Source organism: Actinomadura kijaniata (assembly GCF_014138665.1).
Lineage (GTDB): Bacteria > Actinomycetota > Actinomycetes > Streptosporangiales > Streptosporangiaceae > Spirillospora > Spirillospora kijaniata.
On sequence record NZ_JACJIA010000001.1, the window covers coordinates 1406708 to 1462752 of the forward strand.

General features: G+C 73.2%; 54 protein-coding genes and 2 tRNA genes (2 of these 56 running past the window's edge). 36 read left to right on the plus strand and 20 right to left on the minus strand.

The genetic code is table 11. From position 1 onward, the window contains the following. Positions 1 to 400, plus strand: the final stretch of a protein-coding gene (locus tag HNR61_RS06690; RefSeq protein ID WP_182842121.1) for a bifunctional metallophosphatase/5'-nucleotidase. 1349 nt of this gene lie to the left of the window's left edge; 400 of the gene's 1749 nt are visible here — the last part of the coding sequence; its start codon lies off the left edge, out of view; the stop codon is at positions 398 to 400. A 59-nt stretch (positions 401 to 459) separates the two neighbouring features. Here HNR61_RS06690 and HNR61_RS06695 read toward each other — a convergent pair whose 3' ends face one another. Then, entirely contained in the window at positions 460 to 2337 is a 1878-nt protein-coding gene (locus tag HNR61_RS06695; RefSeq protein ID WP_182842332.1) for a glycoside hydrolase family 15 protein, read from the minus strand. A 341-nt stretch (positions 2338 to 2678) separates the two neighbouring features. Here HNR61_RS06695 and ppdK point away from each other — a divergent pair, with 341 nt between their 5' ends. The 6 genes from ppdK (at position 2679) to HNR61_RS06725 (ending at position 10645) form a co-directional block, all read left to right on the plus strand. Beyond that, complete coding sequence (ppdK, locus tag HNR61_RS06700; RefSeq protein WP_182842122.1) at positions 2679 to 5369, plus strand: pyruvate, phosphate dikinase; 2691 nt, start codon at positions 2679 to 2681, stop codon at positions 5367 to 5369. A gap of 127 nt (positions 5370 to 5496) precedes the next feature. Continuing rightward, positions 5497 to 6258, plus strand: coding sequence for a YdcF family protein (locus tag HNR61_RS06705; protein WP_182842123.1), 762 nt, complete (start codon positions 5497 to 5499; stop codon positions 6256 to 6258). Positions 6259 to 6308: 50 nt separating this feature from the next. After that, positions 6309 to 7559: a deoxyguanosinetriphosphate triphosphohydrolase gene (locus tag HNR61_RS06710; RefSeq protein WP_182842124.1), complete on the plus strand. Its 1251-nt coding sequence runs from the start codon at positions 6309 to 6311 to the stop codon at positions 7557 to 7559. Positions 7560 to 7655: 96 nt separating this feature from the next. After that, entirely contained in the window at positions 7656 to 8894 is a 1239-nt protein-coding gene (locus tag HNR61_RS06715; protein WP_182842125.1) for an NAD(P)/FAD-dependent oxidoreductase, read from the plus strand. Positions 8895 to 8933: 39 nt separating this feature from the next. After that, complete coding sequence (locus HNR61_RS06720) at positions 8934 to 10115, plus strand: MFS transporter (RefSeq protein WP_182842126.1); 1182 nt, start codon at positions 8934 to 8936, stop codon at positions 10113 to 10115. Positions 10116 to 10222: 107 nt separating this feature from the next. Then, on the plus strand, positions 10223 to 10645 hold the full coding sequence (locus HNR61_RS06725; protein WP_067817175.1) for a GtrA family protein: 423 nt from the start codon (positions 10223 to 10225) through the stop codon (positions 10643 to 10645). A 9-nt stretch (positions 10646 to 10654) separates the two neighbouring features. Here the strand turns inward: HNR61_RS06725 and HNR61_RS06730 are convergent, their stop codons facing one another. Next, positions 10655 to 11338 (minus strand): response regulator, encoded by a 684-nt coding sequence (locus HNR61_RS06730; protein ID WP_182842127.1) that lies wholly within the window; start codon positions 11336 to 11338, stop codon positions 10655 to 10657. Between the two features lie 6 nt (positions 11339 to 11344). Further along, positions 11345 to 12934 carry a sensor histidine kinase gene (locus tag HNR61_RS06735; protein ID WP_182842128.1) on the minus strand — a complete coding sequence of 530 codons (1590 nt, stop codon included), beginning with the start codon at positions 12932 to 12934 and terminating at the stop codon, positions 11345 to 11347. A 151-nt stretch (positions 12935 to 13085) separates the two neighbouring features. On the opposite strand from HNR61_RS06735, the gene HNR61_RS06740 reads away from it, so the two are divergent. From HNR61_RS06740 to HNR61_RS06750, 3 genes are all read left to right on the plus strand, one after another. Beyond that, entirely contained in the window at positions 13086 to 14075 is a 990-nt protein-coding gene (locus tag HNR61_RS06740; RefSeq protein ID WP_182842129.1) for a tripartite tricarboxylate transporter substrate binding protein, read from the plus strand. A gap of 115 nt (positions 14076 to 14190) precedes the next feature. Then, complete coding sequence (locus tag HNR61_RS06745; RefSeq protein ID WP_220508916.1) at positions 14191 to 14721, plus strand: tripartite tricarboxylate transporter TctB family protein; 531 nt, start codon at positions 14191 to 14193, stop codon at positions 14719 to 14721. Between the two features lie 3 nt (positions 14722 to 14724). Next, entirely contained in the window at positions 14725 to 16212 is a 1488-nt protein-coding gene (locus HNR61_RS06750; RefSeq protein ID WP_182842130.1) for a tripartite tricarboxylate transporter permease, read from the plus strand. 77 nt (positions 16213 to 16289) lie between these two features. On the opposite strand, the gene HNR61_RS06755 is transcribed toward HNR61_RS06750, so the two are convergent. After that, positions 16290 to 17642, minus strand: a complete 1353-nt coding sequence (locus HNR61_RS06755) for an LVIVD repeat-containing protein (protein WP_182842334.1) — start codon at positions 17640 to 17642, stop codon at positions 16290 to 16292. A 249-nt stretch (positions 17643 to 17891) separates the two neighbouring features. Here HNR61_RS06755 and HNR61_RS06760 point away from each other — a divergent pair, with 249 nt between their 5' ends. Beyond that, positions 17892 to 18557 carry a DUF305 domain-containing protein gene (locus HNR61_RS06760; protein WP_182842131.1) on the plus strand — a complete coding sequence of 222 codons (666 nt, stop codon included), beginning with the start codon at positions 17892 to 17894 and terminating at the stop codon, positions 18555 to 18557. Here the strand turns inward: HNR61_RS06760 and HNR61_RS06765 are convergent, their stop codons facing one another. Together HNR61_RS06765 and HNR61_RS06770 are read right to left on the minus strand one after the other, a co-directional pair. Further along, positions 18558 to 19835, minus strand: coding sequence for an alpha/beta fold hydrolase (locus tag HNR61_RS06765; RefSeq protein WP_182842132.1), 1278 nt, complete (start codon positions 19833 to 19835; stop codon positions 18558 to 18560). A gap of 30 nt (positions 19836 to 19865) precedes the next feature. After that, entirely contained in the window at positions 19866 to 20735 is an 870-nt protein-coding gene (locus tag HNR61_RS06770) for an LLM class F420-dependent oxidoreductase (RefSeq protein WP_182842133.1), read from the minus strand. A gap of 75 nt (positions 20736 to 20810) precedes the next feature. On the opposite strand from HNR61_RS06770, the gene HNR61_RS06775 reads away from it, so the two are divergent. Beyond that, positions 20811 to 21635: a GNAT family N-acetyltransferase gene (locus tag HNR61_RS06775; protein WP_182842134.1), complete on the plus strand. Its 825-nt coding sequence runs from the start codon at positions 20811 to 20813 to the stop codon at positions 21633 to 21635. A 158-nt stretch (positions 21636 to 21793) separates the two neighbouring features. Here HNR61_RS06775 and HNR61_RS06780 read toward each other — a convergent pair whose 3' ends face one another. Further along, complete coding sequence (locus tag HNR61_RS06780) at positions 21794 to 22414, minus strand: TIGR03086 family metal-binding protein (protein ID WP_182842135.1); 621 nt, start codon at positions 22412 to 22414, stop codon at positions 21794 to 21796. Positions 22415 to 22496: 82 nt separating this feature from the next. Here HNR61_RS06780 and pdxR point away from each other — a divergent pair, with 82 nt between their 5' ends. Next, a complete protein-coding gene (gene pdxR, locus HNR61_RS06785) occupies positions 22497 to 23906 on the plus strand; it encodes a MocR-like pyridoxine biosynthesis transcription factor PdxR (RefSeq protein WP_182842136.1) in 1410 nt (469 codons plus the stop codon). A 6-nt stretch (positions 23907 to 23912) separates the two neighbouring features. Here pdxR and HNR61_RS06790 read toward each other — a convergent pair whose 3' ends face one another. From HNR61_RS06790 to HNR61_RS06825, 8 genes are all read right to left on the minus strand, one after another. Continuing rightward, entirely contained in the window at positions 23913 to 26198 is a 2286-nt protein-coding gene (locus HNR61_RS06790; RefSeq protein ID WP_182842137.1) for an ATP-binding cassette domain-containing protein, read from the minus strand. A gap of 82 nt (positions 26199 to 26280) precedes the next feature. Further along, a complete protein-coding gene (locus tag HNR61_RS06795; protein ID WP_182842138.1) occupies positions 26281 to 27027 on the minus strand; it encodes an urease accessory protein UreD in 747 nt (248 codons plus the stop codon). Beyond that, the gene (ureG, locus tag HNR61_RS06800; RefSeq protein WP_182842139.1) at positions 27024 to 27719 is read right to left on the minus strand and encodes an urease accessory protein UreG; all 696 of its coding nucleotides are present in this window, start codon (positions 27717 to 27719) and stop codon (positions 27024 to 27026) included. Before ureG ends, HNR61_RS06795 begins: the two co-directional genes overlap by 4 nt. A gap of 15 nt (positions 27720 to 27734) precedes the next feature. Beyond that, the gene (locus HNR61_RS06805; RefSeq protein ID WP_182842140.1) at positions 27735 to 28394 is read right to left on the minus strand and encodes an urease accessory protein UreF; all 660 of its coding nucleotides are present in this window, start codon (positions 28392 to 28394) and stop codon (positions 27735 to 27737) included. Continuing rightward, entirely contained in the window at positions 28394 to 30106 is a 1713-nt protein-coding gene (locus tag HNR61_RS06810) for an urease subunit alpha (RefSeq protein ID WP_182842141.1), read from the minus strand. The genes HNR61_RS06805 and HNR61_RS06810 overlap by 1 nt, the downstream gene beginning before the upstream one ends. Beyond that, positions 30099 to 30422, minus strand: coding sequence for an urease subunit beta (locus HNR61_RS06815; RefSeq protein WP_182842142.1), 324 nt, complete (start codon positions 30420 to 30422; stop codon positions 30099 to 30101). The genes HNR61_RS06810 and HNR61_RS06815 overlap by 8 nt, the downstream gene beginning before the upstream one ends. Next, positions 30419 to 30721, minus strand: coding sequence for an urease subunit gamma (locus HNR61_RS06820; RefSeq protein WP_182842143.1), 303 nt, complete (start codon positions 30719 to 30721; stop codon positions 30419 to 30421). Before HNR61_RS06820 ends, HNR61_RS06815 begins: the two co-directional genes overlap by 4 nt. A gap of 121 nt (positions 30722 to 30842) precedes the next feature. Continuing rightward, positions 30843 to 31442 carry a putative glycolipid-binding domain-containing protein gene (locus HNR61_RS06825; RefSeq protein ID WP_182842144.1) on the minus strand — a complete coding sequence of 200 codons (600 nt, stop codon included), beginning with the start codon at positions 31440 to 31442 and terminating at the stop codon, positions 30843 to 30845. Positions 31443 to 31519: 77 nt separating this feature from the next. On the opposite strand from HNR61_RS06825, the gene dnaG reads away from it, so the two are divergent. The 4 genes from dnaG (at position 31520) to HNR61_RS06845 (ending at position 35625) form a co-directional block, all read left to right on the plus strand. Beyond that, positions 31520 to 33424, plus strand: coding sequence for a DNA primase (dnaG, locus tag HNR61_RS06830; protein WP_182842145.1), 1905 nt, complete (start codon positions 31520 to 31522; stop codon positions 33422 to 33424). 71 nt (positions 33425 to 33495) lie between these two features. Continuing rightward, positions 33496 to 34641, plus strand: coding sequence for an RNA polymerase sigma factor RpoD (rpoD, locus tag HNR61_RS06835; RefSeq protein ID WP_067822714.1), 1146 nt, complete (start codon positions 33496 to 33498; stop codon positions 34639 to 34641). Positions 34642 to 34759: 118 nt separating this feature from the next. Beyond that, positions 34760 to 35110: an avidin-fold protein gene (locus HNR61_RS06840; protein ID WP_182842146.1), complete on the plus strand. Its 351-nt coding sequence runs from the start codon at positions 34760 to 34762 to the stop codon at positions 35108 to 35110. 38 nt (positions 35111 to 35148) lie between these two features. Next, entirely contained in the window at positions 35149 to 35625 is a 477-nt protein-coding gene (locus HNR61_RS06845; RefSeq protein WP_182842147.1) for a YbjQ family protein, read from the plus strand. A 61-nt stretch (positions 35626 to 35686) separates the two neighbouring features. On the opposite strand, the gene HNR61_RS06850 is transcribed toward HNR61_RS06845, so the two are convergent. Further along, a complete protein-coding gene (locus HNR61_RS06850) occupies positions 35687 to 36922 on the minus strand; it encodes a molecular chaperone DnaJ (RefSeq protein ID WP_182842148.1) in 1236 nt (411 codons plus the stop codon). Positions 36923 to 37116: 194 nt separating this feature from the next. Between HNR61_RS06850 and HNR61_RS06855 the strand changes: the two genes are divergently transcribed. From HNR61_RS06855 to HNR61_RS06895, 10 genes are all read left to right on the plus strand, one after another. Then, positions 37117 to 37692, plus strand: a complete 576-nt coding sequence (locus HNR61_RS06855) for a TerD family protein (RefSeq protein WP_182842149.1) — start codon at positions 37117 to 37119, stop codon at positions 37690 to 37692. Between the two features lie 52 nt (positions 37693 to 37744). After that, positions 37745 to 38323 carry a TerD family protein gene (locus tag HNR61_RS06860; RefSeq protein ID WP_067822598.1) on the plus strand — a complete coding sequence of 193 codons (579 nt, stop codon included), beginning with the start codon at positions 37745 to 37747 and terminating at the stop codon, positions 38321 to 38323. A gap of 31 nt (positions 38324 to 38354) precedes the next feature. Beyond that, the gene (locus HNR61_RS06865) at positions 38355 to 39458 is read left to right on the plus strand and encodes a DUF475 domain-containing protein (RefSeq protein ID WP_182842150.1); all 1104 of its coding nucleotides are present in this window, start codon (positions 38355 to 38357) and stop codon (positions 39456 to 39458) included. Between the two features lie 24 nt (positions 39459 to 39482). Then, positions 39483 to 40061, plus strand: coding sequence for a TerD family protein (locus HNR61_RS06870; protein WP_182842151.1), 579 nt, complete (start codon positions 39483 to 39485; stop codon positions 40059 to 40061). A 150-nt stretch (positions 40062 to 40211) separates the two neighbouring features. Next, positions 40212 to 41399, plus strand: coding sequence for an HpcH/HpaI aldolase/citrate lyase family protein (locus HNR61_RS06875; protein WP_182842152.1), 1188 nt, complete (start codon positions 40212 to 40214; stop codon positions 41397 to 41399). Then, positions 41396 to 42643 (plus strand): phosphoribosyltransferase family protein, encoded by a 1248-nt coding sequence (locus HNR61_RS46695; protein WP_220508917.1) that lies wholly within the window; start codon positions 41396 to 41398, stop codon positions 42641 to 42643. The genes HNR61_RS06875 and HNR61_RS46695 overlap by 4 nt, the downstream gene beginning before the upstream one ends. Continuing rightward, entirely contained in the window at positions 42640 to 43764 is a 1125-nt protein-coding gene (locus tag HNR61_RS46700; RefSeq protein ID WP_312897789.1) for a cysteine protease StiP family protein, read from the plus strand. Before HNR61_RS46695 ends, HNR61_RS46700 begins: the two co-directional genes overlap by 4 nt. Next, positions 43761 to 44591 carry an HAD family hydrolase gene (locus HNR61_RS06885; RefSeq protein ID WP_182842153.1) on the plus strand — a complete coding sequence of 277 codons (831 nt, stop codon included), beginning with the start codon at positions 43761 to 43763 and terminating at the stop codon, positions 44589 to 44591. The genes HNR61_RS46700 and HNR61_RS06885 overlap by 4 nt, the downstream gene beginning before the upstream one ends. Before the next feature lie 121 nt (positions 44592 to 44712). After that, on the plus strand, positions 44713 to 46032 hold the full coding sequence (locus tag HNR61_RS06890) for an amylo-alpha-1,6-glucosidase (RefSeq protein WP_182842154.1): 1320 nt from the start codon (positions 44713 to 44715) through the stop codon (positions 46030 to 46032). Positions 46033 to 46049: 17 nt separating this feature from the next. Further along, complete coding sequence (locus HNR61_RS06895) at positions 46050 to 46541, plus strand: hypothetical protein (RefSeq protein ID WP_182842155.1); 492 nt, start codon at positions 46050 to 46052, stop codon at positions 46539 to 46541. Positions 46542 to 46608: 67 nt separating this feature from the next. Here the strand turns inward: HNR61_RS06895 and HNR61_RS06900 are convergent, their stop codons facing one another. Further along, a complete protein-coding gene (locus HNR61_RS06900; protein WP_182842156.1) occupies positions 46609 to 46929 on the minus strand; it encodes a YtxH domain-containing protein in 321 nt (106 codons plus the stop codon). Positions 46930 to 47088: 159 nt separating this feature from the next. Here HNR61_RS06900 and HNR61_RS06905 point away from each other — a divergent pair. After that, positions 47089 to 47161, plus strand: a tRNA-Asn gene (locus HNR61_RS06905). Positions 47162 to 47256: 95 nt separating this feature from the next. Here the strand turns inward: HNR61_RS06905 and HNR61_RS49845 are convergent. Continuing rightward, the gene (locus HNR61_RS49845) at positions 47257 to 47943 is read right to left on the minus strand and encodes a winged helix-turn-helix transcriptional regulator (RefSeq protein WP_182842157.1); all 687 of its coding nucleotides are present in this window, start codon (positions 47941 to 47943) and stop codon (positions 47257 to 47259) included. Positions 47944 to 48137: 194 nt separating this feature from the next. On the opposite strand from HNR61_RS49845, the gene HNR61_RS06915 reads away from it, so the two are divergent. Further along, a tRNA-Asn gene (locus tag HNR61_RS06915) sits at positions 48138 to 48213 on the plus strand. A gap of 38 nt (positions 48214 to 48251) precedes the next feature. Here HNR61_RS06915 and HNR61_RS06920 read toward each other — a convergent pair. Next, complete coding sequence (locus tag HNR61_RS06920; protein ID WP_182842158.1) at positions 48252 to 48797, minus strand: GNAT family N-acetyltransferase; 546 nt, start codon at positions 48795 to 48797, stop codon at positions 48252 to 48254. 158 nt (positions 48798 to 48955) lie between these two features. Here HNR61_RS06920 and HNR61_RS06925 point away from each other — a divergent pair, with 158 nt between their 5' ends. Beyond that, entirely contained in the window at positions 48956 to 50074 is a 1119-nt protein-coding gene (locus tag HNR61_RS06925) for a hypothetical protein (RefSeq protein WP_182842159.1), read from the plus strand. Positions 50075 to 50095: 21 nt separating this feature from the next. Beyond that, positions 50096 to 51592, plus strand: coding sequence for a sulfatase family protein (locus HNR61_RS06930; protein ID WP_182842160.1), 1497 nt, complete (start codon positions 50096 to 50098; stop codon positions 51590 to 51592). A 20-nt stretch (positions 51593 to 51612) separates the two neighbouring features. Here the strand turns inward: HNR61_RS06930 and HNR61_RS06935 are convergent, their stop codons facing one another. After that, complete coding sequence (locus HNR61_RS06935) at positions 51613 to 52245, minus strand: LysE family translocator (RefSeq protein WP_182842161.1); 633 nt, start codon at positions 52243 to 52245, stop codon at positions 51613 to 51615. A 129-nt stretch (positions 52246 to 52374) separates the two neighbouring features. Between HNR61_RS06935 and HNR61_RS06940 the strand changes: the two genes are divergently transcribed. From HNR61_RS06940 to HNR61_RS06960, 5 genes are all read left to right on the plus strand, one after another. Beyond that, on the plus strand, positions 52375 to 52890 hold the full coding sequence (locus tag HNR61_RS06940) for a pyridoxamine 5'-phosphate oxidase family protein (RefSeq protein ID WP_182842162.1): 516 nt from the start codon (positions 52375 to 52377) through the stop codon (positions 52888 to 52890). Positions 52891 to 53153: 263 nt separating this feature from the next. Further along, a complete protein-coding gene (locus HNR61_RS06945) occupies positions 53154 to 54020 on the plus strand; it encodes a lytic polysaccharide monooxygenase (protein WP_182842163.1) in 867 nt (288 codons plus the stop codon). Further along, complete coding sequence (locus HNR61_RS06950) at positions 54005 to 54571, plus strand: DUF305 domain-containing protein (RefSeq protein WP_182842164.1); 567 nt, start codon at positions 54005 to 54007, stop codon at positions 54569 to 54571. Before HNR61_RS06945 ends, HNR61_RS06950 begins: the two co-directional genes overlap by 16 nt. Positions 54572 to 54662: 91 nt before the next feature. Further along, positions 54663 to 55739, plus strand: coding sequence for a DUF6528 family protein (locus HNR61_RS06955; RefSeq protein ID WP_182842165.1), 1077 nt, complete (start codon positions 54663 to 54665; stop codon positions 55737 to 55739). A gap of 49 nt (positions 55740 to 55788) precedes the next feature. Beyond that, a protein-coding gene (locus tag HNR61_RS06960; protein ID WP_182842166.1) for a DUF72 domain-containing protein crosses the window boundary here: on the plus strand, positions 55789 to 56045 show its beginning. It continues 547 nt past the right edge of the window; the window shows 257 of its 804 coding nt (coding positions 1–257); its start codon is at positions 55789 to 55791; the stop codon falls past the right edge of the window.

A 56045-nucleotide genomic window follows, 5' to 3' on the forward strand; every position in this document is an offset into this window, starting at 1 on the left:
GGCGTGGGCCGCCTACGGCTACGGCAACCCCGTCCTCACCGTCACCGTGACCGGCGAGCAGATCCACCAGGCCCTCGAACAGCAGTGGCGGGACGGACGCTTCGCGCCGCTGGCCGTGTCGCGCAGCGTCCGCTACCGCTACGACGCCTCCCGCCCCGAGGGCGACCGCGTGGATCCCGGGGACGTGACCATCGACGGGAGGCCGCTGGACACCGGCCGCGACTACCGGCTGGCGGCCCTGGCCTACACCCTCATCGGAGCCGACGGGTATCCCGCGTTCGCCGGGTTCCGGCAGGCGTACCGCAACCAGCCCGCCGACCACGAGGCGTTCGTCGCCTACCTGCGGGCGCACCCGGCGGTCACGCCCCCGTCCCCGGACCGCGTCACCGGCGGAAAGTGAGAAAGGGCACACCCGTGCGGGGTGCGCCCTTGTCACGTGGCCGAGCAGGCCGGTGCGGGTCAGGCCAGCGGAGCCGGGGGCTCGCCCTCCTCGGCGCGGATCACCTGGGTGACCGCGTTGATCAGCGCCAGATGGGTGAACGCCTGCGGGAAGTTCCCCAGGTGGCGGCCCGAGTGCGGGTCGATCTCCTCGGCGTAGAGCTGGAGGTGGCTGGCGTAGGACAGCAGCTTCTCGCAGAGCGCCTTCGCCCGCTCCAGCTCACCGATCATCACCAGCGCGCTGACCAGCCAGAACGAGCAGATCGTGAAGGTGCCCTCCTCGGAGTCGAAACCGTCGTCGGTCTCGTGCGCCCGGTACCGCAGCACCAGGTCGTCCTCCGACAGCTCGTCGGCGATCGCCAGCACCGTGTCGCGGACCCGCTTGTCCTCCGGCGGCAGGAAGCCCAGCAGCGGGATCAGCAGCGACGAGGCGTCCAGCGCCGTGGCCCCGTAGTGCGCGGTGAACACCCCGCGCTCGTCCAGGGCGTTGTCCAGCACGTCGGCGTGGATCTCGTCGGCGGCCTGCTGCCAGCGGGACGCGCGCTCCATGTCGCCGCGGATGCGCGCCAGCCGCGCGCCCCGCTCGGCGGCGACCCAGCAGAACACCTTGGAGGAGGTGAAGTGCTGCGGCTCGCCGCGCACCTCCCACATCCCGGCGTCCGGGGTCTTCCAGTTGGCCAGGGCGTCCTCGACCTGCTTGACGACGATCTTCCACAGCCGGTCGTCGAGGCGGTCCCGCTTGCGCACGAACAGGTAGATGGAGCCGATGATCGCGCCCCACACGTCGTGCTGGTTCTGGATGTAGGCCTCGTTGCCGATGCGCACCGGACGGGCGTTGTCGTAGCCCGACAGGTGCTCCAGCGTCGACTCCGGCAGCTCGGCGCGGCCGTCCAGACCGTACATGATCTGGAGGTTGCCCTCGGCGGCCTCGGCGACGTCGGTGATGAAGTAGAAGAAGTCGTTGGCCTCCCAGTCGTAGCCGAGCGTGTAGAACGCCCACAGCGCCATCGTCGAGTCGCGGATCCACGTGTAGCGGTAGTCCCAGTTGCGGACCCCGCCGGGCGTCTCCGGCAGCGACGTCGTCGCGGCGGCGGCCACCGCGCCGGTCGGCGCGTAGGTCAGCCCCTTCAACGTCAGGGCGCTGCGCTGCAGGTGGCTGCGCCAGGGGTGGTCGGGGAACCGCCCCCGGTCCAGCCAGTGCTGCCAGTGGTGGACGGTCCACACCAGCCGGTCGTGCGCCTCCTCGTAGGTGGCGGGCGGCTCGTGCTCGCTCCACGACAGCGCCACGAACCGGGCGTCGCCCTGCTTCAGCAGCGTCCGGGACGTGGCCAGCGGCCCCTCGAACCCCACGTTCATGTCGGTGGACAGCCGCAGGTTGATGCCGTTCCCGCGGGCCACCGCCTCGTGGTAGCCGAGCCCGGTGTGCTCCCAGCGCGCCGGGGTCTGCCCGTAGTCGAACACCGGCATGCAGTCCAGGCGGACCTGCACCTGCCCGTTGACGCACCGGACCATCCGCAGCAGGACGTGGTCGGCGTCGTAGTCCGTGGGGGCGCGCCGGTGCGTGTGCGACCGCTCGGTCTCGTGGTGCCAGGGCCCCATCAGCAGGGCGTCGGTCACCACCAGCCAACCGCCGTGCACCCACCAGGTGGTCTCCATCACCATGGTGCCCGGGATGTACCGCTGCGCGGCGGGCACCTCCACGCCCGCCGGGCCCACCCGGAAATAGCCCGCGTCGCGGTCCAGGATCGACCCGAACACGCTCGGCGAGTCCATCTTGGGCAGGCACATCCACTCGATGTTCCCGCTGGGGGCGACCAGCGCGGTCGTCTCACAGTCGGACAGGAACCCGAAATCGGCGATAGGAGCGAACGGCTCTCCCGCCCGGCCTCCGGCGACCATCGGCCTCACAACCTCACCTCCTTGATCCATCATTCCCTCTCGTCGGCAATGGCCATGCCATGGCGCTCGCCTCTTTCCTCGCGGACCCGACAGGGGACCTGTCGGTCATGCCGTACTGGAATAGACCATTACAGCGGCTCTGACCTGGCATAACGCCCGGTCGGGGACCGGGCGGCGGGCAGACCGCCACAACACGGGTACAGTCCCCCGCAAGCAGGACAAGGGCTGCCACTGCCAGGCAGAACGTCGCATCGTGCCACGTCGGCACGGTGTGACCGCCACCTGGCAGGGGAGACCCCCGTCCTGTCGTTGGGTGGAATCGGAGCGAGAAGGAGCTCCCCGTGCCGAAGTTCGTGTACGACTTCACTGAGGGCAACAAGGACCTCAAGGATCTGCTGGGTGGCAAGGGCGCCAACCTGGCCGAGATGACCAACCTCGGTCTGCCCGTGCCTCCCGGGTTCACGATCACCACGGAGGCCTGCCGGCACTACCTCAAGCACGGGAGCCTTCCCGAGGGGCTTGAGGAAGAGGTAGCCCGGCACCTCTCCGCGCTGGAGGAGGCGATGGGCAAGCGCCTCGGCCAGAGCGACGACCCGCTGCTGGTCAGCGTACGTTCCGGCGCCAAGTTCAGCATGCCGGGCATGATGGAGACCGTTCTCAACATCGGCCTCAACGACGAGTCGGTGCACGGCCTGGCGGCCCAGGCGGGCGACGAGCGCTTCGCGTGGGACTCCTACCGCCGCCTGATCCAGATGTTCGGCAAGACCGTGCTGGACATCGAGGGCGAGCTGTTCGAGGAGGCCCTGGAGGACGCCAAGCGCGCCAAGGGCATCGACAACGACGTGGACCTCGACGCCGGGGACTTCCGGGCCCTGGTGGACACCTACAAGGGCATCGTCCGCGAGCACGCCGGGCGGGAGTTCCCCACCGACCCACGCGAGCAGATGGACCTGGCGGTCAAGGCCGTCTTCGACTCCTGGAACGCCGACCGCGCGATCCTGTACCGCCGCCAGGAGCGCATCCCGGTCGACCTGGGCACCGCCGTCAACGTCTGCTCGATGGTGTTCGGCAACCTCGGCATGGACTCGGGCACCGGCGTGGCGTTCACCCGCGACCCCGCCTCCGGCCAGCAGGGCATCTACGGCGACTACCTGCAGAACGCGCAGGGCGAGGACGTCGTGGCGGGCATCCGCAACACCGTCCCGCTGACCGAGCTGGAGACCATCGACAAGGCCTCCTACGACCAGCTTCTTGAGATCATGGAGAAGCTGGAGAACCACTACCGCGACATGTGCGACATCGAGTTCACGATCGAGCGCGGCAAGCTGTGGATGCTCCAGACCCGGGTCGGCAAGCGGACCGCCGCCGCGGCGTTCCGCATCGCCTGCCAGCTCCTCGACCAGGGGCTGATCACCGCCGACGAGGCCGTCCGGCGCGTCACCGGCGACCAGCTCGCGCAGCTGATGTTCCCCCGCTTCGACGCCTCCCGCGCCGACGGGGCCACCAGGCTCACCAAGGGCATGAACGCCTCCCCGGGCGCGGCCGTCGGCAAGGCCGTGTTCACCTCCGCCAGGGCCGTCGAGCTGGCCGAGCGCGGCGAGGACGTCATCCTGGTCCGCCGCGAGACCAACCCCGACGACCTGGCGGGCATGGTCGCCGCCAGGGGCGTGCTGACCTCGCGCGGCGGCAAGACCTCGCACGCCGCCGTCGTCGCCCGCGGCATGGGCAAGACCTGCGTCTGCGGCGCCGAGGAACTCGACGTCGACGTCAAGGCCGGCCGGTTCACCGCGCCCGGCGACGTCGTGGTCGAGGAGGGCGAGGTGATCTCCATCGACGGCTCCACCGGCGAGGTGTTCCTCGGCGAGGTGCCGGTCCAGGACTCCCCGGTCGTCCGGTACTTCGAGGGCGAGCTGGGCGCCGCCGACGGCGACGAGCTGGTCACGGCCGTCGACCGGATCATGGGGCACGCCGACGGCCAGGCCCGGCTGAGGGTCCGCGCCAACGCCGACAACCCCGAGGACGCCGCCCGCGCCCGCCGCTTCGGCGCGCGGGGCATCGGCCTGTGCCGCACCGAGCACATGTTCCTCGGCGACCGCCGCCGGCTCGTCGAGAAGCTGGTGCTCGCCGAGACCGACGACGAGCGGCGCGCGGCCCTGGAGGCCCTGGAGCCGCTGCAGAAGCAGGACTTCGTCGGCATCTTCGAGGCCATGGACGGCCTGCCGGTGACCATCCGGCTCATCGACCCGCCGCTGCACGAATTCCTCCCCGACCTCACCGAGCTCTCGGTGAGGGTGGCCCTCGCAGCCGACGACGCCGACCCGAAGGACCGCAAACTGCTCGAAGCGGTCCACCGCCTGCACGAGCAGAACCCTATGCTTGGACTCCGCGGCGTGCGGCTCGGTTTGGTGATTCCCGGCCTGTTCTCCATGCAGGTGAGGGCGATCGCCGAAGCCGCCGCCGAGCGGAGGCGGGCCGGGGGCGACCCGCGACCCGAGATCATGATCCCACTCGTCGGGGCCGTCCAGGAACTCGAGGCGGTCCGCGAGGAGGCCGAGCGGGTGCTGGCCGACGTCGCCGCCGAGACCGGAGTGGACGTCCCCGCCCTGATCGGCACCATGATCGAGCTGCCCCGGGCCGCGCTGACCGCCGGGCAGATCGCCGAGGCCGCCGAGTTCTTCTCCTTCGGCACCAACGACCTCACCCAGACCACCTGGGGCTTCTCCCGCGACGACGTGGAGGCCGCGTTCTTCGGCCGCTACCTGGAGCTCGGCATCTTCGGCGTCTCCCCGTTCGAGACCCTGGACCGCGAGGGCGTCGGCCGCCTGGTGCGGATCGCCGCCGAGGAGGGCCGCCGCACCCGCCCGGACATCAAGCTCGGCATCTGCGGCGAGCACGGCGGCGACCCCGAGTCGGTGCACTTCTGCCACGAGGTCGGCCTGGACTACGTGTCCTGCTCGCCGTTCCGCGTCCCGGTCGCCCGCCTGGAGGCCGGCCGCGCCGTGATCGAGGCGGACGGGAGCGACAACCGTTGACGGAGTGACGTGAGAGGGGCGAGATGAGGGGCCGTGGGATCCGGTGACGGATCCCACGGTCCTTCCCGGCGTGTCGGGCCGAACCGGGACCCTTCCCCGCGTCGTCTCATTTAACGTGGCGAGCGCGATGACATTGGAAGTCCAGTTGCCCGAACCCGAGTGGAACGACGAGCCGCAGGAGCGCCCCGGCAGGCGCTCCGGCAAGCGCGCGCGCCGCGAACGCGAGCCCCGCTCCCGCGCGTTCATCATCACCGTGGGCGTCGTCGTCGGGCTGGTCGCCATCGCGGTGCTCACGCCCCTCACCGTCGCCTGGCGCGTGTGGTACCAGGCGCGCCAGGACGAGCGCCCCCGCTCCGACGCGATCATCGTGCTGGGCGCGGCGCAGTACGACGGCCGCCCGTCCCCGACGCTGCAGTGGCGGCTCCAGCACGCGCTGGAGCTGTACCGCAAGGGCGTCGCCCCGCGCATCGTCACCGTCGGCGGCAAGGCCCCCGGCGACCGCTTCACCGAGGCCGACGCCGGGCGGCGCTGGCTGATCAACCGGGGCGGGATGCCCGCCGACCGGGTGGTGGCCGTCCCCGAGGGCCGCGACACCCTGCAGAGCTTCCAGGCCACCGGCCGCCTCTACCAGCGGTCCGGCTGGGACAGCGCCGTGCTGGTCACCGATCCCTGGCACGGGCTGCGCTCCAAGCGGATGGCCGAGGACAACGGCATCCGCGCCGCGTCCTCGCCGACGCGTTCGGGGCCGAGCGTGCAGACCCGCGACACCCAGTTCAGTTACATCGTCCGCGAGACCGGCGGCTACCTGTCCTACGTGCTGTTCGGCAAGAGCGTGAAGGCCCCCAGCGAGACCGTGAAGAAGCTGCCGGAGGGGACGCCGACCGGATGACATCCGCCGTTGGGCGCGATGTCGGACGAGCCGCATACGCTGGGGGGACGATGAAGGAGTACTCGCACCACGACCGTCAGCGCTGGGCTCCCGAACCCCCCAAGCGCCGGGACCGCACCGCCTTCGAACGCGACCGCGCCCGCGTCCTGCACAGCGCCGCGCTGCGCCGCCTGGCCGCCAAGACCCAGGTCGCCTCGCCCGGCGCCGAGCCCGACGGCAACGTGCAGAGCCTGCGCACCCGGCTGACCCACTCGCTGGAGTGCGCCCAGATCGGCCGGGAGCTGGGCAAGTCGCTGGGCTGCGACCCGGACCTGGTGGAGACCGCGTGCCTGTCGCACGACATCGGGCACCCGCCGTTCGGGCACAACGGCGAGGCGGCGCTGGACGTGGTGGCCCGCGACTGCGGCGGGTTCGAGGGCAACGCGCAGAGCCTGCGGGTGCTGACCCGGCTGGAGCCCAAGTCGTTCGCGCCCGACGGCCCGCCGCTGGAGGGCCGCAGCGTCGGCCTGAACCTGACGCGCGCAGCGCTGGACGCCTCGATGAAGTACCCGTGGCCGCAGTCGGAGGCGGTCAACGGCAAGTTCGGGATCTACGAGGACGACCGCGCGGTCGCCGACTGGGTCCGCGACGGCACCCCGCCCGGCCGCGCCTGCTTCGAGGCGCAGGTCATGGACTGGAGCGACGACGTCGCCTACTCGGTCCACGACCTGGAGGACGCCCTGACCGCCGGGCACGTCGACTTCGCCCGGCTGGCCGACCCCGCCGAGCGCCGCCTGGTCGCCGCCACCGCGATCAAGCTGTACTGCCCCGACTCCGACCTGGCCGAGCTGGAGGAGCGCTTCGCCGACCTGCTGGCGCAGCCCTACTGGCCGGACCGCTACGACGGCACCCCGCGCACGCTGGCGGCGCTGAAGAACCTGACCAGCACGCTGATCGGCCGGTTCTGCGTGGCCGCCGAGGACGCCACCCGCGACGCCCACGGGGACCGGCCGCTGACCCGCTACGCCGCCGACCTGATCGTGCCGCGCGCCCAGCGGCTGGAGTGCGCGCTGCTCAAGGGGATCACCGCGCACTACGTGTGGATCAACCACGAGGAGACGCGGGCCCGGCAGCGCGAGCTGATCATCGAGCTGGCGGACCTGATGCTGGCCGCCGCGCCGGAGTCGCTGGACCCGGCGTTCCGCGCCTCGTTCGCCGAGGCCGCGGGCGACGCGGCCCGGCTGCGGGTGGTGGTGGACCAGATCGCCTCGCTGACCGACACCTCGGCGATCATGCGGCACCGCCGGCTGAGAGGTTTTTAACCGTCCGGGGCTTTACATGACCCTTGTCGGGTTGGGGGCGTCGCTGTAGGGATACAAGAACGGAACCCCTACGGGTCCCCACAACGGGAGGTCACCATGCCCGAGGAGACGTTCGTCATCGTCGGCGCGAGCCTGACCGGCGCCAAGGCGGCCGAGGCCCTGCGCGAGGAGGGGTTCCGCGGACGCGTCGTGCTGATCGGCGCGGAGGTGGAGCGGCCCTACGAGCGCCCGCCGCTGTCCAAGGGCTTCCTGCTCGGGCGAGAACCCCGTGACAAGACGCACGTCCACGAGCCGGACTGGTACGACAAGCACGACGTCGAGCTGCGCCCGTCCACGGTGGTGACCGCCATCGAACGGCGGGACAGGCAGGTGCGGCTGGAGAACGGCGACCGCATCGGCTACGACAAGCTGCTGCTGGCCACCGGGGCGTCGCCGCGCCGGCTGGAGGTGCCCGGCTCCAAGCTGGAGGGCGTCCACTACCTGCGCACCCTCTCCGACGCGGCGCGGCTGCGCGAGGCGCTCGCGCCCGGCGGGCGGCGCGTGGTGGTGGCCGGGGCGGGCTGGATCGGCCTGGAGACGGCCGCCGCCGCGCGCGAGTACCGCAACGACGTCACGATCATCGAGCCGAACCCGACCCCGCTGTACTGCGTGCTCGGCGGCGAGGTCGGCCAGATCTTCGCGGAGCTGCACCGGCGGCACGGCGTGGACCTGCGGCTGGACCAGGGCGTGGCGGGCTTCTGGGGCGCGGGCCAGGTGTCGGCGGTGGTGACCTCCGGCGGGGCGGAGATCCCGGCGGACGTGGTGATCGCCGGGATCGGGGTGCGGCCCAACACCGAACTCGCCGAGCGGGCCGGGCTGGAGGTCTCCGACGGCGTCCTCACCGACGCCGCGCTGCGCACCTCCGACCCCGACATCTACGCCGCCGGGGACGTGGCCAGCTCCTACCACCCGCTGCTGGGGCGGCGGCTGCGCGTGGAGCACTGGGCCAACGCCCTGAACGGCGGCCCGGCGGCGGCCCGGTCGATGCTCGGCCGGGACGTCGTGTACGACCCGATCCCCTACTTCTTCACCGACCAGTACGAGCTGGGCATGGAGATGTCGGGCCTGGCGACGCCGGGGGACTACGACCGGGTGGTGTTCCGGGGCGACGTGCCCTCGCTGGAGTTCATGGCGTTCTGGCTGTCGGAGGGGCGCGTGGTGGCGGGCATGAACGTCAACGTGTGGGACGTGGTCGAGGACGTGCAGGCGCTGATCCGCGCCGGTGTCCGGGTGGACCCCGAACGCCTGGCGGACCCGAAGACCCCGCTGCCGGAGCTGCTGGCCACCGGTAGTTGAAGATTTTCCCTCCCGGCGGGGTCGGCGTAGGGTCGTTCCGTGCCGACCGAGACGACCGCACCGCACCGCCGCGCGCGGGTCGCGGTGACCCTGGCGTTCCTGGTGCACGGTCTGGTCGGCACCGCCTGGGTGGCCCGCATCCCGCAGATCAAGCAGGAGCTCGGGCTCGGCGAGGGGGCGCTCGGCGTGGCGCTGCTGGGCGCGCCGCTCGGGGTGTTCTTCGCGGTCCGGGTCGCGGGCCGCGCCGTGGCGCGCTGGGGCAGCCGCGCCACCAGCCTGGCGACCGGCGCGGGCGGGGCGCTGGCGCTGGTCCCGCTGGGGTTCGCGTGGGACCTGCCGTCGCTGACCGGCGCGCTGTTCCTGCTGGGCATGGGCCTCGGGATGATGGACGTGGCGATGAACGCCCAGGGCGTCGCGGTGGAACGCGCCTACGAGCGTCCGATCATGTCCGGGCTGCACGGCTCCTACAGCGTCGGGACGCTGCTGGCCGCCCTGGTCGGGGCGGGCGCGGCGCAGGCGGGCGTCCCGGTCCCGGCGCACCTGTCGGCGATGGCGGGGGTGCTGGCGGCGGTGCTGCTGCTGGGCTGCCGGGGCATGCTCGGCCCGGCCGCCGACGCCACCCCCGGGCCCGCCAGGGGCGGGACGGCCGGCGCGGGGAGGGCCGCGCGGGTGTCCCGGTGGACGCTCCCGCTGCTGGGCGTGATCGGGCTGTGCTCGTTCGTCGGCGAGGGCGCGATGGCCGACTGGAGCGCGGTCTACCTGCGTGAGGACCTGGGCACGGCGCCCGGCACGGCCGGGCTCGGCTTCGCCGGGTGCGCGGTCGCCATGACGGTGGGGCGGCTGGCCGGCGACCGCGTGGTGCACCGGTTCGGCCCCGTCCGGGTGCTGCGCGCCGGCTCGCTGGTGGGCTCGCTGGGGCTCGGCCTCGGCCTGCTGGCGCACCACCCGGTGGCGGCCGTGGCCGGATTCACGCTGTTCGGGCTGGGGATCGCCGTGGTGGCCCCGGTCACGTTCAGCGCGGCGGGCAACCTGCCGGGCGTGCCCGCCGCGACCGGCATCGGGCGGGTCACCGCGGTCGGCTACCTGGGCCTGCTGGGCGGGCCTCCGGTCATCGGGTTCGTGGCCGAGGGGCTGGGGCTGCCGTGGGCGCTGGCCGTCCCGGCGGTGCTGGCCGGGGCGATCGTGGCGCTGGCCGGGGCCACCGCCACCGCCGACCGGTGACCCGTTCCCGGTGATCTTTGCCCGACCGGAGAGCGGGTATTTGTCCGACTCGGGTAATGTCTGGGCAAGTGAGCACCTTGGAGCGGTCAAGACCGGTCAAACCGGTCATGAATGGGCGGGATCGCCGCACATTCCTCCGTGAGCTGCTCAGCTTCGGTTTCGTCGGGTTCCTGGGCACCGTGATCACGATCGGCGGCGCCAACGTGCTGCGGCACTGGCTCGGCGGCTCCCCGCTCACCAGCGTCGTGATCCCGACGGCCGCCTCCACCCTGTCGTCCTACCTGCTGAACCGGCACTGGACGTTCCGCGGCAGCGGCAGCGACGGCACCGGCCGCGAGATGGCGCTGTTCTTCGGCCTCAACGGCATCGGCATGGCCATCCAGGTGCTGGTCACCGGGTTCACCTTCTACGTCCTCGGCCTGCACGGCGGGATCGCCTACAACATGGGCCTGCTGGTCGGCCTGGGCCTGGCCTCGGCGTTCCGCTACTGGTCCTACAAGAAGTGGATCTTCACTCCGGCCGCCGTCTAGGGGCGCCGGCTAGGAACGCCAGTGGTAGCGGCGCTCGGGGCGGCCCGTCCCGCCGTAGCGCAGCCGCACCTCGGCGCGGTTGGTGTCGGCGAAGTGCTCCAGGTAGCGCCGCGCGCTCGGCCGCGACAGCGCCGTCAGCTCCGCGCACTCGGCCGCCGACAGGCCCTCCGGATGGGACCGCAGGGACTGCTCCACCAGGTCGGCGGTCTGCTCGCTGAGGCCCTTGGGGAACGTGCGGGCCGCGCGCGGCCGTGACCCGAACATCAGGTCCACGTCCTCCTGCGCCGCCGCCGCGCCGGGCGAGATCTGGTGCAGCCGCGTGTGCAGGGCGGCGAAGTGCTCCAGCTGGGCGCGCAGCGCCGCCGCCGAGAACGGCTTGATCAGGTAGTGCAGCGCCCCGCCGCGCAGCGCGCCCCGGATGGTGCCCACGTCCCGCGCCGCGGTGATCATCATGATGTCGATGTGCGCGGTGGCGGGGTCGGCGCGCAGCTCCCGCAGCACGCTCAGGCCGTCCAGGTCGGGCAGGTAGACGTCCAGCAGCACCAGGTCCGGGCGCAGGTCGTGGACGGCGCGCAGCGCGTCGGCGCCGGTGTGCGCCACGCCCGCCACGGTGAAGCCGGGGATCCGTTCGACATAGCCGCCGTGCACCTTGGCGACCATGAAGTCGTCGTCCACGACCAGGACGCGGATCATGTTCCCTCACTCTCTGCGGGCCGACGGGAGGACGGCGGTGAATTCTGCTCCGCTGTCGTTGCGCACGTCCACCGAGCCGCCCCGGCGCACGCAGATCTGCCGGGTCAGCGCCAGCCCCAGGCCGCGCCGCCCCTGCTCGGCCGCCTTGGTGGTGAAGCCGCGCCGGAACACCTCGGTGGCGATCTCCGGGGCGACGCCCGGCCCCGAGTCCCGCACCACGACCACCACCGCGGGGCGGCCGTCGGCGGTCTCGGCGTCGTCGCGGATCTCGGCCTCCACCCAGTCGTCGCCGCCCCCGGCGGACAGGGCGTCCAGCGCGTTGTCGACCAGGTTCCCCACGACCGTGACCAGGTCGCCCGACAGCGCCTCGTCGACCGGCGCCAGGCGGCTGGCCGGGGCCAGCCGCATCCCGATGCCGCGCTCGGCCGCCAGGCTCGCCTTGGCGATCAGCAGCGCGGCCACGGCCGGGTCCTCGATCCGGGCGGTGACCTGGTCGTGCCGGTCGTCATGGGCGCTGCTGACCAGGTTCACATAGGACCGGGCCTCGTCGTACTCGCCGAGCTCGATCAGCCCGGCGATCGTGTGCAGCCGGTTGGTGAACTCGTGCGCCTGGGCGCGCAGCGTGTCGGTGGTGCGGGAGGAGACCGCCAGCTCCTCGCGCAGCGTGGCCAGCTCGGTGCGGTCGCGCAGGGTGGCGACCGCGCCGATCAGCCGCCCGCCCGCGCGGACCGGCAGCCGGTTGATCACCAGGACGCGGCCCGCGCGCAGCACGATCTGGTCGGCGCCCGGGGCGCGGCCGGTGAGCACGTCGCGCAGCCGCTCGTGCACCCTCAGGTCGTCCACGGCGGTGCCCACCGCGTCGGCGGGCAGCGCCAGCAGCTCGCGGGCGCGGTCGTTGACCAGCGTGACCCGGTCGTCCCGGTCCATCGCGATCACGCCCTCCTTGATACCGTGCAGCAGCGCCTCGCGGTGCTCGATCAGCCCGGTGATCTCGCGCGGCTCCAGCCCGAGCGTCTGCCGCTTCACCCGCGAGGCCAGCAGGAACGACCCGGCGACGCCGATCACCGTGGTGATCGCCAGCAGCGCCAGCGCGGTGCCGGGGGAGCCGGCGACCCCCGCCCACAGGCCGGGGGTGTCCCGGCTGACCGCGACGTACCCGACGGTGCCCCGGCCGGCGTCGCCGACCACCGGGACGTGCGCGGCGAGCCGTCCGCCGGCCTCGCCGACCCACGCCCGCCCCCGCCGCACGGTGCTGTCGCCGAACGCCAGCGGCCGCCCCACCAGGGCCGGATCGGGCGCGGTCAGCACCCGCCCGTCCCGATCGGTGATCACCACCGCGTCGGCACCGGACAGCGTGCGGGCCCCCTCGGCGAACGACGGCAGCGCGTCGCGCCGGGCGGGGGCGGCCAGCGAGGCGCGCACACCCGGCGTGGCCGCGACGTTCTCGGCGACGGCCAGCAGCTTGCGGCCCTCGGTGTCACGGAACACCGCGTTGCTGTGCAGGGTCGAGTACGCCGCCACGCCGCCGAGCAGCGCGAAGACGATCAGCAGCTGCCAGACCAGCAGCTGCCGTGCCAGCGAGCCCGCCGGACCCATCTCCCACCTCCCGATCCGGGCGATGGCGACCCTACCGGCGTGACCGAAACGACCAAAAGTATCGATAGCTCCCAAAGAGCGACACGCGGCCGCCGGACGGGCACCATGTGGCCCAGAACACACACCGTAACGTTTCCCGAGGTAAGGCCGGATGAGACAACCCCGAGCATGGCTGGCGGCGCTGGGAGCGGCGCTGCTGGTGACGTGCGTCCCACCCCTGGTGTCCGGCGGCGACGACCGGACGACCGGCACCGCGATCCCCGGGCTGCGGGTCCTGGTGCCCAACGCCCCCGGCGGCGGCTACGACCTGACGGCCCGCACCGCCGTCAAGGCCATGGAGGAGGCGGGCCTCAGCAAGAACATCGAGGTGTTCAACCTGCCCGGCGCGGGCGGCACCGTCGGCCTCGGCCGGATCGTCGGCGAGCGCGGCAACGGCCGCCTGGCCATGTCCATGGGGCTCGGCGTCGTCGGATCGGTGCACACCAACCGCTCGCCGTCCACGCTGGCCGACACCACGCCGGTCGCGCGGCTCATCGAGGAGTCCGACATCGTCGTGGTCGGCAAGAACTCGCCGTACCGGACGATCCAGGACCTGATCAGGGCATGGAGGGCCGGGCCCCGGTCGGTCCCGGTCGGGGGCGGCTCCTCGCCGGGCGGCCCCGACCACCTCGCGCCGATGCTGATGGCGCGGGCGGCCGGCGTCCCGCCCCGGCAGGTCAACTACGTGCCGTTCGACGGCGGCGGCGAGCTGACCGCCTCCATCCTCGGCGGCAAGGTCGGCTTCGGCATGACCGGCGTCGGCGAGACCCGCGACCAGATCGCGGCGGGCGAGCTGCGCCCGCTGGCGGTGACCGGGGCCCGGCGCGTCCCCGGCATCGACGCGCCCACCCTCAAGGAGGCCGGGCTGGACGTCGAGTTCACCAACTGGCGCGGCATCGTCGCCCCGCCCGGCCTGTCGGACCGCGACCGCGACCGGATGGTCGCCCTCTGGACGGAGCTGCAGCGCACCGAGCAGTGGCAGAAGGCGCTGCGCGACAACGGCTGGACCCCGGCGTTCCTGCCCGGTGACCGGTTCCGGGCGTTCATCGCCGCCGAGAACGGCCGCGTCGCTTCGGTGCTGAAGGAGCTGGGACTCGCATGAGCACGCTGGAAGGGCGCGGCGCCGTCTGGACTGAGGAGCGCCGGGAGCGAAGCGACCAGAGCGACGAGGGAAGACGGCGCCTTGGGGCGCCCTGGAAGCGGGCGGGAAACACAGCATGAGTGAGATGACGCACGAGCACGGGCACGAGCACGGGGAGCGTGCGCCCGTTCGGCGGTCCGAGCTGGGGCTGTGCGCGTTCCTGCTGGTCCTCGGCGGGCTGGTGTGCGTGGACGCGCTGCGCATCCCCGACGACTTCACCCGGCGCGGCCCGGTCGGGCCCGAGGCGGTCCCGATGCTGGTCGGCGGGCTGCTGGTGCTGGTGTCGGTGCTGCTGGCGGTGGACGTGCTGCGCGGCGGCCGGGGCCAGGCCGAGGCGGGCGAGGACATCGATCCCGACACCCCCGCCGACTGGCGCACGGTGGCGATGCTGCTGGCGGCGTTCCTGGCGAACGTCGCGCTGATCGGCCCGCTCGGCTTCCCGATCGCGATGGCGGTGCTGTTCTGGGGCTCGGTGTACGCGCTGGGCAGCCGTGACATGGTGCGCGACCCGCTGCTGGCGGCCGGGCTGTCGCTGCTGACCTGGTTCGTCTTCGACCGGCTGCTGGGCGTTCCGCTGCCCGGCGGGCCGCTGATGGGGGTGCTGTAGGGCATGGACGCGTTCACCCACCTGCTGGACGGGTTCGGCACCGCCCTGACCCCGGCGCACCTGGCGTTCGCCGCGATCGGCGTGATCCTGGGCACCGCGATCGGCGTGCTGCCCGGCATCGGCCCGGCGATGGCGGTGGCGCTGCTGCTGCCGGTGACCTACGGGCTGGACTCCACGGCCGCGTTCATCATGTTCGCCGGGATCTACTACGGCGGCATGTTCGGCGGCTCCACCACCTCGATCCTGCTCAACACCCCCGGCGAGAGCGCGGCGGTGGTCACCGCGATCGAGGGCAACCCGATGGCCCGCTCCGGGCGCGGCCCGCAGGCGCTGGCCGCCGCCGCGATCGGGCACTTCGTCGGCGGCATGGTCGGCACGACGGCGCTGGTGCTGCTGGCCCCGGCGGTCGCGTCGGTCGCGGTCGACATCGGCGCCCCCGACTACTTCGCGATCATGGTGCTGGCGTTCGTCGCGGTCACCTCGGTACTGGGCGCCTCCCGGCTGCGCGGGCTCGCCTCGCTGCTGCTCGGCCTGACCCTCGGCCTGGTCGGCCTGGACCAGATGACCGGGCAGTCGCGGCTGACGTTCGGGACGCTGCACCTCAGCGACGGCATCGACGTGGTGCTGGTCGCGGTCGGGCTGTTCGCGGTCGGCGAGGCCCTGTGGGTCGCGGCGCACCTGCGGCACGGGGGGAGCAGTCCGATCCCGGTCGGCCGTCCCTGGCTGTCGCGGGACGACCTGCGGCGCACCTGGAAGCCGTGGCTGCGCGGCCCGCTGATCGGGTTCCCGTTCGGCGCGGTCCCGGCGGGCGGCGCGGAGATCCCCACGTTCCTGTCGTACGCGACCGAGAAGCGGCTGTCCAAGCACCGTGACGAGTTCGGCAAGGGCGCGATCGAGGGCGTGGCCGGTCCGGAGTCGACCGCCAGCGCCTCGGCCGCCGGGACGATGGTGACGATGCTGACCCTGGGCCTGCCCACCACGGCGGTCGCGGCGGTCATGCTGGCGGCGTTCCAGCAGTACGGCATCCAGCCCGGACCGCTGCTGTTCCAGCGCGAGACCGACCTGGTGTGGGGCCTGATCGCCAGCCTGTTCGTGGGCACCGTGCTGCTGCTGCTGATCAACCTGCCGCTCGCGCCGGTCTGGGCGAAGCTGCTGCGGATCCCGCGCCCGTACCTGTACGGCGGCATCCTGTTCTTCGCCAGCGTCGGCGCGTACGCGGTCGGCGGCGACCCCGTCGACCTGGTCGTGCTGCTGCTGATCGGGCTGCTGGGCTTCGCGATGCGGCGGTTCGGCCTGCCGGTCCTGCCGGCGATCCTCGGGGTGATCCTGGGTCCGGGCGCGGAGCTCCAGATGCGCCGCGCCCTCCAGCTCAGCGACGGCAGCCTCACCGGGCTGGTCAACTCGCCGCTGGCGGTGGCCGTCTACGCCGTGGTCGCGGTGCTGCTGGCCTGGCCGCTGGCCCGCCGTCTCGTGCGGGCGGCCCGCCGCTAGGGCGGCCGGACAGGGAAACGGCCCCCGGCGGGATGCCGGGGGCCGTTCTCTTGGCGTGGGTCAACCGGGTCCGACCGTCAGTCGAAGTAGTCCGGCTGGCTCTGCGCGTTCAGGATGTCGAGCTTGACGCGCTTGCCCTTGTCGGTCCGCTTGTCGCGGATGTCGATGACGTCCAGACCCTTCTGGATGTCACTGGAGTAGATGTAGCCGTTGTAGTAGTACGCCGACCACGAGCCGCCCAGGATCAGGTTCTTGTCGTCGAACGGGCCACGCTCGAACCAGCCGATCTCCTTGGGCTTGCGGGAGTCGGTGAAGTCCCACACCGAGATGCCGCCCTGGTACCAGGCCTGGACCATGATGTCCTTGCCCTTGACCGGGATCAGCGAGCCGTTGTGGGCCACGCAGTTCTCGGTGTCGGTGTTCGGCCGCGGGATCTTGTAGTAGCTGCGGAAGACCAGCTTGGCCTTGTCGCCCTTGCCCACGATGTCGTAGATGGCGTTGGCGCCCTTCTGCTGGCCGATGGTGGCGTTGCAGGTGGCCGCCGAGCCGCCGCCGAGCTCGTCGGTGAAGACGATCTTGTTGGCCTTGTTGTTGAACGTGGCCGAGTGCCAGAACGCGAAGTTCTCGTCGTCGCGCACGCTGGTGACGACGCGCGGCTTCTCGCGGTCCTCGATGTCGAACAGCACGCCGTCGCCCATGCACGCCCCGGCCATCAGGTCCTTGTCCGGGTACGCGGTCAGGTCGTGGCAGCCAGAGGTGGCGGAGGTGCCGTTCGGCCAGGGCTGGCCGTCACCGGGGTTGCCGCCGTCCGGGAACAGCACCGGCTCCGACAGCACGGACGCCTCGGCCGGCTTCTTCAGCGGGACCTTGACGATGGAGATCAGGTCGTGCGGCGGCTGGCAGTCGGGGAACGTCGAGTTGGGCGAGTACGACGACACGTAGATGTAGGCGGTGCCGCGCTTGCCCGGGACGAGCGTGTTGGTGTGCGAGCCGCACTTGGTCTCGACGGCCTTGACGTAGCGCGGGTTGCGCACGTCGCTGATGTCGAAGATCTTGATGCCCTCCCACGCCGTCTTGTCGGTCGCGGGCTTGGGCACGGCCTGGCAGGAGTCGTCGCTCATCGAGCGGTCGGTCGACAGGAACAGCAGGTCCCCGGCGATCGACACGTCGTTCTGCGCGCCCGGGCACTGGACGACGCTGACGATCTTCGGCTTGGCGGGCCGGCTGATGTCGAAGACGGTGAAGCCGTTGTAGTTGCCGGCGAAGGCGTACTTGCCCTTGAACGCCCAGTCGGTGCCGTAGGCGTCGACGGCGCTGAACGGCCCCGGCTTGGGGATGTTCGCCAGGTGGTGCATGTTGTCGGACTTGGCGATCTCGTCCTTGCCCGGAATGTCGGCCGACGCGGCCGGCGCGGTGAGGACGGCCGCCATGGCCAGGACGACCCCCGAGAGGGTGCCCAGCAGTGTTCGGCGTCTGGTCTGGCGTCTGCGAACTGGCGCCACCCTGTCTCCTTACGTACGACCCCCGATGACATGACATTGATCAAATGGAGTATGAGGGCTGAAACGTCCCTTGCCCAGAGGTGTGGCGATCTGTGAGCTTTCCGAGACCTAGTGGTCTTTTGTCGGGAATGCTGGAGTGGGTACCTTCGCGCTACCAGACCCGAGGGATGGAGTGCGATGCGACACCGGATCGCCGTGACAGTGGCGACGACGCTGCTGGCCGGAGCCGTTCTCAGCGGATGCAGCGGCGAGGAGAGGCCGGCCGCCAAACCCAGCGGCACCGTGCTGGTCCCCGGAAAACCGGGGGAGCCGAACCGGACCCAGCCCGCCGCCCCCGCCAAGGCGCCGGCCAAGCCGACGGCCGCGGAGATCCGCTTCGTGCAGATGATGATCCCGCACCACGAGCAGGCGCAGGCGATGTCGGTGCTGGCGCCCCAGCAGGCGTCCGACCGGCGGGTGAAGGCCCTGGCCAAGCGCATCGACCTGGCGCAGGGCGGCGAGATCGCGGCGATGCAGTCCTGGCTGCGGCGCAACAACGTCGGCACCGGGGCGGGCGGGCACGGCGGGCACGGCGGCCACGGGGCCAAGCCCTCCGCCGACCCGCACGCGAACATGCCGGGCATGGCCACGCCGCAGCAGATGGAGCAGCTGCGCGCCGCGCGCGGGGAGGCGTTCGACAAGCTCTACCTGGAGCTGATGATCACCCACCACCAGGGGGCGCTGACCATGGTGAAGGACGTGCTGGACAAGGGCCAGGACGTCGTGGTGCAGGAGCTGGCCCGCGAGGTGCAGTCGGGCCAGCTCGCCGAGATCGAACGGATGCGCGACCTGCAGAAGAAGTGATCAGACCTCGCCGCGCACCATCCGGATGAGGCGGTCCAGCACCCTGCCGCCGCTGTTGCGCAGGCCGTCGTGCTCGTACTCGTTGGTGATCCACGGGCGCAGGCCGCGCACGGCGGCGGCGGTCCGCAGCGACAGCTCGCGGTCCACGTACATGTCGTCGTGGTAGACGGCGGCGGCGACCGGGACCTCGTTGGCGGCCAGCCGACCGGCGTCGTAGAGGGCGGGCCAGTCGTCGCGCCCGGCCAGCAGGTGGGCGGCCTCGCGCAGCGGCACCAGGTACGGGTCCTGCTCGAACTGCCAGGGGTAGACCATCTCCCCGGTGAACGGGAACGGCGCGTCGTCCTCCAGCGCGTCGAACGCGGGGAACTCCGCCCGCACCCGATGCGCCGCCCACCGCGTCGCCGAGCCGCCCTGCGCGTAGCACGGCTCGTGCAGGATCGCGTGGAAGGGGGCCTCGGCGTACGCGGTGTGCGCCTCCACCTGCCGCAGGAACACATCCGACGGCTCGTCGCCGTCGAACGCGCCCTCCAGCAGGTAGTGCATGCGGTGCGCGCCGTCGCTCATGCCGAGCATCACCCCGAGCGTCTGGAACATCTCCACCGACAGCAGGCCCCCGGCGGGCAGCCGCACCTCGTTGTCGCGCAGGTGCCGGGCGATCCGCCTGACCTGCTCGACGTCCTGCGGGTAGGCGTCGTAGAACGCGGCGTTCTTGGCGGCGACGTGCGGATAGGTGCGCCGGTAGACGTCGTCGGCGGTGGCGTCCAGGCCGGGCAGCCCGCCGGTGATGAGCACCTCGCGCAGCCCCTCGGGCGCCAGCGACAGGTACGTGACCGCGCAGAACCCGCCGAAGCTCTGCCCGAGGACGCTCCACCGGCCCTCGCCCAGCAGCGCGCGGCGGATCAGCTCGGCGTCCCGGACGATCGAGTCGGCGCGGAAGTGCGCCAGGTACCCGGCCTGCCCGGCGGGGTCCATCCCGGCGAGGGTGCGGCGGTTGGCCGGGGTGGAGCGGGCGGTGCCGCGCTGGTCCAGCAGCAGCACCCGGTAGTCCTCCAGGGCGCGGTCCAGCCACGAGTCGCGGCCGACCGGGCGCGGCGACCCGTAGCCGGGACCGCCCTGCAGGTACACCAGCCACGGCAGGTCGTCGCGGCCCGCCTTCCCGGCCGCGACGACCTCCCGCGCGAACACCTCGATCGTCGGCCCGTCGGGGCGGGCGTGGTCGAGGGGGACGGTGAACCGGTGGTCGGTGAGCACGGTGCCGGGCTGGCGGTAGGTCGTCATGCTCCGACCGTATCCGCGGCCCGGCGCGGGTCAGCGCCCCGCCGGAGTGATCTTCTCGACCTGGGGCAGCGCCTCGGCCAGCACCCCGGCCAGGTCCTGCCCGGGCCACTGCGAGAAGATCACGTGGTCGACGCCGCGTTCGGCGTTGCGCCCCACGATGTCGACGGCCCGGTCCACCGAGGGGGTCTCCTCGAAGTACGTCATCGCCGTCTTCTCGATCTCGGCGTAGTCGCGGCCCTCGCGCTCGCAGTGCTCGCGCAGCACCTCCAGCTTGTGGGGCATCTCGGGGGAGTCGAACAGGTTGCAGGCGTCGGCGTACTTCGCGACCAGCCGCAGCGTCTTCTTCTCCCCGCCACCGCCGATCAGGACGGGCGGGTGCGGCGCGCGCAGCGCGGGCGGGGAGTTCAGGGGCCGCTCCAGCCTGTGGTGCTCGCCCTCGAACGGGGTCTCGTCGCCGCTCCACATCTGGCGGGCGATCCGCAGCGTCTCCTCCAGCCGCTCGAAGCGCTCGGCGAGCGGCGGGAACGGGATGCCGAGGCCGTGCGCCTCCTCCTCGTTCCAGGCCGCGCCGATCCCGAGCCAGGCCCGGCCGCCCGACAGCACGTCCAGCGTCGTCACGGTCTTCACCAGCACGCCGGGGTGCCGGTAGGCGACGCCGGTGACCAGCGTGCCGAGCGTGATCCGCTCGGTGACCGCCGCCGCGTACGCCAGGGCCGTGTAGCCCTCCAGCATCGGGTCCTCGGGCGGCCCGACGATCGCGATCTGGAAGAAGTGGTCCATCACCCACAGCGAGTGCAATCCGCCCTCGTCGGCCTCGCGGGCGATCCGCGCGAACTCCGGCCCGATCCGCTCGGGGCCGCCGGGGAAGGTGAAGCTGGGAACCTGCAGTCCGATCCGCATGAGTCTCCTCCGCTTGGTCTCCCTACCACTCTGCGATCTGGAGCGTACTCAAGGTCAACCCCTAAGATCCCTGGAATGGATCTGACCGTCCGGTCGCTCACCCTCGACGATCTCGACGCCTGCCTGGCCCTCGCGGTGAGCCGCGACTGGCCGCCGGAGCGCGACACCTGGCGGACGCTGTTCGCGCTCGGCTCGGTCTACGGGATCGACGCGCCGGACGATGGCCTGCTCGCCACCGCCGCGGGTGTCTCCTACGGCGCGGCGACGACGGCGGTCGGCATGGTCCTCACCGCGCCCTCGCACGAGCGCCGGGGGCTCGGCGGGCGCCTGATGCGGCACGTTCTGGCCGAGTCCGGAACCCCCTCGGCGTGGCTGACGGCGACCACTTTCGGCCGTCCGCTCTACGAACGCCTCGGCTTCCGCGCCGTCGGGGGGATGAGCACCCTCAGGGGGGCGGCGGCGCTCGCGCCGTCCGGCCGGTCCCGTCCCGCCGCCGCGGGGGACCTGCCCGCGATCCGCGCGCTGGACGCCGCCGCGTTCGGCGCGCCCCGCGAACGCCTCCTGGACCACCTGTCGGGCTTCTGCCTCTCCTGGCGCGTGGTGGAGACCGCGAAGGGGATCGCGGGTTTCGGCGGGGCGTGGCGCAACCACCAGGAGACCGTGCTCGGCCCGGTCGTCGCCGACGACCTCGCGACGGCGACGGCCCTGCTGGCGGACCTGGCCGCCGAGACCCCCGGCCCCCACCGCGCGGAGGTGGACCACCGGCGGCCCGAGCTGCTGGCGTGGCTGGAGAGGGCGGGCCTCACCACGGCGTTCACCACGACGGTGATGGAGTACGGCCCGCCGCTGCCGTCGGACCCCGCACGCCTGTTCACCGCCGCCTCCCTGGCCCTCGGCTAGGCGGCCTTCCAGGGCCCCGGGACGCCACGAGCACAGGACGGTCGCCCTTCTCGACACGCCGTCGCCGCGCGGCGTGCCGGGCAGGTCGGAGCCCACCCGATCGGCGGCCCGGATGCGTGCGCCGCGCGCCACCTCGAACGGCTTTCGCGGGCGGAGGGTCACCTCCACCGGTACTGGCTGGGCACCCAGGACGGGGAACGGCCGAGCAGCGTCAGCAGGCGGTCGCCGGGCGACACGTCCTCCGGGGCGGGCACGGTCCGGTCGAACGCCAGCCCCGGCCCGCGCGTCGCGTCGTCGGTCGGCACGAGGGCGGCGACCGCGAGCGACGCCTCCAGCATCTCGGCCGACGGCTCCCACGGCAGGCCGAGCGTCGCCGCCACGTCCCAGGCGTGCACCACCAGGTCCACGAAGTGGAAGCTGACCGCCATCCGGCCGGGAACGGGCCGGTCGGCGACCTCCGGCATCAGGAACGGCCGGTCCGGCACGCCCTCCTCGGCGAACGCCCCGGTCACCAGGTCGAGGGAGGCGCGGGCGGCGGCGTGGGGGTCGTCGCCCAGCGAGCCGTTCCGCCACACCTGAAGGTCGCCGCCATCTCCGCGGGCCGCCGCCGCGAACCCCTCGTCCTGGCTCACCTGGTGGCGCAGCAGGCCGTGCAGCGTCCAGTCGGCGCACGGGGTGGCCAGCGCGAGGTCGGCGGGCTTCACCTGCGCGACGAAGGTCAGATAGAAATCGGCGGCGCGGCGGTCGAGATCGCGGAAATCGGTGCTCATCGGATCCATGGCGACACCGTAGGGGCGCGCGGCGGCCCGGTTGAAGGGCCGAAATGGCGGGAAACGACTGGGCCGCTCTAGGGTCGGCGGGATGGACGTCCATGTCAGCCTCGACGGCCGCCGCGACCTGGCGGGGCAGATCTACCGGCAGCTGCGCGACGCCGTCCTCGACGGGCGGCTGCGGCCCGGCGACCCGGTGCCGCCGACCCGCGAGCTGGCGCGGCGGCTGGCCGTCTCCCGCACCACGGTCGGCGTCGCCTACGACCGGCTCGCCGGCGAGGGGTTCCTGGAGGGCCGGTCCGGCGCGGGCACCTACGTGCGCGCGACGGGGACGGCCCCGCGCGGCGCGCCCGCCGCGTCGCCGCTGCGCCCCCGCGCGGTGTGGCACGACCTGGCGGCGTGGCCCGCCCGGCTGCCGGGGGCCCGCTACGACTTCCGCGTCGGGCTGCCGGACGCGGGGCTGTTCCCGTTCGCGGAGTGGCGGCGGCTGATGGCGGCGGAGCTGCGCCCCACCGCGCGGGCCCTGTCGGGCGCGTGGGACCCCGCCGGGCTGGACGTGCTGCGGGAGGCGGTCGCGCGGCACGTGGGGGTGTCCCGGTCGGTGCGCGCCGACGCCGCCGACGTCGTGGTCACCGCGGGCATCCAGCAGGCCCTCGACCTGGTGTGCCGGGTCCTGCTGGAGCCGGGCGCGGCGGTCGCGATGGAGGACCCCGGCTACCCGCCCGCGCGGCTGCTGTTCCGGTCCCTGGGGCTGCGGGTGCACGGCGTCCCGGTGGACGCCGAGGGACTGCGCGTGGACGCGCTGCCGGACGACGCCCGCGCCGTGTACCTCACCCCGTCCCACCAGTTCCCGCTGGGCATGGCCATGTCGCTGCCCCGGCGGCGGGCGCTGCTGGAGTGGGCGCGGCACCGCGAGGTGGTGATCGTCGAGGACGACTACGACACCGAGTACCGCTACGGCGGCCGCCCGGTCGAGCCGTTGCAGAGCCTGGACGCCGACGGCCGCGTCATCTACCTGGGGACGTTCTCCAAGGCGATGCTGCCGGTGCTGCGGCTGGGGTTCCTGGTCGCCCCGGCCGCGCTGCGCAGGGCGTTCCGGGCGGCCCGGTACGTGTCGTCGTGGCACTCCGACCTGCCCGTGCAGGCGGCGCTGGCCAGGTTCGTCGACGAGGGCATGCTGGCGCGGCACCTGCGGCGGTCGCGCCGGGAGTACCAGGCCCGGCACGAGCACCTCGTCGAACTGCTGGAACGCGACTTCGCCGACCGCTTGGCCGTCGTGCCGTCGGAGGCCGGGCTGCACCTGAGCGCGTTCCTCACCGGCGACGACACCGGCGACGACACCGGCCTGGCGCGCCGCGCGCTGGACCACGACGTGGCGCTGTACCCGCTGTCGGAGTTCGCGATCGCCGGGCCGCCGCGGCCGGGGCTGGTGTTCGGCTACGGCGGGGTCCGGCGCGACGACATCGGGGAGGGGCTGCGGCGGCTGCGCCGGGCGATGTGAGGACCGTCAGTCGCGGGCCAGGTACTCGCGCAGGTGCACGGCCGTGAGGGTGTCGGCGTTCTCGACCAGCTCGGCCGGGGTGCCGGTGAACACGACGCGTCCGCCGTCGTGGCCCGCGCCCGGCCCCAGGTCGATGATCCAGTCGGCGTGCGCCATGACGGCCTGGTGGTGCTCGATGACGATGACGGTGTTGCCGTCCTCCACCAGGCGGTCGAGGAGGGCGAGCAGCTGGTCCACGTCGGCCAGGTGCAGGCCGGTGGTGGGCTCGTCCAGCACGTAGGTCGTGCCCTTCTCGGCCATCTGGATCGCCAGCTTCAGGCGCTGCCGCTCGCCGCCCGACAGCGTGGTCAGCGGCTGCCCCAGGCTCAGGTAGCCCAGCCCCACGTCCAGCAGGCGCGACAGGACGGCGCGGGCGTTCCTCTCGGTGAAGAACGCGTGCGCCTCGGTCACCGGCATCGCCAGCACCTCGGAGATGTCCTTGCCGCGCAGCTTGTACTCCAGGACCTTCGGGGTGAACCGCTTGCCCTGGCACTCCTCGCACGTCGAGGCGACCCCGGCCATCATCGCGAGGTCGGTGTAGACGAGGCCGATGCCCTTGCAGTTGGGGCAGGCGCCCTCGGAGTTGGCGCTGAACAGACCGGGCTTGACGCCGTTGGCCTTGGCGAACGCGGTGCGGACCGCGTCCAGCAGGCCGGTGTAGGTGGCGGGGTTGCTGCGCCGCGAGCCGCGGATCGCCGACTGGTCGACGACCACCACGCCGTCGCGGCCGGGCAGGTGGCCGTGGATCAGCGAGCTCTTGCCCGACCCGGCCACGCCGGTGACGACCGTCAGGACGCCGGTGGGGATGTCGACGGTGACGTCCCGGAGGTTGTGCTGGCGGGCGTTCTCGATGCGCAGGTGGCCGGTCGGCTCGCGGAACTTCTCCCGCAGCGTCACCCGGTGGTCCAGGTGGCGGCCGGTGAGCGTGCCGGAGGCGCGCAGCCCGGCCAGGTCGCCGGTGTAGCAGATCTCGCCGCCCGCCGTGCCCGCGCCCGGCCCGAGGTCCACGATGTGGTCGGCGATGGCGATGGTCTCCGGCTTGTGCTCGACGACCAGGACGGTGTTGCCCTTGTCGCGCAGCCGCAGCAGCAGGTCGTTCATCCGGGCGATGTCGTGCGGGTGCAGCCCGACGGTCGGCTCGTCGAACACGTAGGTCACGTCGGTGAGGCTGGACCCCAGGTGGCGGACCATCTTCACGCGCTGCGCCTCGCCGCCCGACAGGGTCCCGGCGGGCCGGTCGAGGCTGAGGTAGCCGAGGCCGATCTCCACCAGCGACTCCAGGGTGCCGCGCAGGGTGGCCAGCAGCGGCGCGACCGACTCGTCGTCGATCCCCTTGACGAACTCCAGCAGGTCGTTGATCTGCATGGCGGAGCAGTCGGCGATGTTGCGGCCGCCGATCCTGGAGGAGAGGGCGGCGGCGTTCAGCCGGGTGCCGCCGCAGGCCGGGCACTCGGCGAACTTCACCGCGCGGTCCACGAACGCGCGGATGTGCGGCTGGAGCGAGTCGCGGTCCTTGCCCTGGTAGAACCGGCGGACGCGGTGCAGCAGCCCCTCGTAGCTCATCGAGCTCTTGCCGATCTTCACCTTGGTACCCGGGGGCTTGTTCAGCAGGTCGTCCCACTCCTGCTCGGTGAAGTCCTTGAGCGGGGTGTCGGGGTCGAAGAACCCCGAGCCCACATAGCCCGCCACCAGCCATCCGTCGACGGTGAAGCCCGGCACCCTGATCGCGCCCTGGTTGAGGGACAGCCCGCGGTCCACGATCTCGTCGATGTCGAGGGCGTCGGCGTGCCCCAGCCCCTCGCACTCGGGGCACATGCCCTCGGCGGAGTTGAAGCTGAACGCCGTGGAGGTCCCCACGTGCGGCACGCCGAGGCGGCTGAACACGATCCGCAGCATCGCGTACGCGTCGGTGGCGGTGCCGACCGTGGAGCGGGAGTTGGCCCCCATCCGCTCCTGGTCGACGACGATCGCGGCGCTGAGGTTGCGCAGCGCGTCCACGTCCGGCCGCCCCATGCTCGGCATGAACGACTGGATGAACGCCGTGTACGTCTCGTTGATCAGCCGCTGGGACTCGGCCGCGATGGTGCCGAACACCAGCGACGACTTGCCCGAGCCGGACACCCCGGTGAACACGGTGAGCCGCCGTTTGGGCAGGTCGAGCGAGACGTTCCGGAGATTGTTCTCCCGGGCGCCGCGCACCTCGATCATGTCGTGGCTGTCGGCGGCGTGCCGTCCGGCGGTCGTTGCGGTCATGTGCCCCGTCCCGAAGTCTTTATGCCCTAAAGAGATGATGCGCACACAAGGCTACCGGGAGGGTCCGACAGAATCGGGCGGATCAGCCGACCGGGACGGGGCCGCGCGCCCGCCGCTCCCCGGACGCCAGCCGGCGGCGCAGCTCGGCGGAGTCGGCGGCCACGGCGGTGATCAGCACCCCCGGCCCCTCCAGCGGCAGCGCCCCCACGCCCTCGCCGACCCACGGCTCCCGGACGAGACCGGGCCCGACCAGCAGGAGGCTGCCGACCGCCTTCGCCCGGCCGATCACCGCGTCGCCGCGGTAGACGGCCGGATCGTCCAGCCGCAGCTCGTGCCGCAGCAGCGGGACGCCGTCCACGGTCACGTCGAACCTGCCGGTGTGGCGGCCGGGCTCCTCCCGGTGCCGCCCCAGGACCAGCTCCTCGCGCCAGCGCAGCGTCGCGTCCCCGCGCAGGGCGACGGCGGCGACGGCGCGGTGGTCGCAGCCCGCCGCCGCCACCGTGGGCTCGGGCGCGAAGTCCAGGTGCCCGCCCGCGCTGACCTCGGCCCGCACGACCATGCGGGACCGGCCGTCGCCGGGCAGCGCGAGCGTGGAGGCGGTGGACCGGAGCGCCAGCCGCGCGCCCGGCCCGACGGTCACCGCGAGGTCGAACACGTCCCCGCCGAGCGGCCCGGCCGCCGCGCCGACCAGATGGACGGTCGCCCCGTCGCCGCCCGGCGTCTCGCGCAGCGCCAGGGGGCCGTCGGACCGCAGCAGCGGCAGCCGGGTCCGGCCGCCCGCGTCGCGCGTCGCGGTGACGGCGGCGCGGGCGGTGTAACGCCTGGTCACGAAGCCGCCGCGGGACCGTGGGAGGGGGCGTGCGCGGATGCGCGGGCCTCGCGGACGATCCCGCGGACCCAGCCGGCGACCTCGGGCGCGTCCGGCCGTTCCCGCAGCGAGGTGAACGCGACCGGCCTGCCGTCGCGCACCCGCGCGGCGTCCCGCCCCATCAGCCCCAGGTCGCTGCCGACCAGCGCGGCGAGGTCGGTCTTGTTGATGACCAGCAGGTCGGCGGCGGCGACGCCGAGCCCGCCCTTGCGCGGGACGTCGTCGCCGCCCGCCACGTCCAGCACGAAGATCTGCCGGTCGGCCAGGCCCCGGCTGAACAGCGCGGTCAGGTTGTCGCCGCCGCTCTCCACGATGACCAGGTCCAGGCCGGGGTGGCGGGCCTCCAGGGACTCCACGGCGTCCAGGTTGGCGGAGATGTCGTCGCGGATCGCGGTGTGCGGGCACGCGCCGGTCCGCACGGCGGTGATCCGGTCGTCCGGCAGCACCGCCTCGCGGCGCAGGAAGTCGGCGTCCTCGGTGGTGTAGATGTCGTTGGTCACCACGGCGAGGTTCAGCTCATCGCGCAGGCCGCGGCACAGCGCGGCGGTCAGCGCGGTCTTGCCGCTGCCGACCGGGCCGCCGATGCCCAGCCGCAGCGCGCGGCCGCGCGCGGGGGCGGCGTCGTGGGGGTCGTGCTCGTGGTTGGCGCCCAAGGGGAGACCTCCGGATCAGGATTCGAACAGGCGCAGGTCCGCGCGGACGTGCAGTTCGGCGTACAGGTCGAGGACGGGCGCGGACGCGGCGGGCAGGTCCGCCCACGGGCCGTCCGCGTGCGCGGCGGCCTCGGCGGCGACGGCGTCCACCGCGCCCGCCAGGTCCGCCAGCGCGCGGTGCACCGCCAGCGGGTCCAGCCCCAGCAGCCGGACCGCCGCCGACGCCGGGCCGGTCACCGCGTGGTAGGCGGCGATGGCCGCGGCCTGGTGCGGGACGCCCCCGGCGGCGGCGGTCGCCGCGCCCAGCGCGACGGGGTGGTGCGGGCGGGTCAGGGCGTCCAGCGCCGGGTGCGGCCAGGTCGCGCGGGCGGCGCGCAGCAGCGAGCGGCCCTGGGCGCGGGACACGGCGCGCTGCGCGGGGGAGGGGGCGCGGGCGTCGGCCTCGGCGTCCAGCGCCGCCCAGCCGGCGCCGCCGGCGCGGGCGTGGGCGCAGGCCGCCGCCGCCAGCGCCGCGCCGACCAGCCCGGACGTCGCCAGGCGACCGCGCAGGAACGCGGCCAGCCCGGCGACGTCGGCGACCGTTCCCGCCGTGACGGCCGGTTCCAGCCCGCCGGAGTGGGCGTGGCCCCCGGCCGGGAGGCGGGAGTCGGCCAGCAGCAGCAGCGCGACGTCCATCAGAACAGGAAGTACCGCTGGGCCATCGGGAGCTCGGCGGCCGGCGCGGGCTCGACCTCGTCGCCGTCGATCGTCACGGTGAACGTGTCGGGGTCCACCTCGATCGACGGGAGCGCGTCGTTGAGCGGCAGGTCGGCCTTGCCGAGCCGCCGGGTGTCCTTGACCGGCACCAGGCGGCGGCGCACGTCCAGGCGGCCGGCGAGCCCGTCCCCGAGCGCGGCCTCCGACACGAAGTGCAGCGACGCGCCCGCCGCGACCACCGGGGCGGCGCCGAACATCGGGCGCGGCAGCACCGGCTGCGGGGTGGGGATGGAGGCGTTGGCGTCGCCCATCGCCGCCCACGCGATCACCCCGCCCTTGATCACCAGTGTCGGGCGCACCCCGAAGAACGCCGGGTCCCACAGCACCAGGTCGGCGAGCTTGCCCGGCTCGACCGACCCGATCTCGCCGTCGAGGCCGTGCGCGACGGCCGGGTTGATCGTGTACTTGGCGACGTACCGCCGGGCCCGCAGGTTGTCGGCGGGGCCCGCCAGCGCGCCGCGCCGCCGCTTCATGGCGTGCGCGGTCTGCCAGGTGCGGATGACGGTCTCGCCGATCCGGCCCATCGCCTGCGAGTCCGAGCCGATCATCGAGATCGCGCCCAGGTCGTGCAGGACGTCCTCGGCCGCCATCGTGGTCGGCCGGATGCGGGACTCGGCGAACGCCAGGTCCTCGGGCACCGACGGGTTCAGGTGGTGGCACACCATGAGCATGTCGAGGTGCTCGTCCAGCGTGTTGACCGTGTGCGGGCGCGTGGGGTTGGTGGAGGACGGCAGCACGTTCGGGTGCGCGGCGACGGTGATGATGTCGGGCGCGTGCCCGCCGCCCGCCCCCTCGGTGTGGTAGGCGTGGATCGACCGGCCGCCGATCGCCGCCAGCGTCGACTCGACGTACCCGGCCTCGTTCAGCGTGTCGGAGTGCAGCGCGACCTGCACGCCCGACGCGTCGGCGACCCGCAGGCACGCGTCGATCGCCGCCGGGGTGGAGCCCCAGTCCTCGTGCAGCTTGAACCCGGACGCGCCCGCCCGGAGCTGCTCCCACAGCGCCTCCTCGGAGACGGTGTTGCCCTTGCCGAGCAGCGCGACGTTCAGCGGCCGGCCGTCCAGGGCCTCCAGCATCCGGTGCAGGTACCACACGCCGGTCACGGTGGTGGCCTTGGTGCCCTCCGCCGGTCCCGTCCCGCCGCCGATCAGCGTGGTCACGCCCGCGCCGAGCGCCTCCTCCAGCAGCTGCGGGCAGATGAGGTGGACGTGGGAGTCCACGGCCCCGGCGGTGAGGATCCTGCCGTTCCCCGCGATCACCTCGGTGGTGGGGCCGATGACCAGGCCGGGATGGACGCCGTCCATGGTGTCGGGGTTCCCGGCCTTGCCGAGCGCGACGATCCGGCCGTCCCGCACGCCCACGTCGGCCTTGACGATCCCCCAGTGGTCCAGCACGACCACCCCCGTGATCACCAGGTCGAGCGCCCCCTCGGCCCGGGTGGCGCGGGACTGGCCCATCGACTCGCGGATCACCTTGCCGCCGCCGAACACCGCCTCGTCCCCGGCCCCGGCCGGGCCGCGGCTGCGGTCCTCGGTGACCTCGACGAACAGGTCGGTGTCGGCCAGCCGCACCCGGTCCCCGGCGGTCGGGCCGTACAGCTCGGCGTACCGCGCCCGCGACAGCTCAGCCATCCAGCGCCCCCGCCCCCTCCGGCCGCAGGCCGGGAACGACGCGGTTCCCCGCCAGCGGCACCAGGTCGACCTCGCGGGTGATGCCGGGCTCGAAGCGCACGGCCGTGCCCGCCGGGACGTCCAGCCGCGTCCCCCACGCCGCCTCGCGGTCGAACTCCAGGGCCGGGTTGGCGACGGCGAAGTGGTAGTGCGACCCGACCTGCACGGGCCGGTCGCCGGTGTTGACGACGGTGAGGGTGGTCCGCGGGCGCCCCGGGTTCAGCTCGACGGGCTCCGCGCCGGGGACGACCTGCCCCGGAACGAGCGGGGCGCTCACGGGATCGGCCGGTGGACGGTGACGAGCTTGGTGCCGTCGGGGAAGGTGGCCTCCATCTGGACCGACTCCAGCATCTCCGGCACCCCCTCCATGACGTCGTCACGGGTGAGCACGGCGCGGCCGGACTCCATCAGCTCGGCCACGGTGCGCCCGTCCCGGGCGCCCTCCAGGATGTGGACCGCGATGACCGCGGTCGCCTCGGGGTGGTTGAGCCGCAGCCCGCGCTCCCGCCGTTCCCGGGCCACCCGCGCGGCCACATGGATCAGCAGGCGCTCCTGCTCGTGTGGGGTGATCAGCACACCTCGACGCTAGTGCGGCCCTGACCTGGCGTGGAACCGCGCCGTTGCGCTTTTAACAGCTATTTCACAATGCCCCGGCGACCGAAATACCCCCGACATAAAGGACGCGGAACCGGCACCGTCAGACCCGCCGCCCGATCGACGGATAGTCGAGCACGATCCCGTCCGCCCCGAACACGATCTCCCGGGTGAACCCCGGGCTGGAGTAGCGCACCACCGACCGCTCCCCGTCCCGGCGCACGAACTCGTAGGTCTGCCACGACGGGTGGACGGCGAGGTCGGGCACCGAGACCCACGCCATCAGGTGCTCCACCGGCCCGCCCCCGTCCAGGAACCCGCCCCGCAGCACCGGCATGGTGTTGGTCAGCGGCGACAGCCCGAGGTCGCAGTCCAGCGCGCCCCCGAGCTCCCCGGCGTCCCCGCCCGGCGGCGGCAACGCGACGTGCCCCTCGGCGCGGGCGTTGACCGTCCACTCGCCCTCGGGCCGGTTCACCAGCTCCAGCCACCGCCGCCAGGGCCCGGTGCCGCCGTCCACCCCGTGGGCCTGCACCAGCAGCCGAGCGGTCACGAACCGGTCCCCGGTGGTCAGCTCGTACTCCAGCCGGTAGGGGACGGCCCCGCCCCCGACGGCCGCCCCGGAGGCGACGAGCCGCCCACCCCCGACCTCGACCTCGACCAGCTCCGCGCCTTCCGGCTTGACCCACACCACCGATTCGACCATCCCCCCAGTCTGCCCCCGGTGGAGCGGGGCGGGCGGGGCGGCGCGGAGTGTCGGGGGGCGGGATTAGACTCGCCGCCGTGGCAGGCCGGATTCGCAATGAGGACATCGCGCTCGTACGCGAGCGGTCGCCGATCGACGGCGTGATCGGGGAGTACCTACAGCTTCGCAGCGCCGGCGGGGGGAACCTCAAGGGGCTGTGCCCGTTCCACGACGAGAAGTCGCCGTCGTTCAACGTGACCCCGGCCAGGGGGCTCTGGTACTGCTTCGGGTGCGGGGTCGGCGGCGACGTCATCAAGTTCGTGCAGGAGATCGACCACCTGACGTTCTCCGAGGCCGTCGAGCGGCTGGCCGCCAAGGCCGGGATCCAGCTCCGGTACGAGGAGGGCGGGTTCACCCCGCGCCAGGACGGCGGGCAGCGGGCCCGGCTGATCGAGGCGCACAAGGCCGCCGCCGAGTACTTCGCCGAGCGGCTCGCCGCGCCCGACGGGGCGATCGGGCGCAAGTTCCTGTCGGAGCGGGGGTTCGAGCTCGCCGACGCCGCGCGGTTCGGGGTCGGGTTCGCCCCCCGGGAGTGGGAGGGGCTGGTCCGGCACCTGCGGGGGCGGGGGTTCGCCGACCGGGAGCTGATCATGGGCGGGCTCGCCAAGGAGGGACGGCGCGGGCCCATGGACCGGTTCCGGGGGCGGCTGCTCTGGCCCGTCCGGGACCTGGGCGGCGATGTCATCGGGTTCGGGGCGCGGCGGCTCTACGACGATGACGACGGGCCCAAGTACCTGAACACGCCCGAGACGCCGCTGTTCCACAAGAGCAACGTGCTCTACGGGGCCGACCTGGCGAAGAAGGAGATCGCCCGGAGCCGGCAGGCGGTCGTCGTCGAGGGCTACACGGACGTGATGGCCTGCCATCTGAGCGGGGTGCCGACGGCGGTGGCGACGTGCGGGACCTCGTTCGGGGACGAGCACATCAAGATCCTGCGGCGGCTGCTGATGGACCAGGACGAGTTCCGGGGCGAGGTGATCTTCACCTTCGACGGGGACTCGGCGGGGCGGAAGGCGGCGCTGCGGGCGTTCGCCGACGAGCAGAAGTTCGTGACGCAGACGTTCGTGGCGGTGCAGCCGGACGGGCTGGACCCCTGTGACCTGCGGATCCGGCACGGCGAGGCGGCCGTCCGGGATCTGGTGGCGTCGCGGACGCCGCTGTTCGAGTTCGCGGTGCGCAGCACCATCGAGCAGCACGACCTGAACACCGCCGAGGGGCGGCTGGCCGCGCTGGACGCCGCCGCCCCGGTGGTCGCCAAGATCAAGGACCGGTCGCTGCGGCACATGTACGCGGTCAACCTGGACCGCTGGCTCGGGATCATGGACGAGCAGTTCGTGCTGCGGCGGGTCCGCGAGCTGTCGGCGCGTGAGCAGGGGCAGAACGGGCGGCGCGGGCAGCGTCCCCACCCGCAGGCCCAGCAGGCCCAGCAGGCGCAGGCCCCCGCGCCGGAGCGGCCCTCCTACGATCCCCGGGACCCCGAGGTGCGGGCCGAGCGGGAGCTGCTGAAGTTCGCGGTGCAGCGGCCCGGGATGCTCGGGCCGGTGTTCGACGGGTTCCCCGGCGACGTGTTCCTGGCGCCCCCGCACGCGGCCGTGCGGGCCGTGATCGCTGAGGCGGGTGGGGTCCAGGGGGCCGCGGGGGCGGCCGAATGGATCGGAAGGCTGCGGGAGACGGCCGCGAACGACCAGGTCAGAGACATGATCACGCAGTTGGGGGTGGAGCCGCTGCTGGTCGCTCCGGAAGCGGAGGACCGATATGCGGTGGCTCTGCTGGCCCGAATCCAGGAACGCCAGGTCAACAAGCAGATCGCGGACGTCAAATCTAAACTCGGGCGGCTGAATCCGGCCGAGCAGGCCGAGGAGTACGGAAAGCTCTTTGGCGATCTTGTGGCGCTTGAGCAGCAGAGACGGATGTTGCGCGAGGGTGGCCTTGGATCACAGTAAGTCAAGAGACCGCAAAATGGGTCCTGTGATCTAGGGCCTTCGTAACGCAGACTGTCTGCGTGGGCCCTTCGGTGCTGCCGAGCGAGGCGCCATCGGTTGACCAGGTGGCGGACCTTGTCGCACGAGGCAGAGAGCGCGGCGGTGTGACCGTCGATGACGTCGCTGCCGCACTCGATCGTTCCGACTTGCCGGACGACTCCCTTGAGAAGATCGTCCGAATGCTCGCCGAGCAGGGGGTGGAGGTCCTCGAGTCTCCCAGCGAGGCCGAGGACGTTCAGCGGGCGGATGAGGGAGACCTCGGCAAGCGGGCGCCGACGAGCGACCTGGTCCGGATCTACCTGAGGGAGATCGGGCGCGTTCCGCTCCTCACGGCAGAAGATGAAGTCGAACTGGCGAAGTCGATCGAGGCGGGACTGTTCGCCGAGGAGAAGCTGGCACGCACCGCCGTGCTGTCTCCCGGGGAACGGCTCGACCTCGAACAGCTCGCCCGCGAGGGAATGCGGGCGAAGCAACGTCTGATCGAGGCCAACCTGCGCCTGGTGGTCTCGATCGCCAAACGCTACGTGGGTCGGGGGATGCTGTTCCTCGACCTGATCCAGGAGGGAAATCTCGGACTCATCCGTGCCGTCGAGAAATTCGACTACACCAAGGGATTCAAGTTCTCGACCTACGCGACGTGGTGGATCCGCCAGGCGATCACGCGGGCGATCGCCGACCAGGCCCGGACCATCCGGATCCCGGTGCACATGGTGGAGACCATCAACAAGCTGGTCCGGGTGCAGCGGCAGCTGCACCAGGACCTGGGACGGGAACCGAGTCCCGAGGAGATCGGCCGGGAGATGGGGCTGACCCCCGTCCGGGTCGTGGAGATCCAGCGGATCGCCCAGGAACCGGTGTCGTTGCAGTCGCCCATCGGGGAGGAGGATTCCGATCTGGGCGACTTCATCGAGGACGCCGACGCGGTCGTGCCGATCGAGGCGGCGGCGTTCATCCTCCTCCAGGACCAGCTGGAGGACATCCTGGGAACGCTGTCGGACCGCGAGCAGCGGATCATCCAACTGCGGTTCGGGCTGACCGACGGTCATCCCCGCACCCTGGAGGAGGTCGGCCGCGAGTTCGGCGTGACGCGGGAACGCATCCGCCAGATCGAGTCCAAGACCCTGGCCAAGCTCCGTCATCCGTCCCGGGCGCAGATGCTCCGGGAGTACCTCGACTGATCCGCGTGCCTTCCGGCCGGGACGGGGAGCGGCCGGGACGGCGCGAGGCGACGGATCGCGCGCACCCCACCGGCCCCCGCCGAACCTCGGCGGGGGCCGGTCGCGTACGCTCCCGCGCATGGAGATCCCCTCGCTGGACGGCCTGCGGTTCCGGGCCGTCGCCGACGTCGTGGGCGGCGAGATCGCCCCCGCCACCCTGTTCACCTACCACGAGGCCGGCGGCGAGATCTGGGGTGAGTACTCCGGCGGCGCGATCCGGCGCGGGTTCCTGGTCGGCACCCGGCGCGGCGACGTGCTCGACTTCCGCTACAGCCAGCTCAACACCGCCGGGGAGACCTCCAACGGCCACTGCGTGTCGAAGGTCGTCGTGTTGCCGGACGGGCGGGTGCGGCTGGAGGAGAGCTGGGAGTGGGAGTCGCGGGACGGGTCCGGGACGAGCGCCGTCGAACAGGTGCCGGACGCCGGTTAGACGGTGGAATGTCGCATCCGTGGTCTACGGTGGTGCCCATGCTGATCGTGACGACTGACGGCCTGGCCGGGTACGAGGTGCGCAACGTGCTCGGCGAGGTCCTGGGGACGGCCGTCCAGGGGGCGCGGAGCGCGGCCCCGCATCCGGGCGCGTCCAGCAGCGCGACGTTCCGGGTGACCGGGGAGCAGCCGGGCGTCGGTCTGGGGGCGGCGCGCCGCGAGGCGATCGACCGGCTGGCCGAGGACGCCCGCCGCAAGGGCGCCAACGCGGTGGTGGGCATGTGCTTCGACACCGCCGTGCTGGCGGACGGTTCGCACGAGGTCTGCGCCTACGGCACCGCCGTGTGGGCCGAGCCGTCGCAGGGGCGGCCCGCCCAGCCGCACGACCACGCCAAGCCGGTGGCGGGGCACCAGGGGCCTCCCGGCGGGATCCCGGCGTACGTGGAGCCGCAGCCGGGCCAGCCGCCGATGGCCGCGCGCAACCTCACCATCGGCCTGCACGACCGGCCGCGCTGAGCCGGGCGGGGACCGGTCCCGGTCCGGCGCGCCGTCCGGCCGGGTCCCGGGCTGGGGAACGCTAGTGGCCCTGCGCGGCGCGTTCGGAGCGGATGCGGGTCACCACGTCGCCCGCCGCCGTCCGGATGGCCTCCAGCTCCTGGAGGTAGGCCCAGTAGTCCGGGTGCGGGCCGGTCAGCCGCCGCGGGGCGTGTTCCAGGCGTTCCACCAGGGCGTCGAGCGCGCGGGCGTGGTGGGGCGCCGCGCCGCCCGGCTGGATCACCGCCAGGCGCTGGGCGTCGCGGATGGCGAACCGCGCCGCCTCGGCGGGCTTCTCCGGATCCTCCCGCACCGCCTTCAGCTCGGTGACCCGGCCCGTCACCCGCGACGCGCGGCGGTCGGCGGCGTTCAGCTCGGTGCGGGCCGCCGTCAGCGCCAGCTGCGCGTCCTTCCACTCGGTGCGGGCGATGTGCGCCGAGGCCTCGTTGAGGCGTTCGCGGGCGCGCTCCACCCCGGCCTCGATCGCCTCGGGCGCGCCCCTGAGGTCCTGCCAGCACGCCTGCGAGTAGTCGCGCAGCAGCGTCTTCATCGCGTCGCGGACGGAGGCGACCCGCCCGGCGACGGCGTCGGCGCGGGTGCGGACCGACGCCAGCGAGTTGCGGGTCTTCTGCGCGAGCCGCGGCAGCTCGGCGGCGGCCTCGCGGGCGAGGTCGGCGGTCCGCCGGGCCTCCTCGGCCTGCTCCAGCGCGCCGTTCAGCCCGAGACCGCCGAGCCCCTGTGAGGACAGCACCGCCAGCGCCCGCCGCGCCCGCTCCAGCTCCGCCTCGGGATCGGAGGCGTCCATGCCCGCCGCGCGGGCCTGCGCCACGACGGCCTCGGCGGCGGCCACCGCCTCCCGGGCCGCCGCGAGCCGCGGCGGCAGCTGGTCCAGCGCCGCCTCCAGCCGCGCCATCCGCGGCGCGAGGCGTTCGGCGAAGCGGTCGAGGTCGCCGGTGACCCTCCTCAGGCGGTCGGCGACGCCGAGCAGCGCGCGCCGCGCGGACTCGTACTCGTGCGGCGGGAGGTCCGGGTCGTCCAGCGGGTGGGCGTCCAGCAGGCCGATGTACTCCACCGAGGCGGCGTTGGCGGTCTCGTCGAGCCGGTCCATCTCGCGGCGCGCCGGTTCGGCCGCGGCGGCGTCCAGGTCGGCGAACAACGTCACCCTGCCGCGCACGAACTTCTGCGCGCGGTCCATCTCGTAGAAGGCCTCCGCGGCGGCGTCCCTGGCCGCGACCGCGGCCTCCGATCCCCTACGCCGCTGGTCGCCCGCTCCCCGCAACGCTGTCTCCCTTCGCCTTCCCCAAGTCTCCCCCAGAACCGGCGGTGTGTTCACCGCCGGTGGCGCATGGCGGTCATGAGACGGCTGTGGCACCGGGGGGACCTGGCCAGGAGGAACGGATACCATCGCAACTGCGTCGGTATAGCCGGACCACGGCCTTCGGCCGACCGCGAAACGATCTTGGAGGGGCACTGATGGGTGTCAGTCTCAGCAAGGGCGGCAACGTCTCGCTCACCAAGCAGGCGCCGGGACTGACGTCGGTCAGCGTCGGGCTCGGCTGGGACCTGCGGACCACCACCGGGACGGACTTCGACCTGGACGCCTCGGCGCTGGTGCTGGACGCCTCCGGAAAGATCATCACTGACCAGCACTTCGTGTTCTTCAACAACCTGCGCACCCCCGACGGCGCGGTGGCGCACACCGGGGACAACAAGACCGGCGCGGGCGAGGGCGACGACGAGCAGATCACCGTGAACTTCGGCGCGATGCCCGACGCCGCCGAGCGCGTCGCGTTCGCCGTGTCGGTCTACGAGGCCGACGCGCGCGGCCAGAGCTTCGGGCAGGTCCGCAACGCCTACATCCGCGTCGTCAACGAGGCCGACGGCACCGAGATGGCCCGTTACGACCTGACCGAGGACGCCTCGACGGAGACCGCGATGGTGTTCGGCGAGCTGTACCGCAACGGCTCCGAGTGGAAGTTCCGCGCGGTGGGCCAGGGGTACGCCTCGGGCCTGGCCGGCATCGCCATGGACTTCGGTGTCAACATCTGAGACATCCGGGACACCTGCGCTTCAACCGCCACCTACCGGGAAGAGGACGATCATGGGAGTTTCGCTGGCCAAGGGCGGCAACGTCTCGCTGACGAAGGCGGCCCCGAACCTGACCGCCGTCTCGGTGGGTCTGGGGTGGGACGTCCGGGCGACGACCGGGGCCGACTTCGACCTGGACGCCTCGGCGCTGATGCTCGGCGGCGGGGGCAAGGTACTCTCCGACCAGCACTTCGTGTTCTTCAACAACCTCAAGAGCCCCGACGGCTCGGTCGAGCACACCGGTGACAACCTCACCGGTGAGGGCGAGGGCGACGACGAGGTCATCAACGTCGACCTCAGCCGCGTCCCGCCGGAGTGCGACCGGATCGTCTTCCCGGTCTCGATCTATGATGCGGAGTCGCGGGCGCAGAACTTCGGGCAGGTCCGCAACGCCTTCATCCGCATCGTCAACCGGGCCGACGACAACGAGCTGGCCCGGTTCGACCTGACCGAGGACGCCTCCACCGAGACCGCCATGGTCTTCGGGGAGCTGTACCGGCACGGCGGGGAGTGGAAGTTCCGGGCCGTCGGCCAGGGCTACGCCTCGGGCCTGGCCGGTATCGCCATGGACTTCGGCGTGAACGTCGGCTGACGCCGACCGCGCCCAGAGCAGAGATAGCAGAATGATTCTTCGCACCTTCGGGTGGTCCTTCGCCGTCACGGCCGCCGGTCTGGTCGCCGCCTTCGTCTACGACCAGGGAACCGGCCTCGCGCTGGTGACCGTGCTGGCCATCCTCGAGATCTCACTGTCGTTCGACAACGCCGTGGTGAACGCCAAGGTGTTGGACCGCATGAGCCCGTTCTGGCAGAAGATCTTCCTCACGATCGGCATCGCCATCGCGGTGTTCGGCATGCGGTTGGTCTTCCCGCTGGTCATCGTGGCGCTCACGGCCAAGCTGGGTCCCATCGAGGCCTTCGATCTGGCGCTCCGGGACGAGAAGGCCTACGAGACGGCCATGAACGCCGCCTATCCGACGATCGCGGCGTTCGGCGGCATGTTCCTGCTGATGCTGTTCCTGGACTTCGTGTTCGAGGAGCGCGACGTCCACTGGCTGACGTGGCTGGAACGCCCGCTGGCCAAGATCGGCAAGCTCGACCAGCTCTCGGTCGTCCTCGCCGGCGGCGCGCTGGCGGTGGCGGCCAGCCTGTGGGCCAAGGACCCCGGCGAGGTGATGATCGCCGGAGTGCTCGGCATGATCACCTACATCCTGGTCAACGGGCTGGGCGAGCTGTTCGCCGAGGCGGGCCTCGACGAGGTGGAGGGCGACGAGGGCGAGGAGAAGGAGAAGGCGCGGAGCGGCGGGCCGAGCCCGCTGGCGCTGGCCACCGGCAAGGCGGGCTTCTTCCTGTTCCTCTACCTGGAGGTGCTGGACGCCTCGTTCTCCTTCGACGGCGTCATCGGCGCGTTCGCGATCAGCACCGACCCGATCGTGATCGCGCTGGGCCTCGGCATCGGCGCGATGTACATCCGGTCGCTGACGGTGTTCCTGGTCCGCAAGGGGACCCTGCACGAGTACGTCTACCTGGAGCACGGCGCGCACTGGGCGATCGGCGGGCTGGCGGTCTGCATGCTGGTCGGCATCGGGCACCACGTGCCCGAGTGGATCACCGGTGGGCTGGGCGCGGGCCTGATCATCGCGGCGTTCGCCTCCTCGGTGGTCCGCAACCGCAACGAGGGCGAGGCGGACGCCCCCAAGGACAAGCAACTCCATTCCACGGGCGTGTGAGCCCGACCCCACGAGGAGACGATGATGTCGGTCTCGCTGAAGAAGGGCGAGCGGGTATCGCTCACCAAACCGGGCGGCGGCACCCTGTCCCGGGTCCGGATGGGCCTGGGCTGGGACGCGGTCGCCAAGAAGGGCCTGTTCGGGCGCAAGACGTCCCAGTCCATCGACCTGGACGCCTCCTGCCTGCTGTTCGACGCCGGGCGCAACCTCGTCGACGCGGTGTGGTTCCGGCAGCTGCGCAGCAAGGACGGGTCGGTCCAGCACACCGGCGACAACCTCACCGGTGAGGGCGAGGGGGACGACGAGGTCGTCAACGTGGACCTGACCAAGGTCCCGGCCAACGTCACCCAGCTCGTGTTCACCGTGAACTCGTTCACCGGGCAGGACTTCTCGCAGATCGAGAACGCGTTCTGCCGCCTGGTGGACGAGGGGACCGGCCAGGAGATCGCGCGCTACGAGCTGACCGGCTCCGGGCGGCACAACGCGCAGATCATGGCGAAGGTGTCGCGGGACGGCGACGGCTGGTCGATGACCGCGATCGGCGCGATCGCCAACGGCCGCACGTTCCAGGACCTGCTGCCGGAGGTCTCGGCCCACCTGTGACCCTCGGCCCACCCGCGACGCCGGGAACCGGCGGAACGGCGCCGGCGGGCATCATCCGATGCCCGCCGGCGTTTTCTTGTATGACCGAATCTTGGCTTTGTGGTGCATACCCTGGAGCTGGATCAGGGCGTCAGGGAGGACAGGCCAGGAATGCGGCACTTTGACCACATCGATCCCGCGCTCCGCAAACGCCTGTTCTTCCGGCAGCCCCGCGCGTTCACCCGCCGGGACGACCCCGGGGTCCTCGCGGTGGCGCTCGGCGCGACCCTCTACAGCCCCGCCACCCGCCCGGCGCTGGCCGACGACATCGCCAAGGCCGCCCGCCGGGGCGTGCGCAGCATGGTGGTGTGCCTGGAGGACGCGATCGCCGACGCCGACCTCGCCTTCGCCGAGGTCAACACCGTCGCCCAGCTGAGGCTGCTGCACGACCGGGAGGCCGGCGACCCCGACGACGGCGCGCCGCTGCTGTTCCTGCGGATCCGCTCGCCCGAGCAGGTCGGCGACCTGGCCGCCCGGCTCGGCCCCGCCCTGGACGTGGTCACCGGGTTCGTGCTGCCGAAGTTCACCGCCCGCGCCGGCGGGACGTACCTGCAGGCGCTGCGGGACACCGCCGAGGCCACCGGGCGGCGGCTGCTGGCGATGCCGGTGATCGAGTCGCGGGAGGCGGTGTACGCCGAGACCCGGGCCGAGATGCTCGCCGACGTCGCGCGGCTGCTGGACAAGCACCGCGAGCAGGTCCTCGCCGTGCGGCTGGGCGCCACCGACCTGTCGTCGGCCTACGGGCTGCGCCGCCCCCCGGACCTGACGATCTACGACATCGGGCAGGTCGCGGGCGCGATCCACGACGTGGTCAACGTGCTGGGCCGCGCCGACGGCACCGGCTTCGTGATCACCGGGCCGGTGTGGGAGTACTTCTCGGCCGGGGAGCGGATGTTCAAGCCGCAGCTGCGGCAGACGCCGTTCGAGGCGCTGCAGGCCGCGCCGCTGCGCCAGCGGATCATCACCTCCGACCTGGACGGCCTGATCCGCGAGGTCCACCTGGACAAGGCCAACGGCCTGACCGGCAAGACCGTCATCCACCCCTCGCACGTGGCGGCCGTCCACGCCCTGTCGGTCGTGACGCACGAGGAGTACAGCGACGCCTCCGACATCCTCGGCGTCGCCGGGGGAGGCGCGATGGCCAGCGCCTACGCCAACAAGATGAACGAGGCCAAGCCGCACCGCGCCTGGGCCGAACGCCTGATGACGCGCGCGCGGGTGTTCGGCGTGGCGGCCGAGGGAGTGACGTTCGTGGAGCTGCTGGAGGCGGCCGACCCGCAGTGCGCGGGGGTCCGATGACCTGGACGGGGGAGTGGGTCGAGGCCCGGCTCGGCGTCCGCCCCGCGGGCGAGGGCCTGCGCGACCTGGTGGGCCTGGCGGTCCGCCGTAACCCCAGGCGCGCCCATCTGCTGGTCTCGACGGTGCTGGGCAAGCACGTTCCCACCGATCCCGCCCTGGTGTACGGCTCGGGCCTTCGGCTGGGCGGACTGGTCCGGGACCTGACCGTCGAGGACGCGTTGGTCGTCGGCTACGCCGAGACCGCCACGGCGCTGGGGCACGCGGTCGCCGACGCGCTGGGCGGGGCCTACTACCTGCACTCGACGCGGCGGCCCGTGCCCGGCTTCGCGACCTACGGCGGCTTCGAGGAGGAGCACAGCCACGCCACCAGCCACCTGCTGCTGCCCGCCGACCCGGCGGAGCTGGACCGCGACGCGCCCCTGGTCCTGGTGGACGACGAGCTGTCCACGGGCCGCACGGTCCTCAACACGATCCGGGCCCTGCACGCCGTCCGCCCGCGCGCCCGCTACGTGGTGGCGGCCCTGGTGGACCTGCGCGACGACGCGTCCCGCGCCGCGACCCGCGCCCTGGCCGGCGAGCTGGGCGCGCGCATCGACACCGTCGCCCTGGCCACCGGCCGCGTGGAGCTGCCCGACGGCGTCCTGGAGGCGGGCCGGGCGCTGGTGGCCGAGGTGGAACGCCATTCCGCCGGCCCCGTGCGCACGGGCGCGTTCCCGGTGACGCGCGCCGACCTCGCCTGGCCGGAGGGGCTGCCCGACGGCGGCAGGCACGGGTTCCTGCCCGAGCACCGGCTCCGGCTGGAGAAGGAGCTGCCCGGCATGGCCGGGCGCCTGGCCGCCTCGCTCCCCGGCGCCGCCGCCCGCGTGCTGGTGCTCGGCTTCGAGGAGCTGATGTACGTCCCGCTGCGGCTGGCCGGGGCCGTGGCGGACCTGCTGCCCGGCGCCGACGTCCGGTACTCCACCACCACGCGGTCGCCGGTGCTCGCCGTGGACGACCCCGGCTACGCCATCCGCACCCGGCTCGTGTTCCCCGCGCACGACGGCCCCGCCGACGGGCCGGGGGAGCGGTACGCCTACAACGTCGATCCCGGCCGCGACCCCGCCCGCGCGTTCGACGCGATCGTGCTGGTCGTCGACGACGTGGGCGACACCCCGGCCCTCGCGGACGGGCTGCTGGCCCGGCTGCGCGCCCTCGCCCCCGTGACCCTGGCGGCGGTCCCCGCCCGCCGGAAGGAGAGTCTGTGACCCCGTTGTACGGGCCGCGGTTCGGCAGCTACCCCGCCGAGGACGTGACCTGGCTGCTGAAGGACCTGTCGGACGTCCGGCTGGAGGCGCCCGCCGAGGAACGCGAGGCCGCCGTCCAGTCCGGGCGCGCCCACTACGCCGAGTCGCTGCCGATCGAGTACCAGCCCGGCCCCGCCTACCTGCGGCTCTTCCACCAGGCGCTGGAGGCGTCGGCCGAACGCGTCGCCCACGCCGTCGGCCTGGTCACCGAGCTGGTCCTGCGGGAGCGCGGCCCCGACGCCGTCCTGGTGTCCCTGGCCCGCGCCGGAACGCCGGTCGGCGTGCTGATGCGCCGCTGGGCCCGGTTCGCGCACGGCCTCGACCTGCCGCACTACGCCGTCAGCATCGTGCGCGACCGGGGCATCGACCGCAACGCGCTGCGCTACCTGGCCGCCCGCCACGACCCCGCGCGGGTGATGTTCGTGGACGGCTGGACCGGCAAGGGCGCGATCGCCGGGGAGCTGGCGGCCGCGCTGGAGGAGCACGCCGCGGAGACGCGGTTCCCCGGCGACCTGGCGGTGCTGGCCGACCCGGGCCGCTGCACCCCGCTGCACGGCACCCGCGACGACTTCCTCATCCCCTCGGCCGCGCTGAACTCCACCGTGTCCGGGCTGGTCAGCCGTACCGTCCTGAACGACGACCTCATCGGCCCCGGCGACTTCCACGGCGCGAAGTTCTACCGGGAGCTGGCCGGCGCGGACGTGTCGGTGGTGTTCCTGGACGCGGTGGCGGCGTGGTTCCCCAACATCGCCGACCGCGTCGCCAAGGACGCCTCCGACCTGCGCGCCTCCGACCGCGCCCCCGACTGGTCGGGCTGGGAGGCGGTGCGCCGGGTCGCCGCCGAGCACGGCGTCGACGACCTCAACAAGGTCAAGCCGGGCGTGGGGGAGACCACGCGGGTGCTGCTGCGGCGCGTCCCGTGGAAGGTGCTGGCCCGCACCGACGTCGGCGACGACCTCGCCCACATCCGCCTGCTGGCCGCCGAGCGCGACGTGCCCGTCGTGGACGTCCCGCCGGACGCGTTCCCCTACGCCTGCATGGGCCTGGTCCACCCCGACTTCGCGCGGGGGGCCGTCCAGTGAACCCGGTCGTCTGCTCCGACCTGGACCGCACCCTGATCTACTCCGCCGCCGCGATGGGCCTGGCCGGGCCCGACGAGGCGATGCCGCGCGTGCTGTGCGTGGAGTTCTACCAGGGCGCGCCGCTGTCCTACCTGACCGAGACCGCGGCGCGCGGCCTGGCCGACCTCGCCGCCGCGACCACGTTCGTGCCGACCACGACGCGCACGCCCGAGCAGTACGCGCGCGTCCACCTGCTGGAGAAGCCGCCCGCCTACGCGATCTGCGCCAACGGCGGCCACCTCCTGGTCGACGGCGTGGACGACCCCGACTGGGCGGCGGTCGTCCGCTCCCGCAACGCCGGGTCCGCCGCGCCGCTGGCCGAGATCCGCGAGCACCTGGCCCGGATCGGCGGCGACTTCGTGCTCAAGCGGCGCGTGGCGTCGGACCTGTTCGCCTACGCCGTCGTGGAACGCGCCGCCCTGCCCCCGGCCTGGGTGGAGGACCTGACCGGCTGGTGCGCCGAGCGCGGCTGGCGCACCTCCCTGCAGGGCCGCAAGGTGTACTGCCTGCCCGAGGCGCTCACCAAGGCGGCCGCGGCGGCCGAGGTGATGTCCCGCGTCGGTGGCGCGACCCTGCTGGCCGCCGGGGACTCCCTGCTCGACACCGAGCTGCTCGCCGCCGCCGACGCCGCGATCCGTCCCGCCCACGGCGAGCTGCACGACACCGGCTGGACCGCCCCGCACGTCGCCGTCACCGCCGCCTCCGGCGTCGCGGCGGGCGAGGAGATCGTCGCATGGCTGCTGACGCGCAGTAGTGAATCACCGGGGAGCGCCGCCGGACGAAGGTAAACGACGACGGCCAAAGGGTCGTCGCGGCGGGCATTCGTGGGAACAATCGCGTTAGCCCATCGTTCCGGACGGTCTCCCGCGGAGGGCGGCCAGAACGCGATCGGGGGTTCACGCTGAGCTCATGAGTGCCCGTCTGACCGGTGACGAGACCGCGCTCTGGCAGGCCGCGGCGCGGGTCCTGGACGCCAACTGGACCGGGACGGCCACGGTTCCGTCCCCCGGCCTGTATCCCCACCAGTGGAGCTGGGACTCGGCGTTCGTCGCGCTCGGCCTGGCCCGCCACCGCCCCGAACGGGCCCGGCGCGAGCTGCTGTCGCTGTTCCGCGGCCAGTGGGGCGACGGTCTGCTCCCGCACGTGGTGTTCAACTCCGCCGTCGCCCGCCACGGCTACTTCCCCGGCCCCGAGCTGTGGTGCAGCGACCGGCAGCGCGCCGGGCCGCGCGGGGTGGTCACCTCCGGCCTCACCCATCCGCCGCTGCACGCCCTGGCCGCGCTCCGCCTGCACGAGTGCGCCCCCGACACCGAGCCGAGCCGCGACTTCCTCGCCCGCCTCTACCCCAAGCTCGTCGCCCAGCACCGCTACCTGGCCGAGGTCCGCGACTACGAGGGGACGGGCCTGGTCTCCATCTGCCATCCCTGGGAGTCGGGCCTGGACAACAGCCCCGCCTGGGACCGGCCGCTGGCCGCGCTCCAGCTCCCGCCCACCGCCTACGCCCCGCACCGCGTCTCCCGCACCCTGCCGACCGGCGAGGACTACGACCGCTACGTGTGGTTGGTGACGCTGCTGCGCGAGACCGGCTACAGCCACGACTACCTGCGCGAGGAGCACCCGTTCGCCGTCGAGGACCCGCTGGTCAACGCCACCTACCTGGCCTCCACGCACGCCCTGGCCGAACTGGCCGCGATCGTCGGCGGCGACGCCGTCCCGCACCGCGAACGCGCCGAACGCGTCCACCACGCCATGCTGGACCGGCTCTGGGACCGCGACACCGGCTGCTTCCGCGCCCGCGACCTGCGCGAGGACCGGCTGCTGCCGGTGGTGACGGTGGCGTCGTTCGCGCCGCTGCTCGACCCCGAGCTCCCGGCGGCCACCGTCCGCAACCTGGTGGACATGCTGCTGTCGGCGCGGTTCGCCGGGGCGGCCGGATATCCGGTGCCGACCTGCGACATCCAGGCCCCGGCGTTCGACCGGGGCGGGTTCTGGCGCGGCCCCACCTGGATCAACACCAACTGGCTGCTGTGGCACGGGGCGCTCGGCCACGGCCTGACGGTGATCGCGGACCTGCTGTACGGGTCCACGCTGCGGCTGGTCCGGCAGTCGGGGTTCCGCGAGTACTTCGACCCGTTCGACGGCACCGGCCGGGGCAGCCACGACTACAGCTGGTCGGCGGCGCTCGTGCTGGACCTGCTCGGCGCCCGGCGCGCGCCCAGGGCGGCCTGATCCCCTAACGTGGGGCCATGCGCCTTCTCCGGGGCCCCCGGCCGCCCGCCGCCGTCCGCGAGTCCTTCGTCCGGGGCGAACGCGCCCTGGCCGTCGCCCCCACCCGGGGCGGCTCCCACGTCGTCGCCACGTCGCTGGCCCTCCACGTGCCGACCGCCGAGGGCGGCTTCACCCGCGTCCCCTGGGAGAACGTGGACCAGGCGTCGTGGAAGGACGGCTGGCTGCACGTCCAGGAGACCGGCGGGGGACCCGAGCACCACGTCCGCCTCACCGAGCCCGGCTCGGTCCCCGAGGCGGTCCGCGAGCGCGTCACCGCGACCATCGCGGTCAACCACCAGGCGAAGCTGCCGGGCGGCGGCTCGGTGCGGATCGCGGGCCGGCGTTCCCCGGCGGACGGGGCGGTCCGCTGGTCGTTCGTCTTCGACGCGGGCCTGGACCCGGCCGACCCCGGCCTGCGGGCGCAGGCGGAGCAGATCCTGGAGGACCTGCGCCGTCAGACCGGCCTCTGACCGGCCTTTGATGCGGCCCGTGGCCGTGCCCGGCGGGCCCCCTGAGGGGGCCCGCCGCCACGGGCGTTCAGTACGGCTTGGCGGAGGCCTCGCGGCGCGGATCCTGGTATTCCTCGGGGACGCGCCGTCCCTTCCCCGGGATCCGCTCCCCGATCTGGTCGGGAACCCGGTGCCAGGCGGCCGAGGCCACCTCGCCGGCCCGGTCGCGGGCGACCCCGGCGATCTCGCCGCCCTTGGCGTAGAGGACCCCGGTGGTCTCCTGGACCCGCGGGTTCTCCATGACCTTCCGCGTCATCCGCGTCATCTGCTCGTACCGCTCGCGGCCCGCCCTCGTGCCGAGCACGTAGCCGACGGCCGCCCCGGCGATGAACGGAGTACGGATCTTCATGCCACCCCCTTGATCAAGTGGAACCGTTCCCCTGGCATACCCACCAGAACGGGCTCCATCCCGGCCCCGCGATATGGGTGCGCGGAGTGGTCCTCCGATGCGCTAACCTAATCGTGTCGCCGGGGGCGGACGAAAGAAAGCCCCCGGGAGCAGGAACGATCCCGCGTAGCTCAATCGGCAGAGCAGCCGGCTGTTAACCGGCAGGTTATTGGTTCGAGTCCAATCGCGGGAGCAGGATCACACGATCATCGGCAGAGGTCAGGGCCCGTCCGGAATTCCGGACGGGCCCTGACGCTTTTCGCGCTCCCCCGGAGGGGCCGGGAACGGTCAGGACGCGGCCCGCGGGGGCTTGCGGGAGCGCTGGGGCGGCAGCCGGAACAGCCCCCGCAGCCTGCGCAGGGCCTCGGGGTCGCCGGACGCCGACGCGGCGCCGCCCTCGACCGCCTCGGCGAGGGTGAGGCGCTGACCGGCCACCTGGAGGAAGGTCTCCTGGTCCAGGGTGATGGTGGCGTCCGGGTGCTGGGCGGGGCCGTGCAGCGCCTCGATGGTCCCGTCGTCGACCCGGGTGTGGAAGACCTCGTCGTCGATGCGGAACTCGTACACCGCGCGGAGCCCGGCGGCGGCCTCGGCGTCGAAGCAGGCGCGCAGGCCGAGGAGCGCCCAGCCGGGGTGGAAGGTCTCGTCCTCGCGCCGTTCGCCCATCGCCCACTTCAGCCCCCAGCGGGCCAGGGACAGGACGGCGGGGGCGAGCTCCTCGCCGGCCTCGGTGAGGGCGTAGGCGGGGGTGCGGGCGGGCGGCGGCAGCGTGATCTTGTGCGCCAGGCCCTCGCGTTCCAGGTGCTTCAGGCGGGCGGCCAGCAGCCCGGTGCCCAGGCCGCGCAGGCTGGCCTGGAGGTCGCCGAACCGCTTGGGACCGGTCAGCAGCTCGCGGACCAGCAGCAGCGTCCAGCGCTCGCCGACGAGGTCGAGGGTGCGCGCGGTCGCGCAGTACTGGTTGTACGTTCGCTGCTCCACATCATCACTTTAAACTCCGGGCTTCTCGTTCCTGAACGAGCAGCCGCGCGGCAGGGCGGGACGCGGGCCGCCGGGCGGGCCCGCCCGCGTGGGGGAGCGCGCGCCCGGCTGGCCAGCGTGGATGTGCGAGATCCCTGACGGGTGCGCTAATCTAGGCCCGCCGCCGGGGGACGTGAGAACCCCGGCGAACGCGGTCCTGCGTAGCTCAATCGGCAGAGCAGCCGGCTGTTAACCGGCAGGTTATTGGTTCGAGTCCAATCGCAGGAGCCATCCCTTCCGGGCCCGCCCAAGGCGGGCCCGACGCCGTTTCAGGGGGACGTCCGGGGACCGGGCGTGAACAGCGACAGCCGGTGCCCCTCGTGCATGTCGGCGGGCATCAGTCCCCGGTCCCGCCAGCCCAGGCGCTGGTAGAGGCGCGCCGCGGGCGACCCGGCGTAGGTGAGCAGCCATGCCGAACGCCGCCCGCGCACGGCCTCCTCCAGCAGCCCGCGCCCGACGCCCCGGCCCTGGGCGCCGGGATCGACGAACAGCTCGGCGACCGCGAAGGAGCCGCTGACCAGCGCGGTGGCGCGCTCCGGCCCGAACGCGGCGACCACGGCGTCGTGCACGCGGTCGCCGTCCAGCGCGTCGGGCGTCGGCCACCCGTAGCAGACCCCCAGCAGGCGGTCCCCTTCGGTGACGATGAGCGCCGTGAACCCGGTCCGCCGGACGGCCCGCAGCAGCTTGCCGTGGTAGTCGGCGAGCTGCCGGGGCGACTCCGACCAGGGCGGCAGCCGATAGCACCGCCGGTAGAGGGCCGACACCCGGTCGGCGATCGCCGTCATGTCCGCCCCGTCGAGCCGCTGCGGCACCATGCCATCCCCTTGCTGCAAGTGATTCGCGATTGCATGAGTATCGCAAAAAGGGCGGGGGAGGGCAGGGGGCCGGGCGGTGGTGAACGTTCGGGGAAGCGTTCCCGAACAGGGCCGTGTTTTCGCCGGAAAGCGGGCGCGGGATCACTAACCTGCCGCGCGTGGCCGCGAAGGTGATCCTCCATATCGGACAGCAGAAGTCGGGCACCACCTATCTCCAGGAGGTTCTGGGGCACTGTGCCGACGCGCTCGCCGCCGAGACCGGCGTGCTGTTCCCCCCGTCGCTGCGCGACGTGCTCCCCGACGCCGTGGAGAACCACGAGCGCGCGACCTACGGGCTGCTCGGCACCGAGTACCCCTGGGTGTCCGCCGAGCGGGCCGCCGCCGAGGAGGACAAGTGGACCCGCCTGGCGGCCAGGGCCGCCGAGTGGCCCGGCACGGTCCTGATCTCGGCCGAGGCGCTGTCGGTGGTGCGCTCGGCGGCGGTGCGGCGGGTCGTCGGCGAGTTCGCCCCCGCCGAGATCGAGATCGTGATCACCACGCGCGGGCTGGGCCGGGCGCTGCCGTCGCTGTGGCAGCAGCACGTCCGCAACGGCCGCCGCCAGGAGATCGGGACGTTCTTCGAGACGCTCGCCGCCCAGCGGGACCAGGGGCCCGAGTCGATCGAGCTGGAGCACGACCAGCACCACTGGCGGGCGTTCGCGATCGGGGGGCTGGTGCGCCGCTGGGCCCGCGAGGTCGGGGCGGACCGCGTCACCGTCGTCGTCAACCCCGGGTCGCCGCCCGACCGGTTGTGGCGGCTGTTCACCGCCGCGATCGGCGTCGCGGAGTTCGCCGACCGGCCGCCGGAGCAGGTGCTGACGCGCCGGACCCACTCGGGGCTCACCATGCCCGAGACGCTGGTGCTGGTCCGCCTCAACCGGCTGCTGGAGGAGGCGGGCTGGGACACCTACAGCGCGCGGGCCGCGCGGGAGCGCCTCCTGCTGAGCGGCCTGCTGCCGCGGTCCGGGCGCGGTCCCCGCGTCGGGGTGCCCGAGTCGGCGCGGCGCCTGGTGGAGGACTGGAGCCGCGCGGACGTGGCCGACCTGGAGTCCACCGGGGCGCGGATCGTGGGCGACCTGGACGACCTGCGGTTCGACGCCGAACGGGACGTGCACCGGCCGCTCACCCCCGACCAGGTCGCCGACGCCGCCGCGGCGGCGGTCCTGGCGATGGTCGACCGGTCCGACTTCCAGCCCGCCCCGCCCCGCCCCCGGCGCCGCTTCGGCGTGCGCCGCTGACCCCAAGGAAGAACCCTCCTCTTGCGCAACCGCCTGTGGTACCTGCCGGCCCTCCTGCTGCTCCTGACCGCCTGCTTTCCGGGGTCGCGCGCGGACGGGCCCGGTCCCAGACCCCCCGCCGACCGGCCCAACTTCATCGTCGTGCTCGCCGACGACCTCGACGAGAGCCTGATGCCCTACATGCCCCGCGTGCGGAGGCTGCTGGCCGAGCAGGGCACCACGCTGAGCCGCTTCTACGCGAACCTGCCCTGGTGCTGCCCGTCCCGCGCGACGCTGCTGCGCGGGCAGTACGCCCACAACACCGGCGTCCGGAGCAACAACCCGCCCAACGGGGGGTTCCGCCAGTTTCACGGGAGCGGCCAGGAGAAGTCGACGCTGGCCACCTGGCTGCGGAGCGCGGGCTACCGCACCGGCCTGTTCGGCAAGTACCTCAACGGCTACCCCGAGCAGGTGCCCGGCGTCCCGGAGACCTACGTCCCGCCGGGCTGGGACACGTGGGTGAGCCCGGTGGCGGGCAACCCGTTCCGGGGGTTCGACTACACCCTCAACGTCAACGGGCGGATCGTCCACCGCAAGCCGTCGCCCAGGACGTACTTCACCGACGTGCTGGCCGAGGAGGCGCGGGGCTTCGTCGCCGCCGCCGACAAACGGCCGTTCTTCGCCTACGTCACCCCGACCGCGCCGCACCCGCCCGCGATCCCGGCGCCCCGGCACCGTTCGCTGTACCCGGAGGCGAAGGCCCCGCGCGGCCCCGCCTACGACCCGCCCGACATGACGGGCCGCCCGGCCGAGCTGCGGCGGCTGCCCCGCGTGACGCGCGGGGAGAAGGAGGAGTGGGACGAGCTGTTCCGGCAGCGGGCCCGGTCGGTCGCGGCGATCGACGAGATGGTGGAGTCGCTGGTGGAGGCGCTGCGCGCCAAGGGCCGCCTGAAGAACACCTATCTCGTGGTGACCTCCGACAACGGCTTCCACCTGGGCCAGTACCGGATGGCCCCCGGCAAGAACACCGGGTACGAGGGCGACACGCGCGTCCCGTTCGTGGTGCGCGGGCCGGGCGTCCCGGCGGGGCGGCGGGTGAACGCGCTGGCCGGGAACGTCGACATCGCGCCCACCATCGCCGAGCTGGCCGGGGCCAGGACGCCGCCGTTCGTGGACGGGCGGTCGCTGCGGCCGCTGCTCAAGGGCGGCGGGGCCTCGGGGCGCAACGCGTTCCTGCTGGAACACGGGACGGCGCGGGCGACCCGTCCGGCGGGGCCGGACGACTCCGCGCCGCCCTACACGCCCGCGACCCGCGAGAAGGCGTACCTCCCGGCGTTCGCCGGGCTGCGCACCGACCGCTACCTGTACCTGGAGTACGTCACGCGGGAACGCGAGCTGTACGACCTGTGGACCGACCCGCACCAGTTGCGCAACCTCGCCGGGACCGACCCGGTCGAGCCGCGGCTGGCGTCCTGGCTGTCCCGGCTGCGGGCGTGCGCGGGCGAGCAGTGCCGCCGCGCCGAGTCCGGGGCCCCCTGACGGCAGGGGCCCGGGGCGCGTCAGCGTTCGGCGGCCAGGCGGACGCCGAGTCCGATGAACAGGCCGCCGGTGGCGGTGTCGATGCGGCGGTGGGCGGCCCGGCGGTGGCGCAGCCAGCCGCCGATCCGCCCGGCCAGCACGCCCACCAGCCCGTCGACGACGAACTCCAGCGCGATCAGCACGGCGCCCAGGACCGCGAACTGGAGCCACACGTGCCCGAGGCCGGGGTCGATGAACTGGGGCAGGAACGCGAGGGTGAAGGTGACCATCTTCGGGTTCAGCAGGTTGGTCACCAGGCCGTTGAGGTAGGCGCGGCGGCCCGACATGCCGCCCGCGCGCTCGGGGGCGTCGTCCAGGCCGCTCCCGCGGTGGCGGATCATCTGGACGCCGAGGTAGATCAGGTAGGCGGCGCCGAGGACCCGCACCGCGGTGAACGCGGCCGGGACCGCCGCGAACAGCGCGACGAGCCCGGCGGCGGCGACCGCGACGTGGACGGCCTCGCTGGTGGCGACCCCGGCGGTGGCCAGCAGCCCGGCGCGGGGACCGCCGCGCATCCCGCAGCCCAGCACGAACAGCATGTCCGGGCCCGGGGTGATCATCGCGATGAGGGTGGTGACGGCGAACGCCATGAGGAGGTGGGAGTCGAGGGGCATGGCGGCATCCTCGCACCGTCCGCCCGCCCCGCACCGATCATTTTCGCCTGGGCCGCCGCCGATGAGTTCTCCGGTCGCGGCGGGTCATGACCCGTGACGGCACGACGAAGCACGATGAGGGAGGACCCGATGCTGCCCGAACCCGTTTCGGCGAAGGACCTGAACATCTACGGGGAGGCCGAGCTTCCCTGGAGCCGGGTGGCCGCGGCGCTGGGCGAGCTGGCCAAGGCCGAGACGGCGCAGTTCCTGGGGACCGTCGGCCCCGACGGGCGGCCCCGCTCGGCGGGGATCGGGTGCGTGGAGGACGGCGGGTGGATCTACTTCACCAGCGGTCCCGGCACCCGCAAGTCGCGGAACCTGGCCGCCAACCCCGCCTGCACGCTGTCGTTCCGGCTGCCCGGCGTCGACCTCGTGCTGGAAGGGGAGGCGCACCGCACCACCGACCCGGACGAGATCGACCGGGTGACGGCGTTCTACCGCGCCACGGGCTGGCCGTCCGAGCGCGACGGGGACGCGGTGACCGCCCCGTACAGCGCGCAGAGCGCCGGGCCGCCGCCCTGGCACCTGTACCGCTTCACCCCGCACGCCGCCGTGGGGGTCGCGACCGCCGAACCGCACGGCGCCACGCGCTGGCGGTTCTCCTGAGGCACGCGCCGGGGGCGGCCGGGGAACGGCAGTGATCATGCCAACGCGGGCGGCCCCCGGTGGGCGGATCATGCCGAACTTCCCGCGTGCACCGGGCGGTCCGCCCGGTGAGCTGGGGTGGTCGGGAACCGGGACGGGACCGGGTCTTGCCGGGAGATGACCAGGTGGTTACGGTGCTCGCAATCCGATAGGAAACTTTCCTGTTGGAAATGCGTCCGGACGCTCCCCCCGCCCTGTCCGCACCGACCGAGGAGCCTGGCTCCATGAAGACCCCCGCCAAGGCCGCGCTCACGGCCGCCCTGGTCCCCGCCGCCTCGATCGCCGCCGTCGTGGCGCCCGCCGCGCCCGCCCACGCGCACGGCACCCTGTCCGACCCGCCCAGCCGCGTCTACGTCTGCAAGAACGAGGGCCCCGAGACCCCGAAGTCCGACGCCTGCAAGGCCGCCGTCGCGGCGGGCGGCACCCAGGCGTTCTACGACTGGAACGAGGTGTCGCTGCTGGAGGCGGGCGGACGGCACCGCCAGATCATCCCCGATGGCAAACTGTGCAGCGCGGGCCGCGAGAAGTACCGCGGACTCGACCTGCAACGCGCCGACTGGCCCGCCAAGCGCGTCGCGCCCGGCCCGCTGACCGTGACGTACCACGCCAGCGCGCCACACTCCAACAGCAACTTCGAGTACTACATCACCCGCCAGGGCTGGAGCCCGACCCAGCCGCTGCGCTGGTCGGACCTGGAGCCCCTGGCCACGTTCCGGAACCAGAACCCGACCACCTTCACCAAGTGGACGCTGAACCTCCCGCAGCGCACCGGCCGCCACCTGATCTACTCGATCTGGCAGCGCGTGGTGGGCAGCCAGGAGGCGTTCTACACCTGCTCGGACGTGGACTTCGGCGGCACCACCGGCCCGACGCCGACCCCCACGCCCACCCCCACGCCGACCCCGACGCCCACCCCCACACCGACGCCGACGCCGACCGGCCAGCCGGGCGGGACCTGGGCGTCCGGGGCCGCCTACCAGGCCGGTGACCGCGTGACCTACGGCGGCGCGTCCTACGTCTGCCTCCAGCCGCACACCGCGATCCCCGGCTGGGAGCCGTCGTCCACCCCGGCGCTGTGGCGCGCGGCGTAACGCGGCGTCTCGGGGCGGCCGTCCTCGGGCTGGCCCTGCTCGCCCCGCTCGCCGGATGCGGCGGGCGGGGCGGGCGGGACTTCACCGCCGACGACGTGATGTTCCTGCAGATGATGGTCGCCCACCACGGCGAGGGCGTCCGCATCGCGCGGCTGGCCAGGGACCGCCCGGCCCGGCCCCAGGTGCGGACGCTCGCCGCCGCCATCGAGACGACGCAGGTCAACGAGATCCAGACGATGGCCGGATGGCTGCGCGAGCGGCGGCAGCCACCGGTCGCCGACCCGCGCGGGCACGCCGCGCACGGCGGGATGCCCGCCACCGGCGAACGGGCCGTCAAGGCGCTGGAGCGCGAGCGCGGCGCGGCGTTCGAACGCCGGTTCCTCAACGTGCTGATCGCCCACCAGGACGACGCGGTGCAGATGGCGCGCGCCGAACTGGGCAAGGGCGGCAACGCGTTCGCGCGGGACCTGGCCGGGCGCGTCGAACGGTCCCGCACCGCGCAGATCCGGCAGATGCGCGCCTTCCTGGACCACCCGCCCGTCACCGGCTGATCACGCGGCGGTCCGGCGGGAGACACGGCGGGTCCGCCTGGCCGCAGCAGGCTCCAGGGGCATCCTCGCTCCCGGTCCCCCTGGAGGCACCATGCCGCGCCGGTTCGCGCCCGCCCTGGCCCTCGCCGCCGCTGTGGCGGCGTTCACCCCCGCGCCCGCCCACGCCGCACCCACCGCGCCCGCCGCGCCCGTCCACGCCGCGCCCGTTCCGCCCACCGACCCGCTGCCGTCCACGCTGCGGACCGCGCTGGCCGCGCCCGCCGACCGGTCGCAGGGCAAGGCGGTCGGCTGGGTCGTCGGCGGCGACCAGGGCGGCGACCGGATCGTCGTGCTGGACGCCGCGAAACGGCGGTGGGACGACCCCGCCGCGCGGGTGTGGACGTGGCGGCCGACCGCCGCCAACGGGTTCGGCGACGTCGCCTCCGGCTTCGGGACGATCTCCGACGTCCGGGTCCGCCGCGCGGGCGGGAAGCTGTACGTGCTGTCCGGCGACTCGGCCGGGTACATCGGCGCCGTGGAGTTCCCGTCCGGCAGGCGCCTGTGGGCCACCCACGCGGGCGGCCCGAGCAACGTCCACGCCGCCGAGCTGCTGCCGGACGGCAACATCGCCGCCGCCGCGAGCCACGGCGGATGGGTCCGCGTCTACGCCGCCTCCCAGGGTCCCGCCGCCGGCGCCTACACCGAGTTCAGGCTCAAGGGCGGGCACGGCGTGCTGTGGGACCCGCGCCGCCGCACCCTCTGGGCGATCGGCGACGACCACCTGGTCGAGCTGAAGGTCGGCGGAACGGCCGCCGCGCCCACGCTGGCCGAGAAGCGCCGCGAGACGCTGCCCAGCCACGGCGGGCACGACCTCGCCCCGGTGCACGGGGACCGCGACCGGCTCTGGATCACCACGAACACCGGCGTGTACCAGTACGACAAGACCTCCCGGAAGTTCCGCCAGGACTTCCGGCACGCCGCGAAGGTGAAGGGCCTGCCGCTGGTGAAGGCCGTCGGCGACCACCCCGCCACCGGGCAGGTGCTGCTGACCCGGCCCAAGCGGGGCTGCGCCACCACCTGGTGCACCGACACCGCCGAGTTCTTCGGCAAGCGGAGGTGGGACGCCACGCGGACGCTGCCGCAGGCGCAGTTCTACAAGGCGCGCTGGTTCGCGCCCGCCTACCAGTGATCCACCGGCGGTGAGGTGAGGGCGGCCTCCTTCCGGGAAGGAAGCCGCCATGCCGATGATGGTGGGCACCTCAGGATGGTCGTACGACGACTGGGTGGGCGGGTTCTACCCGAAGGGCGTGTCCAAGCGGCGCTGGCTGGAGCACTACGCCGAGTCGTTCGACACCGTCGAGAACAACAGCGCCTTCTACTACCCGGTCGCGCGCCGCACCTTCGAGGGGTGGCGGGAACGGCTCCCCGACGGCTTCGTCATGGCCGTCAAGGCGAGCCGCGAACTCACCCACACCAGGCGGCTGAAGGACCCCAG

Excerpts from the sequence above, each read along its gene's own strand:
- HNR61_RS06715 (WP_182842125.1), top strand. The coding sequence starts at position 7,656 with ATGCCCGAGGAGACGTTCGTCATCGTCGGCGCGAGCCTGACCGGCGCC.
- HNR61_RS06940 (WP_182842162.1), top strand. The coding sequence starts at position 52,375 with ATGCTGCCCGAACCCGTTTCGGCGAAGGACCTGAACATCTACGGGGAG.
- HNR61_RS06780 (WP_182842135.1), bottom strand. The coding sequence starts at position 22,414 with ATGGATCCGATGAGCACCGATTTCCGCGATCTCGACCGCCGCGCCGCC.
- HNR61_RS06870 (WP_182842151.1), top strand. The coding sequence starts at position 39,483 with ATGTCGGTCTCGCTGAAGAAGGGCGAGCGGGTATCGCTCACCAAACCG.
- HNR61_RS06900 (WP_182842156.1), bottom strand. The coding sequence starts at position 46,929 with ATGAAGATCCGTACTCCGTTCATCGCCGGGGCGGCCGTCGGCTACGTG.
- HNR61_RS06845 (WP_182842147.1), top strand. The coding sequence starts at position 35,149 with ATGCTGATCGTGACGACTGACGGCCTGGCCGGGTACGAGGTGCGCAAC.
- pdxR (WP_182842136.1), top strand. The coding sequence starts at position 22,497 with ATGGACGTCCATGTCAGCCTCGACGGCCGCCGCGACCTGGCGGGGCAG.
- HNR61_RS06770 (WP_182842133.1), bottom strand. The coding sequence starts at position 20,735 with ATGCGGATCGGACTGCAGGTTCCCAGCTTCACCTTCCCCGGCGGCCCC.
- HNR61_RS06755 (WP_182842334.1), bottom strand. The coding sequence starts at position 17,642 with ATGGCGGCCGTCCTCACCGCGCCGGCCGCGTCGGCCGACATTCCGGGC.
- HNR61_RS06890 (WP_182842154.1), top strand. The coding sequence starts at position 44,713 with ATGAGTGCCCGTCTGACCGGTGACGAGACCGCGCTCTGGCAGGCCGCG.
- HNR61_RS06775 (WP_182842134.1), top strand. The coding sequence starts at position 20,811 with ATGGATCTGACCGTCCGGTCGCTCACCCTCGACGATCTCGACGCCTGC.
- HNR61_RS06760 (WP_182842131.1), top strand. The coding sequence starts at position 17,892 with ATGCGACACCGGATCGCCGTGACAGTGGCGACGACGCTGCTGGCCGGA.
- HNR61_RS06740 (WP_182842129.1), top strand. The coding sequence starts at position 13,086 with ATGAGACAACCCCGAGCATGGCTGGCGGCGCTGGGAGCGGCGCTGCTG.
- HNR61_RS06810 (WP_182842141.1), bottom strand. The coding sequence starts at position 30,106 with ATGGCTGAGCTGTCGCGGGCGCGGTACGCCGAGCTGTACGGCCCGACC.
- HNR61_RS06745 (WP_220508916.1), top strand. The coding sequence starts at position 14,191 with ATGAGTGAGATGACGCACGAGCACGGGCACGAGCACGGGGAGCGTGCG.
- HNR61_RS46695 (WP_220508917.1), top strand. The coding sequence starts at position 41,396 with ATGACCTGGACGGGGGAGTGGGTCGAGGCCCGGCTCGGCGTCCGCCCC.
- HNR61_RS06730 (WP_182842127.1), bottom strand. The coding sequence starts at position 11,338 with ATGATCCGCGTCCTGGTCGTGGACGACGACTTCATGGTCGCCAAGGTG.
- HNR61_RS06865 (WP_182842150.1), top strand. The coding sequence starts at position 38,355 with ATGATTCTTCGCACCTTCGGGTGGTCCTTCGCCGTCACGGCCGCCGGT.
- HNR61_RS06875 (WP_182842152.1), top strand. The coding sequence starts at position 40,212 with ATGCGGCACTTTGACCACATCGATCCCGCGCTCCGCAAACGCCTGTTC.
- HNR61_RS06735 (WP_182842128.1), bottom strand. The coding sequence starts at position 12,934 with ATGGGTCCGGCGGGCTCGCTGGCACGGCAGCTGCTGGTCTGGCAGCTG.
- HNR61_RS06945 (WP_182842163.1), top strand. The coding sequence starts at position 53,154 with ATGAAGACCCCCGCCAAGGCCGCGCTCACGGCCGCCCTGGTCCCCGCC.
- HNR61_RS06750 (WP_182842130.1), top strand. The coding sequence starts at position 14,725 with ATGGACGCGTTCACCCACCTGCTGGACGGGTTCGGCACCGCCCTGACC.
- HNR61_RS06920 (WP_182842158.1), bottom strand. The coding sequence starts at position 48,797 with ATGGTGCCGCAGCGGCTCGACGGGGCGGACATGACGGCGATCGCCGAC.
- HNR61_RS06895 (WP_182842155.1), top strand. The coding sequence starts at position 46,050 with ATGCGCCTTCTCCGGGGCCCCCGGCCGCCCGCCGCCGTCCGCGAGTCC.
- HNR61_RS06855 (WP_182842149.1), top strand. The coding sequence starts at position 37,117 with ATGGGTGTCAGTCTCAGCAAGGGCGGCAACGTCTCGCTCACCAAGCAG.
- HNR61_RS06710 (WP_182842124.1), top strand. The coding sequence starts at position 6,309 with ATGAAGGAGTACTCGCACCACGACCGTCAGCGCTGGGCTCCCGAACCC.
- HNR61_RS06765 (WP_182842132.1), bottom strand. The coding sequence starts at position 19,835 with ATGACGACCTACCGCCAGCCCGGCACCGTGCTCACCGACCACCGGTTC.
- HNR61_RS06825 (WP_182842144.1), bottom strand. The coding sequence starts at position 31,442 with ATGGTCGAATCGGTGGTGTGGGTCAAGCCGGAAGGCGCGGAGCTGGTC.
- HNR61_RS06725 (WP_067817175.1), top strand. The coding sequence starts at position 10,223 with ATGAATGGGCGGGATCGCCGCACATTCCTCCGTGAGCTGCTCAGCTTC.
- HNR61_RS06840 (WP_182842146.1), top strand. The coding sequence starts at position 34,760 with ATGGAGATCCCCTCGCTGGACGGCCTGCGGTTCCGGGCCGTCGCCGAC.
- HNR61_RS06695 (WP_182842332.1), bottom strand. The coding sequence starts at position 2,337 with ATGGTCGCCGGAGGCCGGGCGGGAGAGCCGTTCGCTCCTATCGCCGAT.
- HNR61_RS06790 (WP_182842137.1), bottom strand. The coding sequence starts at position 26,198 with ATGACCGCAACGACCGCCGGACGGCACGCCGCCGACAGCCACGACATG.
- HNR61_RS06805 (WP_182842140.1), bottom strand. The coding sequence starts at position 28,394 with ATGGACGTCGCGCTGCTGCTGCTGGCCGACTCCCGCCTCCCGGCCGGG.
- HNR61_RS06705 (WP_182842123.1), top strand. The coding sequence starts at position 5,497 with ATGACATTGGAAGTCCAGTTGCCCGAACCCGAGTGGAACGACGAGCCG.
- HNR61_RS06860 (WP_067822598.1), top strand. The coding sequence starts at position 37,745 with ATGGGAGTTTCGCTGGCCAAGGGCGGCAACGTCTCGCTGACGAAGGCG.
- HNR61_RS06955 (WP_182842165.1), top strand. The coding sequence starts at position 54,663 with ATGCCGCGCCGGTTCGCGCCCGCCCTGGCCCTCGCCGCCGCTGTGGCG.
- HNR61_RS06935 (WP_182842161.1), bottom strand. The coding sequence starts at position 52,245 with ATGCCCCTCGACTCCCACCTCCTCATGGCGTTCGCCGTCACCACCCTC.